Here is a 57671-nt window from a genome sequence, read left to right as displayed (position 1 = left end):
AACCATACCTCCTCCCCAGTTTGAGGGTGCGTTAAAACAGGCTCCCGTACTACGCTTGTTCTGAGATGTCCACCTTCCATCCACTCTATCTCAATCTTGTTTTCCCGGCAGTATGATTCAACTTCGGCTTTATCGGCTGTCTGAAACACCGTTTGCCAGGGTAACCCTAAGAAGTGGTAAAAGTTGCGAACATACATGACCTGTTTGTTAATAAAGCGCTGCCGGATCTCAGGATCTATCCGGGTAAGGACTTTGCGAGTATCAGCAATCGGGGTCTCACCGCCGACAGCAGCGGGCGTTAGACAATGAAAAAAGATCCGCATCGGCCAACTTTCCTGGTAGGAATTTTCACAGTGCAGGGCAATGGTTTGCTCTGCTGGATATTCTGTAGAAGTATAAATTTTGCCTGAGATCGTGCGGCGCGGTGAGGATCTCTCCCGATACTCCAGGGGTTCGCCTGAGAGACTGTGAATCAGGGCTTCCAGGTCGGATGAGCCATTGACATTAAAATTCCGAAATAGCAAACCGCCATATTGCAACACCTGAGATTCGATCAACTCTCGATGACCCGTCGCCCATGCCCACAAGCCAAGTCCTTCAGCAATTGGTTCAACAACCAGAGGGAACTGCTTATCCGGATCTAAGAAAGACATTTTTACCGAGGTCTCAGACACTGGGTGGAAAATTCCTGTCATGACTGTTCCTCTTGCTGAGTAGCTTTGCAAATATGGCAACGGATGAATAGGCGAGGACACAAAGCCCCTTGAGAGGTAAAGGAACAGCGGAGATTGATGTCTTGACCTTTTCTCGTACTGCTATAGCAATCCTAAGTGAGTTGTGAAACGTAAGATTAATCGTGCCCCTAGCTCCTAAGTTTAGGGTGATTCCAGGTTTCACAATTCACATCGGCTTGCTATATAAAGCAATTTATCATATATATCTGCGCCTTAAAAGGCGGGTGTTGCGCGTCAATTAAATTGACCGATCGCGTCAATTACAAATCCTGTCCCCCCAGTAATTGTCGTCTTCGTTCCTCCTGCTCGATTGCCCGTTCCCTTAGATGGATTCAATTCAACCGCCAGAACCTCTGACTCTTACAGGTTTCCTCCGGAGACACGGCGGGATACAATCTCTGGCAAAGTCAAGGTTTTGTGGTTATGCCTTGCTCACAATTCGGTCGCTTTTTCAGAATCTGATTTCATCGTAGGAACCCCCCTGTTAGCGCCAGCGTCAACCCATAACTGTTGTCTGATTGCGCCCTCCCAGCTTTAGCCCGCAAGAATCGAGCTTGTTCGCTGTAGGCAGATCAGGAGTTACTTCTGAGTTTGAAGGGTAGGGCTTGCACCGACATCAAGCGGGAAGTTCAGCTAGACTTAGGAGTCTTGGCTGGAGTGATTATGGACGGACTGGATACCGTATTTCATCCCTCAACGAATCGCACCCGGACTATTGATCATTAAACATAAAATAAAGGCGTTGCATCCTGGCATTGCGTCTTGGCGTTGCATACGATGGAGGGAATGAATTTGGTTGAGAGATGAATTATTGAGAGACAAATTTCCCCTGACCTTTGACTAGACCACGAGATTTGGTGAAGCAACTCGAAAACCTTCGCTTTCAGCACAGAGGGACGATACAGTGCATAATTTCTTAGAGCATTTCCCAGATACTTTGGCTAAGGGTTTAACGTTAATCGAGCTGCTGCGGCATCGAGCTTTATACCAAGCCGACCAGACCCTTTATACCTTTCTTCAGGACGGAGAAACAGAATCTTTCAGGCTGACCTGTGGAGAATTGGATCAACAAGCACGAGCGATCGCGGCATCGCTGCAATCCCTAGTCGCCCCAGGAGATCGAGCGATACTGGTTTATCAGTCCGGTCTAGACTACATTGCGGCGTTTTTTGGGTGTTTGTATGCCTCTGTGGTGGCAGTTCCTGCTTATCCACCCAGACGCAATCAAAATCAGTCCAGGCTACAGTCCATTGTTGCCGATGCTCAGGCGACGGTAGTACTGACTACGACAGCTGAGTTAGGCAAGATGGACAATCAAATTGCCCAAAATCCAGAATTGGCGGCTTTGCACTGGTTGCCCACCGATCTCATCGCCAGCCATCTGGCTTCAGAGTGGCAGGAGCCGATGGTCTCCGGGAGCGACCTGGCTTTTCTCCAGTACACTTCCGGTTCTACGGGAACTCCCAGGGGCGTGATGGTCAGCCATGAAAATTTGCTGCAAAATTTGACATTAATTCATCAGTGTTTTGAGCATGCCCCCCATAGCCGAGGGGTCATCTGGTTACCGCCTTATCACGATATGGGGCTGATTGGCGGCATTTTACAGCCCCTTTTTGGTGGTTTCCCCGTCGTGCTGATGTCCCCTTTCGCCTTTCTCCAGAAACCCTTACGCTGGTTAGAAGCGATTTCCCGGTATCAGGCTACGACCAGTGGTGGCCCAAACTTTGCTTATGACCTTGCCTGCCGCCAAGTTACTCCTGAACAACGGGCAACGCTGGATTTGAGCCGTTGGGATGTCGCGTTTACAGGGGCGGAACCGATCCGGGCTGAAACGTTAGATCATTTTGCTCACACGTTTGCGGAGTGTGGCTTTCGCCGAGAGGCATTTTACCCCTGCTATGGCATGGCGGAGACAACATTAATCATATCGGGCGGTTTGAAAGCAGACCCACCCTTGATTTGCCAGGTTGACAAAGCCGCCTTAGAACAAAATCAGGTGGTCGTTGTGGGTGAGGAGTACAACACTGCTCAGGCGATCGTGAGTTGTGGTCGCAGTTGGTTAGACCAAAAAATTGAGATCGTTGACCCAGAAACCTTCATCCCCTGTCACGCTGGCAAGGTTGGAGAAATTTGGGTCTCCAGCTCTTCTGTGGCACTTGGCTATTGGAAACAACCCGAGAACACGGAAGCCACGTTTCGAGCCTACCTGAACGATAGCGGCAACGAACCCTTTCTGCGTACAGGGGATCTGGGATTTGTACAGGACGGTGAGTTGTTTGTCACCGGACGCTTGAAAGACTTGATCATTATTCGGGGGTGCAACCATTATCCGCAAGACATTGAACTGACAGCCACTCAAAGTCATCCAGCCCTGCGCTCCGGTTGTGGAGCAGCGATTTTAGTCGAAGTCGATGGGGTTGAGCAGTTAGCGATCGCGTGTGAGGTCGAGCGGAATTATCTGCGCCAGTTGGATGTCCAATCTGTGGCTACAGCGATCCGGCAGGCCGTATCGAAGCACCACGACCTGCAAGTCTACACCGTGGCATTACTCAAGACCGCCAGCATTCCCAAAACGTCCAGCGGTAAAATTAAACGTCATGCTTGTCAGGCTGGTTTTTGGGATGGCAGTTTGGATGTGGTTGGTCATTGGACTGCAATGCCCCAGGACATCAATTTAGAACAACAGGCACAAGTAAACCCGCTGCAGGAGCAAGGTCCCTCTGAGAAGCAGGGGTTGGCAGCGATCGATCAAACTTTAACTCCAACGTCCACACCTGACGAGATAGAAAATTGGCTAATCGCTTATCTCGCTTTATACCTGAAAGTACCATCGAATGAGATTAATATTAATGAACCATTTGCGAACTACGGAATGGATTCCTCGGTCGCTGTTAGTGCCACAGGTGAATTGGCTCAATGGTTGAATCTAGAACTTGACCCCACTCTATTCTGGGAATACCCTAGCATCAAAGCCGTTGTCCAATACCTATCGCAAGAATGCCGTTATTTACAACCAGAAGATACTCAATCAGGTGATGCCGATACTTAAAAGAGAGAGTTGAACATGGAGCCAATTTCAAATACAAATCAAGAGATTGTCGATTCTGGCAACACTAAAAAACCAGAAACAACAAAAGCATTCAAGTTCAATCCGTTTGATCTTGAGTTTCACACCAATCCTTATCCGGCTTACCACCGCCTTCGCTCCTACGACCCCATCCATCGGCACTTTTTTGGATCATGGGGACTAACCCGCTATGCGGATGTCAAGGCCGTTTTGCGCGATCCTCGGTTTCGCAGTGACAATCTACCCCAACGCCTCAATGATAAGAATCAGTACCTCAAACATCAAAATCAAAATCTTAACGCACTAGTACGCGCCACCAATACATGGTTATTATCTCTGGAGCCACCTGACCACACCAGGCTGCGAAAGTTAGTTGGTCAAGCCTTTTCTCCCAGCGTGGTAGAACGCCTGCGTCCCCAAACGCAAGATATTGTAGATCAGTTAATCGGCACTGTTCAGAAAACAGGGCGCATGGACATTATTTCCGATCTGGCACGCCCCGTACCTGTGCGCGTGATCTCCACCCTGCTGGGGATACCAGAGGACATTCAAGACCAGGTGTATCAGTGGGCGAATGACCTGTCTGGCATCCTGGATCCATTTAATTCTCTGGAGACTCTGGTTTATATGAATCAGATCATCCAAAAGTTTTCCAACTGCTTTCGCGAGTTGATTGCAGAGCGGGAAAAGCAACCGCAATCTGACCTGATCAGCTCTCTAATCGTGGCTAGAGATGAAGGCGATCGACTCAGTAATGATGAACTGTTAACGGTTTGTATGTTGTTGTTTGCCACAGGCGAAGAAACCACCGTCAATCTGATTGGGAATGGTATGCTGGCGTTGCTCCGCCATCCTGCACAGATGGAGTTACTCAAACAGGAACCCACAATGATTGCTAGTGCGGTAGAAGAACTGCTGCGCTACGATAGCCCAATTCAGCGAATTGCCCGCATCGCGCTGGAAGATGTGGAAATCGATGGCCATAAAATTGCGGCTGGCGAACAGGTGATTCTTTATCTGGGAGCGGCCAATCGAGATCCCGCCCAATTTCCTGACTGCGATCGCCTCTTGCTGAACCGCAGTGATAACAATCACCTGTCCTTTGCTGATGGCATTCACTATTGTTTGGGCGCGGCACTAGCACGAGTTGAAGGTCAAATTGCCATCAACACCCTGTTACAACGCTTACCCGACTTGCAGCTACAAACCAACACCCTAGAGTGGAGAAAGAATATTGCTTTACGGGGCTTGAAAGCGCTCCCGGTGACTTTTAGAACTTAGGCAATTTCCAGACAAGCTTATACCGTAAATCGTAGATACTGTTTTACATCCCGGTGGTCAAGTCTTTGTCTTATCTTCCCCTCAATACAAGGGGCGGGTTTTGTCTATCAGTAGTTGAGTATTGGAGACTCTGACTAAACCCGCCCGGACACCACCCCATCAACAGCCTTGGAAATAAATATATTAAGAAGGAAAAAATGGCAACGGACTTTGAACCCATTGCAATTATTGGAATCGGATGTCGGTTTCCTGGTGCCAACGACCCGGACGCTTTCTGGCAACTCCTGCAAGATGGGGTGAGCGCTATTACGGAAGTACCGCTCGATCGCTGGGATATCAACGCCTTCTACGATCCCAACCCCGCCACGCCGGACAAAATGAATACCCGTTGGGGTGGTTTTTTGGATCAGGTGGATCAGTTTGAACCTGAGTTTTTTGGTATCGCTCCCCGTGAAGCGGTGAGTATGGATCCCAAACAGCGACTTTTATTGGAGGTGACTTGGGAAGCACTGGAAGATGCCGGACAAGTTCCAGAGCGTCTGGCCGGGTCAGAAATTGGTGTTTTCGTTGGCATTTCGAGTTACGACTACTACGAGTTGCTAATGAGAAATCCTCGTAACGTTGATGCCTACGCCGCCACAGGCAACAATAACTGCATCGCCGCCCACCGGATCTCCTACGTGTTTGATTTTACTGGGCCCAGTATGGCCATTGATACGGCCTGTTCCTCTTCCCTGGTGTCCGTTCACCTCGCTTGTCAGAGCTTGTGGAATGGGGAATCCAGCATGGCACTGGCTGGGGGTGTGCATATCATGTTATCGCCGTGGGTTACGGTCAGCTTCTCCCAAGGGGGATTCATGGCGGACGATGGACTTTGCAAAGTCTTTGATGCCCGTGCAAACGGTTACGTCCGGGGTGAGGGGGCAGGGATGGTGGTCTTGAAGCCCTTATCTCAGGCGATCGCGGATGGTGATACCATTTACGCAGTGATTCGAGGCAGCGCCATCAACCAGGATGGGCGCAGCAACGGTCTGACCGCTCCTAACCCCCACGCCCAGGAAGCTGTGCTGCGGTCAGCCTATCGCCGATCGGGGGTTTCTCCAGAGCAGGTTAGCTATATAGAAGCACATGGCACGGGGACGAAGTTAGGCGACCCGATGGAGCTGAAAGCCTTGGGAAAAGTATTGTCCAAGAATCGTCGTCCTGGAAGCTACTGTGCCGTCGGTTCGGTGAAAAGCAATATTGGTCACTTGGAAGCAGCGGCAGGGATTGCCGGGTTGATTAAAGTGGCTCTGTCACTCAAACACCGCCAGATTCCGCCCAGCTTGCATTTTCAGCAACCCAATCCCTACATTAATTTTGAAAAGTTGCGGTTACGGGTGCAGGAGCAACTGTCGCTCTGGACGGCTGGGAATGGTGGCACTCTAGCGGCTGGAGTCAGTTCCTTTGGCTTTGGCGGGACGAATGCCCATATCGTTATGGAAGCAGCACCGGATAGTAGGGCTGGGGATAGGTCTAGCCCGGAGCAATTGGCGTTCAAGCGGCAAAATCTCGCAGCGATCGAACGTCCCTGGCATGTGCTAACCCTATCTGCCAAGAGTGAAGCGGCTTTGCGATCGCTCGCCCAACGCTATCAGGAGTTTTTGGCAAACCAACCCCAGACCGAGATCGCAGATATTTGTTTTACAGCCAATACTCGGCGATCGCAGTTTAATCATCGTCTAGCTATAGTTGCAGACTCTACCGGGTCGTTACGGAGACAGTTAGCAGCTTTTGTCAGCAGCATACCTACTGAATCTGTAGTCAGTCACGTTTTTCGCAGTCGGAAACCTCCAAAGCCAGTATTTTTATTCACAGGTCAGGGGTCACAGTATGTCGAGATGGGACGGCAACTTTACGAAACTCAACCGATTTTTCGGCAAACTCTAGACGAATGCGCGACCCTTTTACATCCCTATCTGAACCTCCCCCTGCTCGAAGTTCTATATCCAGATCCCCACATTCCCAACTCACAATCCGCGCCATTACTCGATGCAACCGCTTACACCCAACCCGCCCTATTTGCCATTGAATACGCCCTGGTTAAGGTGTGGAAATCCTGGGGCATCGAACCGGGTATCGTCATAGGTCAGAGTGTGGGGGAATATGTCGCAGCTTGTGTAGCGGGAGTGTTCAGCTTAGAAGATGGACTGAAGCTAATTGCTGCAAGAGGTCGTTTAATGCAAAACCTGCCTCAAGATGGAGAAATAGTGGTGAAGTTCCACTCTCCGTTAATGCAGCCCATACTGGCAGAGTTTGAGCAAGTCGCCGCAACTGTAACTTACTCTCCAGCGAAAATGAACTTAGTCTCTAATGTCACTGGGCAACTCGCCACGGAGGATATTGCGACTCCTGACTATTGGAGCCGTCATCTGTTGCGATCGGTCAAATTTGCCACGAGTATGGAAACCCTGGTTCAGCTAGGGTATGAGTTATTTGTGGAGATTGGTCCTCAGCCGACTTTGTTGGAAATGGGTCAGCAGTGCTTGGAGTCTGGAGCAATGGTGTGGTTGCCCAGTTTGCGTCCGGGAAAAGACGATTGGCAACAAATGCTCCGAAGTTTAGCGGAGTTACACATTCGCGGGGTGCAGGTAGACTGGTTTGGCTTTGACCAGGAATATGCCCGTCGTCCTCTAAAAGTACCAACATATCCATTTCAGCGCCAACGGTATTGGATTGAAACGACAGACAGTAGTCCGCACACAGCCCAGCCTGCATTACCGGAAAAAGTTCAACCTTCAGTCGTTGGACTGTATGAAATCCAGTGGCAACCAAAACCCCGCCAGCAAAACCTAGATATAACGGCTACTCTGGACAGTAAGCCTAGTAGTTGGCTGATTTTCGCTGACTCTAGTGGTATAGGAGATGCCCTGATAGAAATTTTACACTCCCAGGGACAAACGTGTTTTGTTGTCTATCCCGGCGATGCTTATACCTGTCAGCAACCTGGAGTTTACAGCGTCAATCCAGTCGATCCTGAGAATTTTCAACAACTGTTACGGGACGTTGACCTCATCAATGCCCTCCCGTTGAAGGGAGTGGTTCATCTATGGAGTGTTGGATTAGAACAAACGCCGGAGTTAAATCTTGCCGCTCTGGAGCAGGTGCAAATTTTGGGTTGTGCTAGCATCTTGCATTTAGTGCAGGCGATCGTTAAGCGTAACGGGTCGGTCTTACCGCGATTGTGGTTGGTCACGCAGGGCGCTCAGTTTGTGGAATCTCAACCTGGTTCTCCAGCCGTTGCTCAAGCTCCTATATGGGGATTGGGTAAAGTCATCGCCTTAGAACACCCGCAATTGTGGGGGGGGCTGTGCGATTTAGCGTTAGACGCAACGCAACCAGATGCAGCAAGGATGCTGCTTACAGAAATTTGTGCTGCGGAGGGTGAAGACCAGATTGCTTGGCGATCGGGACACCGTTATGTGGCACGTTTAATCAACAAAGGCGAGTTGCCAGCAGCAGCCGTGCCGCTAAGACCCGATGCGACCTATCTAATTACGGGGGGTTTAGGAGCTTTGGGATTGCAGGTCGCTCGGTGGATGGTTAAGCAGGGCGTTCGGCACTTGATTTTACTGAGCCGTCGGCCCGCATCGGCCCCAACTCAAGCTGCGATCGCGGATCTGGAGCAGGGGGAAGCTCAAATTCTGGTTACGCAGGCTGATGTATCGAACCACACAGAGATGCTCAGGGTCTTTGACAGACTCAATGCCTCAATGCCACCCCTGAAGGGCATTATTCATGCGGCAGGTGTTTTGGAGGATGGAATCCTGCTGCAACAAGACTGGGAACGGTTCGCCAAAGTAATGAATCCCAAGGTTCAGGGTGCCTGGAATTTACACACCCTCACCCAGCGTTTGCCGTTAGACTTTTTTGTTTGTTTCTCCTCCGTGAGTTCGCTACTGGGCGCGGCAGGTCAAAGTAATTATGCTGCTGCCAATGCATTTCTGGATAGCTTGGCCCATTATCGACAAAGGCAAGGGCTTCCTGGTTTGAGTCTGAACTGGGGACTGTGGGCGGATACAGGAATGGTGGTCAACTTAGATGATCGTTATCAAAATCGTCTGGCTGTTTTGGGCATGAATCGGTTCAGTTGGGAGCAGGGATTGCAGGCGTTGACAAACCTGCTAGGACAGCAGGGGATAGCTCAGATGGGTGTGTTTTCAGTGGATTGGTCACGGCTGAAGCAGCAGGTTACCGCCGAGCAAATACCATTACTGACCCACTTGCTGAATGAAGTGACCAGTCCAGAGGAGAATGCGTCAGCACAGCAGCATACGATTTTACAGGAGCTGGAAACCGTTCCTATCTGCGATCGTCAACCCCTGTTAATCGCCTATATCCAGCAGGAAGTTGCCAAAATCATGGGTCTGAGATCGCCACACCTGCCCGATCCACAGCAGGGATTCTTTGATATGGGGATGGACTCGTTGATGGTACTGGAACTAAAAAACCGCTTAGATACTCATTTGGGTACTTCGTTGCCTGCAACCTTAATGTTTGAGTTTGCAACCATCCAGGATTTGGTGGAGCATCTGCTAAACGACATCCTCCGACGGGAGGCTACTGGATCAGCAGATCCGGTTCAATTAGCCGCAGCAGAACCTCAACCCCGAATCGTGCCGTCAGGGTCAGATATCACTCAATTGCCCAAGGCGAAAACCAAACCAACCGCCCGATCGAGGGTAGACGTACTCACAGAAGAGGATATTGATGCCTCAATTACAGAGCGGCTGGAAAAACTGGAAAAGCTGCTAAGGGGAAAATAACATGAGCGATTTTTCTGAACCCATGAATCAAGTTTCTATCAAGCAACGGCTCCTGCTTGCCCTCGATGAAGCCGCCGCCAAACTGGAAGCTGTTGAATATGCTCAACACGAGCCGATCGCGATTATTGGAATGGGCTGTCGGTTCCCTGGTTCTGCCGATCATCCAGAGGCGTTCTGGCAGCAATTGCGGGATGGCGTGGATGCGATCGATCTGATCCCAAAGACCCGCTGGCATACCGATGCCTATTATGATCCAAATCCCGACGCGCCAGGAAAAATTTACACTCGTTATGGTGGATTTCTTCCCCAGGTAGACCAATTTGATGCCCAGTTTTTTGGGATTTCTCCTCGCGAAGCGGCCAGCCTAGATCCCCAGCAGCGCCTGCTATTAGAAGTGAGTTGGGAAGCCCTAGAAGATGCCGGACAAGCCCCGAACCAATTGACTGGCAGCAAAACGGGTGTTTTTGTGGGGATCGGACAGAATGATTACGCCCAGTTACAGATGTTTTCCGGTCATTATGAAAACATTGATCCATACGCTGGGACGGGCAATGGGTTTGCATTTGCAGCAGGTCGGCTGTCGTATATTCTGGGTTTGCAAGGCCCTAACTTAGCCATCGATACCGCTTGTTCCGCTTCGCTCGTAAGTGTCCATTTAGCGTGTCAAAGTTTGCGGGCTGGAGAGTGCGACTTAGCTCTGGCGGGTGGGGTTCACTTAATCCTGTCACCGGAGGTTACTATTTTTCTGTCCAGAGCGCGGGTACTCTCTCCGGATGGGCGCTGCAAGACCTTCGATGCCTCCGCCGATGGGTATGGTCGGGGCGAAGGATGTGGGATGCTAGTACTCAAACGGTTGTCCGATGCGGTGGCCAATAGCGATCGCATTTTGGCGGTGATCCGTGGGTCAGCCGTTAACCATGATGGTCACAGTAGCGGTCTCACCGTTCCGAATAAACAGGCGCAGCAAGCACTGATTTCCCAGGCTCTAGCGAAAGCCAAGGTAGACCCATTACAAATAAGCTACGTAGAGGTTCACGGCACTGGAACCGCTTTAGGCGATCCGATCGAAATCAGGGCTTTAGACACTGTTTTGGGGAAAGGGCGTTCTCAAGCAAACCCGTTGGTGATTGGCTCAGTCAAAACGAACATTGGGCACCTGGAAGCCGCAGCCGGGATTGCCGGATTAATCAAAGTCGTGCTCTCGCTGCAACATCAAGAAATTCCCCCTCACCTCCACTTCTCTCAGCCCAACCCGCACGTTAATTGGGAGCAACTCCCGATGCTTGTCCCCACCGCCGCCAGGCCCTGGCCGGGTGGTCAGAAACGCTTGGCAGGAGTCAGTTCCTTTGGGTTTAGTGGCACCAACGCCCATCTCATCCTGGAAGCCGCCCCTCCCGACTCGCCCACCGCTCCAGAACCGGGGGAAAGGGAGCGGGAGCGTCCCCTGCATCTGCTCGCCCTCTCGGCCAAAACTCCCAACGCCCTACTCCAACTCGCCCACCGCTACGCTCACCATCTGCAATCCCATCCCGACCTCCCCTTGAGTGATGTTTGCTTTACCGCCGCTGGCGGTCGTTCCCACTTTCCCTACCGCCTCAGCATCGTCGCAGCAACGATCGCGGAAGCCGTGGACAAACTGATGGTCTATCCAGTTGCAGCGGCACCCCTCCCAGCCGCTCAGTCTCCGGGCAACTCCCCCCCTAAAATTGCCTTTCTGTTTACAGGGCAGGGCAGTCAATATGTCCACATGGGACGACAACTTTACGAAACTCAACCGATTTTTCGGCAAACGCTGGAGGACTGCGACACCCTGCTCCGACCTTACCTCGACCCGCCCCTGCTACAGGTGCTTTATCCCCGACCGGGAGCGTCCTCGCCGATTGACCAAACGGCTTATACGCAACCCGCCTTGTTTGCTTTAGAGTATGCCCTCTGCCAATTGTGGCGCTCTTGGGGCATTGTACCGGATGTGGTGATGGGGCACAGTTTAGGGGAGTATGTGGCAGCCACGGTGGCGGGGGTGTTCACGCTGGCAGAGTCCCTGAAGTTGGTGGCGACGCGGGCGCGGTTAATGCAATCGCTGCCGCAGACGGGGGGAATGATGGCGGTGTTTGCGCCGCTTGCCGTGGTCGAGGAGCTGATGCCCGACCAGTCTGGATTAGGGATCGCCGCAATTAACGGGCCCGCTCATGTGGTGATTTCGGGAGCGCGACCCGCGCTGGAGAGGGTGCAGGCGAGCTTGCAGTCCAGGGGAGTGGCAACGCGAGCCTTAAATGTCTCTCATGCGTTCCATTCCCCCGCCATGCAACCCATTTTGGACGACCTTGAACAAGCTGCCAAAGCAGTAACCTATGCCCAGCCACAAATCCGCTTAATCTCTAATGTGACGGGAGAAGTGGCAACGTCAGCGATCGCCACTCCTGAATATTGGGTTGCTCATTTGCGGCAATCTGTCCAATTTGCTCGCAGTATAGACACGCTGTATCAGCAAGGAATTGAAATCTTTGTCGAGATCGGCCCCAAGCCTATCCTCTTAGAAATGGCTCGGCATTGCTTGCCAGCAGCAGTTGGAGTTTGGTTGCCCAGCCTGCATTTCGGTCAAGCAGACTGGCAACCGTTGCTACAAAGTTTGGGAGAGTTGTATCGGTGTGGAGCCAAGGTAGACTGGTCTGGTTTTGATCAAGACTGTCCCCGTCGTCGAGTTGCCTTGCCCACCTATCCGTTTCAGCGAGAGCGCTATTGGGTGAAGACAGCTACACCCGGAGCCAATCCATCTTCATTCCGGGCAAGCAGTACTGCTCCCCGCCTGCATCCTCTGTTGGGGCAACGGTTGCATTTACCCGGCACTGAAGAGATTCGTTTTGAGTCTACCCTTAGTCAAGATTCTCCTGCCTATCTTGCACATCATCGCCTTTACCAGCAAGTAATTTTGCCAGCCACGGCTTATCTAGAAATGGCACTAGCGGCTGGGGCTGTGGTTTGCAACTCGAACAACTTGAGGCTACAGGAAACCGTCATTCAGCAGGCTCTGATGCTAGGCGATGCCGACAAAACCCTCCACGTAGTTCTGAAACCCGAAGACTCAAAGACAGAAAACTCAAAGACATTTTCCTGGCAGGTTTATAGCCTCAATGTTGACGAAAACAATTCTGAGTCCTACTGGGCACTCCATGCTTTTGGCAACCTGGTTGAAGACCCCAAAAACTCACCCCCTCAAGTGAATTTAGCGGCCTTACAGGCCCAATATACGGAAGCCGTATCTACAAACCAGTATTACCAGCAGTTACGCCAGCAGGGAGTCGATTATGGTACCAGTTTCCAGGCCATTGATAAGCTCTGGCGGCATCCAGGACAAGCATTGGCGCAAATTCGCTTACCAGAACCCTTGATTTTAGAGGCAGAAGCCTACAAACTGCACCCAATATTGTTGGATGCCTGTTTCCAGGTCGTAGGCACAGCTCTGGCTGAGGCTGACCAACAAGCCGTCTATATTCCAGTGGGGGTAGAGCGCTTACAGTTGTATCGTCGTCCCAGCACCCATTTGTGGACTCAACTGAAGATCTGCCAGGTTGAGGGCTGGCAGCAAAAGACCGTAACGGCTACAGTCCAACTGTTGGATGAGAGCGGCAATATGGTGGCCCAGTTAGAGGGCTTAACCCTCCGAAGTATCACTCGTCAAGCCTTGCAACAAGTTCTTCAGCAAGAAGACCTGAGCCACTGGTTGTATGAAACCACTTGGCAGGTTCAGGAGCGCAGTGCCAAACACCCGCCCTTACCATCCGGACAATTGAGTCATTGGCTGCTGTTTGTTGACCCAGGAGAAATCGGCAGGACGCTGGCTACCTACCTCAGGGATAAGGGCGATCGCTGTGTCTTAGTGTCCCCTGGTCTAGGGTATGCCAGATTAGCCGCAGACGAGTATCAAATTAATCCGACCAACCCGGCAGATTTTCAGCAATTGCTGCTGGATAGCCAGGACGATCACTCACAGTTCTATAGCGGCGTGATTTTTCTGTGGAGCCTAGAGGACTCGTTACCAGACATCACCCTGGCAAGCTTAGAGGACGCGCAAGCACAAAGCTGTGGCAGTGTTTTGCATTTATTGCAAAGTCTTGTCCAAACGAACCCCGCCGTGATCCCCCGCTTATGGTTAGTGACCAGGGGAACTCAACCGATCGGGGAAAGCCAGCTCCCGCACATTCAGCAAGCGCCTCTCTGGGGGCTGGGGCGCGTCATTGCCCTGGAACATTCTGATCTGCGGTGTGTGCGACTCGATTTAGACCCAGCGGTAGATCAAACTGAAGTTCTGACCCTGTTGGAAGAATTACGATCGCCCGATCGAGAAGACCAGATTGCCTACAGACAGGGAGTTCGCTATGTTCCTAGACTGGTTAGGTCTCGATCGGGCGCGGGTGAACGTCAAGCAAAAATGCTGGAGTTTCCGACTGAACCCTTCCAGGTCAAAATAACCAGTTACGGACTTCTGGAAAATCTCACCTTGGCACCGATGACCCGCCGCGCCCCGGAACCAGAGGAGGTGGAAATTGAAGTTTGCGCCTGTGGACTGAACTTTAGAGATGTCCTCAATGCCCTCGGACTGCTCCAAGCCTATACGCAGCAGCAAGGGATTGATGCGGCGATCGACATTCCCTTTGGCGGGGAGTGTGCGGGCAGGGTTGTGGCCGTGGGCAAACAGGTTTCCAGGTTTCAAGTGGGTGATGAAGTGATGGCTGTCATGGCCCTGGGCAGTCTGAGTAGTTTTGTCACCGTCAAAGCAGATTTTGTTGTTCCCAAACCCCCAGACCTGAGTTTTGCAGCCGCAGCTACGATTTTGACCCCCTTCTTAACGGCTTACTATGGCTTGCATTACCAAGCTAAAATGCAACCCGGAGACAGAATCTTGATTCACGCGGCGGCTGGCGGGGTTGGACAGGCCGCAGTCCAGTTAGCTCAACGGGTGGGGGCAGAAATTTTTGCTACAGCCAGCCCCAGCAAGTGGGAATTTCTCAAATCAACTGGGGTAACCCAGGTAATGAACTCCCGCACCCTGGACTTTGCTGAAGCAGTCATGACAGCCACTGACGGACAAGGGTTGGACATTGTTCTTAATAGCCTGAATGGGGAGTTCATTCCCAAGAGCCTTGAGGTTTTAGGGCAAGGAGGGCGATTTGTCGAAATTGGCAAAATCGGCATTTGGGATCAAACCCAGGTGCAGTCCCAAAGACCTGATGCGTCCTATTTTGCCTTCGACTTATTAGAACTCTCTCTACAGAATCCTGGTTTAATTGCCTCGATGCTTGAGGAATTGATGGAGGAGTTCAAGCACGGTACTCTCAAGCCGTTAAATTACAAAGCATTTCCGATTCATCAGGTGGTCGATGCCTTTCGTTATATGCAAACGGCCAAGCACGTGGGCAAAGTCGTGATTTCCATGCCGCAAGCAAGGCAGGGGGAGGGCAGCTATTTAATTACAGGTGGGTTAGGTGCTCTGGGTTTGCAGGTAGCTCGCTGGTTAGTAGTAGAGCGACGAGTCCGCCATCTGGTCTTAATGGGGCGGCAGGCGGCATCTCAGGCAGCCCAGGCTACGATCGCTGAATTACAGCAGGCTGGAGCCAATGTCAAAATCTGCAAGGCGGATGTGGCTATCCGGGACGAGGTGTCCCGCGTTTTGACGGAGGTGCAGGCATCCATGCCACCCCTGCGAGGAATCATCCATGCGGCGGGAGTTTTGGCAGATGGAGTATTGCTCAGTCAAACCTGGGAACGCTTTAGCTCGGTGATGGCACCCAAGATCACAGGAGCCTGGAATCTGCATGTATTGACCCAGGAACTGCCCTTAGACTGTTTTATCTGTTTTTCGTCCAGCGCTGCCCTGCTTGGCTCACCGGGACAGGGCAACTATGCCGCAGCCAACGCCTTTATGGATGCCTTAATGCATTACCGTCGAGCATTAGGACTACCAGGCTTGAGCATCAATTGGGGCCCTTGGGCAACGGCTGGGATGGCAGAGGAAATGACGCCTCGCGATCGCGATCGCTGGGCAGCTTTGGGGATCAGTGCCATCAAGCCTGAGCAAGGATTGCAAGTGCTTGCCCAGTTGCTGGAACACCCTGCAACTCAGGTAGGGGTCTTATCTGTGAATTGGGCGAAGTTTCTCAAGCAACTTCCTCAAGGGCTGGATTTACCGCTTCTGGAGCATTGCACTGCTGCTTCTGACCAATCCCAGGCGCAGCAACCCGAATTCCTCCAGCAGTTAAAGGACGCTCCCTTCAAAGAACGCAAAATTCTATTGATGACGTATATTCGTTCTCAAATTGCCAGGGTTGTTGGGTTAAAGTCATGGGAGCAAATAGAGCCGCGCCAACGATTATTTGATCTGGGTCTGGACTCGCTCGTCGCGGTTGAATTAAAAAATTGCTTTGAACGCGATCTGGGCAAATCTTTGCGCTCAACGTTGATCTTTGATTACCCCACCGTGGAAGCGCTAGTCGAGTATTTGGAGGATGTCCTGTCCCTGGAGCTTTCCCCGCCACTCAGCCCGGAATCACCCCCCCTTGCAGAGGACACGGAGTTATCAGCAACTTTGAAAGAACTGTCTCAAGAAGAACTCGCAGACTTATTGGCTAAAAAATTGGCAAGTTTGGATTAAACGAGGTGAACATGAGCCAAAGCTCAACAGGCATAGACTATCGGGCGTTAATGGAAAATGCCCTGCTGAAACTGGAAAAACTGCAATCCAAGCTCCAGGCTTTAGAACAGGCCAAGACTGAAGCGATCGCGATCGTGGGTTTAGGCAGCAGGTTTCCGGGGGCTGATACCCCAAATGCTTTCTGGCAACTGCTGCGAAATGGGGTAGATGCGATTCGCGAAGTTCCTCCAGACCGTTGGGACATCAACGCCTACTATGACCCCAATCCAGAGGCTCCCGGCAAGATGTCTACTCGCTACGGGGGTTTTTTGCCTCAGGTAGATGCCTTTGATGCCAAATTTTTCCATATCTCCCCACGAGAAGCGATCAGTCTAGACCCGCAGCAACGCCTGCTTCTGGAAGTCAGTTGGGAAGCCCTGGAACACGCCAATCAGGTTCCTGACAAGTTATTCAACAGTTCCACGGGCGTATTTGTGGGCATGAGCACCAGTGACTACACGAAAGTCCTCTGGCAAGCGGGTGATGCCACGCATATCGATGCCTACTTTGGTACGGGTAACTCTCTTAGCGTGGCGGCTGGACGTTTGTCCTATAGCTTGGGGTTAACGGGCCCATGCCTGTGTGTAGATACGGCTTGTTCGGCTTCCCTGGTATCCGTCCATCTAGCCTGTCAGAGTTTGCGCCTGCGAGAGTGCAGTTTGGCCCTAGCTGCTGGCGTAAACCTGATCCTCTCGCCAGAACCGAGCATCAATTTTTCCAAAGCTAGAATGATGGCGGCGGATGGTCGCTGTAAAACGTTTGACGCTCAAGCAGACGGCTACGTCCGAGGCGAAGGGTGTGGTGTAGTTGTCCTGAAGCGCCTCTCAGATGCGATCGCGGACGGCGACAAAATTCTGGCCTTAATTCGCGGATCGGCGGTGAACCAGGATGGGCCAAGTGGTGGCTTAACTGTTCCCAATGGACCATCTCAGGTCGCGGTAATTCGTCAGGCTCTCGCCAATGGGGGAGTTGAGCCAGCGCAAATCGGCTACATTGAGGCTCATGGAACTGGAACCTCCTTGGGCGATCCCATTGAGATAGAGGCATTGGCTGAGGTGTTTGGCAAACACTGTTCCCCAGAGCAACCCTTGGTGATTGGCTCAGTCAAAACGAACATTGGGCACTTGGAAGCCGCAGCCGGGATTGCCGGATTAATCAAAGTCGTGCTCTCGCTGCAACATCAAGAAATTCCCCCTCACCTCCACTTCTCTCAGCCCAACCCGCACGTTAATTGGGAGCAACTCCCGATGCTTGTCCCCACCGCCGCCAGGCCCTGGCCGGGTGGTCAGAAACGCTTGGCAGGAGTCAGTTCCTTTGGGTTTAGTGGCACCAACGCCCATCTCATCCTGGAAGCCGCCCCTCCCGACTCGCCCACCGCTCCAGAACCGGGGGAAAGGGAGCGGGAGCGTCCCCTGCATCTGCTCGCCCTCTCGGCCAAAACTCCCAACGCCCTACTCCAACTCGCCCACCGCTACGCTCACCATCTGCAATCCCATCCCGACCTCCCCTTGAGTGATGTTTGCTTTACCGCCGCTGGCGGTCGTTCCCACTTTCCCTACCGCCTCAGCATCGTCGCAGCAACGATCGCGGAAGCCGTGGACAAACTGATGGTCTATCCAGTTGCAGCGGCACCCCTCCCAGCCGCTCAGTCTCCGGGCAACTCCCCCCCTAAAATTGCCTTTCTGTTTACAGGGCAGGGCAGTCAATATGTCCACATGGGACGACAACTTTACGAAACTCAACCGATTTTTCGGCAAACGCTGGAGGACTGCGACACCCTGCTCCGACCTTACCTCGACCCGCCCCTGCTACAGGTGCTTTATCCCCGACCGGGAGCGTCCTCGCCGATTGACCAAACGGCTTATACGCAACCCGCCTTGTTTGCTTTAGAGTATGCCCTCTGCCAATTGTGGCGCTCTTGGGGCATTGTACCGGATGTGGTGATGGGGCACAGTTTAGGGGAGTATGTGGCAGCCACGGTGGCGGGGGTGTTCACGCTGGCAGAGTCCCTGAAGTTGGTGGCGACGCGGGCGCGGTTAATGCAATCGCTGCCGCAGACGGGGGGAATGATGGCGGTGTTTGCGCCGCTTGCCGTGGTCGAGGAGCTGATGCCCGACCAGTCTGGATTAGGGATCGCCGCAATTAACGGGCCCGCTCATGTGGTGATTTCGGGAGCGCGACCCGCGCTGGAGAGGGTGCAGGCGAGCTTGCAGTCCAGGGGAGTGGCAACGCGAGCCTTAAATGTCTCTCATGCGTTCCATTCCCCCGCCATGCAACCCATTTTGGACGACCTTGAACAAGCTGCGAGTCAAATCACGTTTCATGCTCCAGCCATCCCGCTGATTTCCAACTTAACGGGTCAGATGATGTCGCCTGAACAACCACCAGGTAGCCAATATTGGCGACATCACTCGCGATCTGCCGTGAGATTTACGGCAGGAATCCACACAATGTTTCAGCAAGGCTGTGAACTATTTGTAGAAATTGGCCCGAAACCGATCCTGTCAAGTTTAGGCAAAGGTTGCCAACAAGATGTTCCAGCAATCTGGTTGCCCTCTTTAGCGCCGGGACAAGAGGATTGGCGAGTCTTATTAGAGAGCTTATCTGCTTTATATGTCCGGGGGATCGGTGTTAACTGGCCTGAATTCGATCGCGGCTACTCCAGACATTGGCTGTCACTTCCCACCTATCCCTTTCAGCGCCAACGTTATTGGTTTGAAAACACAAATGCAGCTATGAAGCAGAGCAATGAACTCAATGAACAACCATCAGGCGAAAATAGACCAGAGCCTCAGATCACTGAACATCCCAGCATGACTCAAAAAGACCGAATTCTGGCGATCTTACAGTCCACGATTGCAGAACTACTGCGATCTCAGCCATCGGAAGTAGAACCTCATGCGGCGTTTCTGGAAATGGGTGCAGATTCGATTGTTCTCATGGATGCTGTACAAACGATCGAACAGATATTTGGCATTAAAATTGCGATTCGCCAACTATTTGAACAGTTGACAACCATTGATGCTTTGGCAACCCACATTGACCAACATTTACCTCCAACTTGGGCGGCGACAAATTCACTTCAACCTCAACTCCACCAATCTCAATTCCAGTCTGCCCAGCCAGTCGCACGGAACGCAACGACTATACCGACAAAGCCAGGAATGCTTGATGTCCAGGTTTCTGGAGAATTAGAAGTCACTCCTGATGACATAAGACTGGTGATTCAGCAGCAGATTGAATTGATGTCTCAACAGTTACAGCTTCTCTCTGGAAACAGTTTCATAACCGAGAAGGAGCCAGTATCCAAGAATGGATTTTTGCCATTCAGCGATCGCCCCTCAGACTCCACCGCTCATTTATCGACCCCTCATTTCAAGCCAGAAACGCAACCTAAAAGTCTCAATCCACAACAACAGCAGCACTTAGATTCACTCATCGTTAAATATACTCATCGTACTCAAACATCAAAACAGCGATCGCAAGCCTATCGTCAGGTTTTAGCGGACAGTCGATCGGTAGCAGGTTTTCGGCCTTCGATCAAAGAAATGCTTTATCCGATCATTGGGGAGCGAGCGCAGGGCTGCAAATTTTGGGATGTGGATGGCAACGAGTATGTTGACATCACAATGGGATTTGGTGTGCTGCTGTTTGGTCACAACCCACCCTTTATTACTGCATCTATAGAACAGCAAATCAAACACGGGATACAAATTGGGCCACAGTCAAATCTGGCCGGAGAAGTAGCCCAGCTAATTTGCGAATTGACGGGTATGGAACGGGCGGCATTCTGCAACACCGGAACAGAAGCCGTAATGTTAGCCCTCCGTCTGGCACGCACCGTGACGGGTCGCAACAAGATTGCTCTATTCGCGAATTCTTATCACGGGCATTTTGACGGCGTTTTGGCGACAGCATCGAATGCTGGGATCAATACTGCCGGGATCAATACTGTACCAATGGTGCCAGGAGTATCGCCGCAAGCCGTTAAAGACGTTCTAGTCCTGGATTACGACAATCCCAGATCCCTGGATATTTTGCAGGCCCACGCACACGAACTAGCCGCAGTGCTGGTTGAACCCGTGCAAAGTCGCCGCCCCGATTTACAACCCAAAGCCTTTCTACAGCAATTAAGGCAATTAACACAGAGCACAGGAATAGCGCTGATCTTTGATGAAGTTCTTACAGGCTTCCGCATCCATCCGGGCGGGGCACAAGCCTGGTTTGGGGTTGCAGCAGACATTACCATTTACGGCAAAATTGTCGGAGGTGGAATGCCGATCGGGGTTGTTGCAGGCAAGGCTCTCTACATGAATGCGATCGACGGGGGGGTGTGGCAGTATGGAGACGCTTCCTACCCCCAGGCAGAGAAGACATTTTTCGCCGGAACCTTCAACAAAAACCATATCACAATGAACGCTGCCAGGGCGGTGCTGCAGCAGCTTAAACAACAAGGCGATCGCCTGACGCAGCAGTTAAATCAGCGCACGTCACAGTTCGCGGAAACGTTGAATACTTACTTTAAAACTGAAAATGTCCCCATCCGTATCATCCATTTTGGCTCCCTGTTTCGCTTTTCATTTTCAGGTAATCTGGATTTGCTGTTTTATCACCTGCTGTTCAACGGGGTTTACATCTGGGAAGGGCGTAACTGTTTTCTGTCAACTGCACATACCGATGCAGATATTGAGTATTTGATTCAGGCTGTCAAGAATAGCGTAGAGGAACTGCAAAAAGGAGGATTTTTACCTGAAACTCTGTACCGACGTTAACTGGTGCAGCTTTTGAGAGATGATTTGGAGCAGGAGGGGCTGGGCTGATTGCAGGAAAAAGTGATCACCGGGAAGCAGATGCAGGGAGAAGGACGCGGTAGTTTGTTCTCGCCAGCCTGTCATCTGTTCGGCGCTGACTTCCGGATCGTGTAAACCACCCAGAGCCGTAATGGAACAGTTAAGGGGTGAATCGGTAGTGTAAGTATAGGTTTCAAAGACAGCAAAATCAGCACGCAAGACAGGCAACAATAGTTGCCTCAATTCGGCGTTCTCCAAAACCACCTGGGGAGTCCCATTGAGGTTACGTAGTTCCTCCAAAAATGCGGCTTCTGGCAACGTATGGATAGGCGGTTTAAGGGCGGGCAGTTGCGGCGATCGACAACCGGAAGCGAACAGGTGAACGGGTTCCCGATCGTAATGTTTGTTGAGGAAACGGGCCACCTCGAAACAGATTAGCCCACCCATACTGTGACCGAAGAAGGCGAACGGTTTGTCTAGATGAGGCGGAAGAACTAGCGCAATCGCCTCAACGAGCAGTGGAAAACTGGTTAATGGGATCTCCTTTAATCGAGTTCCGCGTCCAGGCAGTTCAATAGCACACGTCTCGACATATTCTGGTAAGCCATCTGGCCAGGTGCGAAATGTAGCAGACCAACCCCCTGCAAAGGTAAAGCAGAACAGGCGCAGGCTGGCTTGGGGATTGGGTTTGAGATATTTTACCCAGGAGTCAAAGGTCGGTGCCATGAAGTAAAACTAGGATTCCCCAGATGCTTTCTCCATTTGCCGACGGAGACTGAGCGGTCGCATATCAGTCCATACGTCCTTGATATAACTTAAACAGTCGTCTTTGGAACCACTTTTACCTGCATCTGTCCAGCCAAGGGCATTTTCGCGATCGACTGGCCAGATAGAATACTGCTGTTCATGGTTCACAACTACTCTGTAAAGTGTTGGATCCTCGCTACTCTCTTGATTCATCTGCTTTTCTATAGAGTATGAATTCACTAGACCTCCTGCATGAATAAAATTCTCGATATAAGCTCTCTCAGATCTTGCTCCGTTTAGGTCGGCTTGTGCCCCCTAAATCCCCCATTCTGGGGGACTTTGAGAAGACTTGCGGTTTCAAAGTCCCCCATTCTGGGGGATTTAGGGGGCGTTCCCGGATTTGTGCAGGAGGTCTACTGTGTAGATTGGTTTGAGGTAAGAAACCCAACGCTCTAAAAATGTTGAGTTTCCTGCTTCAACCCAGCCTACGAAAGCTTAATTCTGTTAGCCCACACTTTGTTACAGAGTGGGTTGTGACCAGGAATACAAGATCTTCTGAGGTATTAGAAAATCCTTAGTACTATAAGATTGTCAGCGATCGCATAGACAAAATCGTTACATAGAGTTACATTACTGAGGTTTGGCACCATTCTCAGTACCCCGCCATCCCGCCCGCAATTCATTGCAGAGCGGGTTGTTGCTAGGACAAGGTTTACATTAGATTCTTCTAACGATTACTGGATTCTTCGGCTTATGAGTTATTATCTTCACAAGATCGGATATTTTTAGGTTACTTCTGATTTACATTCAGAAGCCAATAGGGTTGATTTTCGCTTTTACTCGTCGTCCTGATGAGAGCAATACGAAAGTTCGCTCAGCTACAACAACGATGAATTAGTCATATACGAAAGTAAAAGCTACCTTAACGGAGCCACAAGTAGTTTCTGCTTAACAGAGATATCTAGAGGATGTCAAGGTTATATAGACGTTGCTAGGTTAGCGTAGATGCCGAACCCAAAATTGTATTTCAGGCAGGATGTTCAGGTTGAACCCCTATTCAATTTGTGGGTGGCTTGGGTATTACTGATCCCCCCGGCTACAGCGGCGATGAATCTGGTCGATCGCCATCTGGCTATCATGACCTCATACATCAATTCGCCCCAACTTCATATCCTGGCTTTGAAAAACCTAGCCATGCAGAGCGGCCCTTTCATTGCCCTAGATAGTTCCAGAGTCGATGAAGTGAAGGATCTGTTGCAACACACGCAGGAACGCCACGGACACTTAATCGAGTTTGTCCATGCCGTTAAAGAATTGGAAAATCTCTTGAGTCGCGATGCCAAGGGGTATAGCTTGGAATCGCTTTACGCCAAAGTCCCAGAGATCCTGCAAGGATATGTGGAACTCAGCTACGACCTCAACAACAATCCTACATTCAGATTTTTTGAACAGTTGCTCTACCGCAGCCCCTTTTACGATGTGACGTGTCAAAGTATGGGACTGTCTCAGGTGAAGCACGATCGCAGTCGCCCATTCATTTTCAGTACACCCAGGCTAAAGCAGGAGAACTACGCTCATTTACCGATTCCGTTTGCTCATCCGGGATTGGATGAACTGTTTAAGATGAGGTCAACCCCGCAAGATTATGACTATATTTGCAGTCAGCTAGACGTTGAGATTACGAACCCAGAACTATTCAGATCATTTTTTACTGAAGCACCTCCACCAAGTCAGGAAAAGTATACGGGCGATCGTGTCCGCATTCGGTATTTCGGTCATGCCTGTTTGCTCATTGAGACGCGGGAGGTCAGTATTCTGTTCGATCCGGTCATTAGCTATACTTATGATTCAGATATTCCCCGGTACACCTATCAAGATTTACCCGACTGGATTGATTATGTACTGATCACTCATAGCCATCAAGATCACTGTTTGCCGGAAACATTGATGCAGTTGCGGCATAAAGTCGGTCATATTGTCGTGGGTCGCAACTGTGAAGGTGCGCTGCAAGATCCATCTCTGGGGCTGATGCTGAAATATCTCGGCTTCAAGAATGTGATTGAACTCAGAGAACTGGACGAGATTGAAATTCCCGGAGGGGTGATTGTTGGACTGCCGTTTCTGGGAGAGCATCATGACCTGTTAGTCCGCAGCAAACTGACTTATTTAGTGCGCTTGTTGGATCATTCCATATTGGTACAGGCAGATTCTTGCAGTATCGATCCAGTCTTGTATGACCGCATTCACAATTACACCGGAGATGTCGATCTCATTTTTCTGGGGATGGAATGCGACGGCTCACCGCCTTCCTGGGTTTATGGCCCGTTGTTTAAATCACCTTTACCGAGACCGATGGATCAAAGCCGCCTGGGTCGGGGTTGTAACTATAGGGAGGGGATGCAGTTGGTCGATCGCTTCCATCCTCAGCAGATGTATGTTTACGCCATGGGACAGGAGCCTTGGCTGCAATACATTTTAGGGCTGGAGCTACAAGAGGATGCTAATCCCATGGTTCAATTGCAGCGCTTAATCAGTGAGTGTAAATCCAGAGGGATATCTGCTGAATTCCTGTTTGGGAAAAAAGAGGTTGTGCTATGAGCCAGACCCGATTGCAACAAAACCTGTGGCATTACACAGGAAAAAACTATCAGCCCCATGCCGATTTTTGGAGGGCACAACTCGCCCAACTGGAAGCCCCTTTCCGCCTAGAAGGCACTTTTCTGCTAGAAAGCCCTGTTGAACCGGATGGCTCTTGCTGGAATGTGAAAGAAACCTATCCCTTTGAATTGGATGCCAGTGCGACACAGACCCTTGACACAATCGCCAAACAAGATCTCCTGGCGACCTATATTGTCATTGTTTCAGCGCTGACCTATTTATTCAGTCGCTATACTGGACAGCCCACTATTTTGATTGATTCCCCTGTGCTGGCCGTTCAAGAGTTCGGTGAAGCGATGGGAGAGTCAGTGAGTTTGCTGTTTCAAGTGAATGAAACAACATCTTTAAAGACCTTTATTTCCACCGTTTCCCAAATCGTTTCTCAAAGTTACAGCTATCAAGGTTTCCCGTATCGGGAAATGATTGCCACCGATCAAACCAAAGAGAATCTGGCGACCAATGTCGTCGTGTGGCTGCCGGAGATTCATGGGTCATGTCCTGATCTAAGTCCCTATGACTGGGTAATCGAGATTCACAAAGACTCAGCTCTGCACTTGACCTGGCGCTACAACCCCAGACACTGCGATCGCGCGTTTGTGCAGGGCTTTGCTCAACAGTTACAACATTTATTTTCAGCGTATACGCAACTTGATACCCCTCTGGCTCATCTGGAAATTTTGTCGCCCGCAGAACAAACCAAGCTTGTGCAGGATTGGGCTGTCGGCGATCGTATGGAGCGGCAACCACAAACGATCCATGAACGGTTTGCCGCTCAGGTATTAAAAACGCCAGACAATATTGCCATTCAAACCCCCAGCCGTAGCCTCACTTACCAGGAACTCGACGTTCAAGCCAATCAACTCGCTGATCATCTCCGCACTCAGTACGACATCCAACCGGATGAGCCGATTGGAGTAATGCTGGGGCGTAGCGAATCCTTAATCATTGGCTTGCTGTCCATTCTCAAAGCAGGTGGGACGTATGTGCCCATTGACCCGGACACGTTCAGCGATCGCTTGGAATTTCTCATCCGAGATGCGGCTCCGAAGGTTTTGCTGATGGAGCTAGACAGCCTGCCCCAACTGCAAAATCTGTTGGATATTCCCATGTTTGCGATGGATATCCAGTTGTCCCAACTGAAGCAGATCACCCACCCTCCTGCATCCCTCAGTCAGCCCTCTGACCTGGCGTATATCATCTATACCTCCGGCTCTACAGGCATACCCAAAGGGGTGACAGTAGAACATCACAGCTTTGTCAACATGGCGATCGCCCAAATCGATGCCTTTGATATTCAGCCCAGCGATCGGATCTTGCAGTTTGCCAATTCCTCTTTTGATGCGTCGCTGTCAGAGATATTTATGGCCCTGTTCTCTGGGGCGACGGTGGTTCTCGTAGACAAGGCCACGCTTGTCGATCGCCAGCAGTTCCTCGCTTACCTGGATGCCCAAAAAGTCACAGTTGCGACGTTTCCCCCGGCTTATCTGCGTGCCCTGGAGCAACCGAAGTTTCAGCATCTGCGGGTGATGATTACAGCGGGTGAAACTGCCTATGCACAGGACGCTGATCATTACGCCCAGCAGTTGGACTATTTCAACGCCTACGGCCCAACGGAAACCTCGGTCTGCACAACAATTTACAAATTGGAGGCGGGGCAGCCTGAGCGAGGGGATATCCCCCTCGGTAACCCAATTCCCAACACCGCCGTTTACTTGCTTGACCCCTTGTTGAGACCTGTACCCACGGGAGTCGTAGGTGAGATTTGTGTCGCGGGTCAAGGACTGGCCAGAGGCTATTTACACAACCCGGAGTTGACCGCCAGCAAATTTGTCGAAAATCCGTTCGTACCTGGGGAAAAGCTCTACAGAACCGGGGATCTGGCCAGGAGGCTGGCTAACGGCGAATTGCTCTTTGGGGGACGGCGCGATCGACAAGTTAAAATCCGGGGTTATCGGATTGAATTAGGGGAAATTGAAGCCGCGCTATACCGCATCCCTGGAGTCACCCAGTCCGTAGCCGTGACCAGAACCGCCCATGACAACAACCAGGAAATCCTGGCTTATGTCGTCGCACCAGAGTTGGAAAGTTCCCAGTTGCGGTTCGAGTTGAGTCAGATCCTACCGGACTATATGCTGCCAGTCGCTTTTTTGTTGCTGGAGGAATTCCCGCTGACCCCCAATGGCAAAATCGATTACCGCGCCCTCCCCACTCCTGAGATCGCTTTTGGCAGTTCAGAAGCCAGCTATGATCCACCTACCACCCCGATACAAGCCAGTTTAGCGGCGCTTTGGGCAGAAGTGTTGGGTCTGGAAAAAGTCGGTATCCACGACAATTTTTTTGAGCTTGGGGGGCATTCCCTATTAGCTACCCAACTGGTTTCACGGATCAGGGATGTGTTAGCGGTGGAAATCCCCCAGCGCCACTTATTTGAAACCCCCACGATCGCGGGACTCAGTGCCGTAGTTGAATCGTTGCGCCAAACAGGATCGGAGGTGCCCACCCTGGCGATCGTGCCAATTAACAAAACCGGAACCCTGCCGCTATCCTTCGCCCAGCAACGGATCTGGTTCCTCGACCAACTTGAGGGCAGTAGCGCCACTTACAACATCCCAGCGGACTTGCACCTTCAGGGATCGCTTAATGTTACGGCCTTAGAAATGGCTGTGCAAGAAATTGTTCGACGGCATGAAATCCTGCGAACTAGCTTTGTCTTAATAAATGAGACTGTAGTCAGTGTGATCGCACCGACCTTCAGTGTGACTGTCCCGATAGTGGATTTGCAGAGGTTACCAGAAGAGCAGTCCCATGAGGTGCAACGGTTAGCAAGCATTGAAGAGCAGCGGCCCTTTGACTTGGCATCAGACCCCTTACTGCGCGTCAATTTACTGCGGCTGGCGGAAAAGTCCCATGTGCTCCTGGTGACCCTGCACCATATTGTCTCTGATGGCTGGTCAATCGGGATATTTATCCGAGAAATGGCGGCACTGTATGAAGCCTTCAGTCAAGGAAAACCTTCACCACTGCCGGAGTTAACCATCCAGTATGCAGACTTTGCCCACTGGCAACGGCAGTGGTTGAGCCGGGAAGTGCTAGAAGTGCAAATGAACTACTGGCGACAGCAATTAGCAGGGGCACCGCCGTTGCTAGAGTTGCCCATCGACAGAACCCGCCCACTAGTACAAACCTTCCAAGGAGATATCCAGTATTTTCAGATTGACCGTGCCCTGACACAGAAGTTACAAAGTCTCAGCCAGAAATCAGGGGCAACCTTATTTATGACCTTACTGGCGGCATTCGCCGTCCTACTAGGGCGCTACAGCAATCAAGAAGATATATTGGTTGGTTCGCCGATCGCCAACCGCAACCGTCGGGAAGTAGAGTCGCTAATCGGTTTCTTTGTCAACAGCCTAGTATTGCGTGCCGATTTGCAGGGAAACCCAACGTTCCAACATTTACTGAGTCGGGTGCGGCAGGTTGCAATGGATGCCTATGCACACCAAGATTTGCCATTTGAGCAGTTGGTGGAAGTTTTACAACCAGAGCGTTCCCTCAGCTATAGTCCCCTGTTCCAGGTGATGTTTGTTTTGCATAATACACCAATGGGAAAATTGGAACTTCCAGGTCTGACTCTAACTGCCTTGAAAAATGAGAGCGCAACAGCGAAGTTTGACTTGACACTGGTGATGGAAGAAACAGAAGAGGGGCTGAGTGGAGAATGGGAATACAACACCGACTTATTTGATGCTGCCACAATTGCCCGGATGGCGAGACATTTCCAAAATTTGATTCAGGGAATTGTTGCCAATCCAGAGCAAAGAATTTCAGAATTTTGTTTTTTAGAAGAGGTAGAGCGGCATCAATTACTGGTGGACTGGAATCATACCCAGACTGAGTATTCCCCTGGCCAACGCATACATCAGATGTTTGAAGTGCAGACTAGGAAAACGCCAAATGCGATCGCATTAGCATTTGCAGATGTTCAGAATGCCCAACAGCTAACTTACTGGGAATTGAACGCCCGCGCCAACCAGCTAGCACACTATCTGAAAAAATTGGGAGTGAGACCAGAAGTACTAGTCGGTGTATACATGGAGCGTTCACTAGAGATGGTAGTGACGCTACTTGGTATTCTCAAAACTGGCGGGGCTTATGTACCTTTAGGTCCACAGATGCCCCAAGAACGTTTAGCTTTCATTTTGAAAGATGCCCAGGTATCCGTATTGTTGACTCAGGAAAGGTTACAAGCTGGGTTACCCAACTATGGCAAACATCTGGTCTGTTTGGATACAGTTTGGCAGACAATTAACCAGGAGAGTCAGGAAAATCCGGTTAGTGGTGTAACAGCCGCAAATTTGGCTTACGCGATTTACACCTCCGGATCTACAGGAAAGCCCAAGGGTGTTGCAGTCACCCATGAATCTGTCACCAACTTCTTGAATTCGATAAAACAGCAGCCAGGTTTGACAGACCAAGATATTTTGCTGGCAGTTACTACCGTAACTTTTGATATTGCAGGGCTGGAACTTTTCTTACCCCTAATTGTAGGAGCGAAATTAGCCTTGACCAGCGATGAAGAGGCTGTTGATGGAGCAAGATTGTTAGAGAAGTTAGTTAAATCTCAGCCTACTGTTATGCAAGCCACTCCAGCTACATGGCGAATGCTTGAAGCGGCTGGGTGGGAAGTTTCCCCTCAATTGAAAATTCTTTGTGGGGGTGAAGCTTTACCTCAAGCACTTGCTGATCAGTTGCTAGAAAAAGCAGCCTCTGTTTGGAACTTATATGGCCCCACTGAAGCCACTATCTGGTCAACTATCCACAGCGTCAGCCGTCCGGTTAAGCCCAGCAGAGTGAACCTAGAGCCTATTGGTCGTCCTATTGCGAACACACAGATTTACATTCTTGACCGTAATCTCCAACCAGTTCCAGTTGGAGTTAGAGGTGAACTATACATTGGTGGGGCTGGCTTGGCAAGAGGTTACCTCAACCGCCCAGATTTGACGGCTGAAAAATTTATTCCCAACCCTTTTAGCCCAGAACCGGGAAGTCGTCTCTATAAAACTGGAGATTTAGCCCGCTATCTGAGTGACAGCACGATTGAATTTCTCGGTCGAATTGATCATCAGGTGAAGTTGAAGGGGTTTCGCGTTGAACTGGGAGAAATTGAGGCGGTGCTGAGACAGCATCCCCAGGTGCGAGAAACTGTAGTGATTCTCCGGGAAGACCAACCCGGTGACAAGCGACTGCTAGCCTATATTGTTACAGACTCAGAATCAATTGACACCAGCGAAATTCGCCGCTTCTTAAGTGAGAAACTGCCCGGTTATATGCTGCCTAGTGCCTTTGTGCAGATGGAAGCCTTGCCCCTAACCCCCAATGGAAAATGCGATCGCCACGCTTTGCCAGCACCCGATGCATCGGTAAATTTAGCAACTCGCTTTGTTGCACCTAGGACTCCTACAGAAAAGATTCTGGCTGACATCTGGGCAAAAGTCCTGAGATTGGCGCAGGTCAGTATCTATAACAACTTCTTTGAACTCGGTGGAGATTCCATTGTCAGCATTCAAGTCATTGCCCAAGCTCACCAAGCAGGGCTACAACTGACGCTCAAGCAGCTATTTCAGCATCAGACCATCGCTGAGTTAGCCTCTGTGCTAGATACAACTATTTCTGCTCCATCTCAACAGGCGATCGTCACTGATCCAGTGCCACTTATTGATCGCTTTGAGTCTGCCGATGCTGGGGATTATAAGCCTTCAGACTTCCCGCTTGCAAAATTGGATGAGGAAAAGTTAAAAAAAATATCCTCTCTATTCAATTAAGTTCAATGTCAACTATCCGGTTCTAATGGGGTACAGCGATGGTGGTCTTCTGGAGGTTTTGAGATGAAGAATGTTGAGGATATATACACTCTTTCACCCATGCAGCAGGGTATACTCTTTCACTCGCTGTACGCTCCAGCATCGGGAGTTTATTTCCAGCAACAGTGCTGTACGCTGCACGGGAACTTAAATATTTTGGCGTTTAAGCAGGCATGGCAGCAAGTGATCGTTCGTCATCCGATTTTGCGTACCGCCTTTGTTTGGGATGGTTTAGACGAACCGCACCAAGTTGTATGTAAGTCAGTAAATTTACCTTGGTTTGAAAGCGACTGGCAAAGTCTGACTCCGCCTGAACAACAACAGCAATTAGAGGCTTTATTACAGAGCGATCGCACCAAGGGATTTGAACTGAATCAGGCTCCCCTAATGCGCTGCACTTTGATTCAGATTGCTCCAGAGACTTTCCACTTTGTTTGGAGCCATCATCACCTGCTGCTTGATGGCTGGTGCTATCCGATCGTCTTTAAAGAAATCTTGTCTTTATATGATTCTTTCTGCAAAGGCAGTGACTTGTACCTAGAAACTCCCCGTCCCTACCGAGATTACATCGCCTGGTTGCAGCAGCAAGACCTCTCTCAAGCACAAGTATTTTGGCATCAAACCCTTAAGGGGTTGACCGCACCTACTCCTTTGGTTGTAGATAAAGCTGGGGGCAAGGGAACTACTCAACAGCCAACGATCCACGACCAGCAACATCTTCGCTTATCCGCAACAGAAACTGCTGCGATACAGTCTTTTGCACAACAACATCATTTGACACTAAACACTTTAGTACAAGGAGTTTGGGCACTACTGCTGTATCGTTATAGTCGGGAATCAGATGTAGTTTTTGGTGCCACCGTCTCCGGTCGTCCTCCTGTCCTCATGGGAGTGGAATCGATAGTAGGGCTGTTTATTAACACCCTGCCCGTGCGGGTTCAAGTCTCGGCCTCCGCGAACCTACTGCCTTGGCTGCGTGAGTTGCAAGCACAGCAAGTAGAACAGTTGCAATATTCATACAGTCAAATGGTTGAAATTCAAGGTGTTAGTGAAGTACCACGAGGAATGCCCTTATTTGAAAGCATTGTGGTATTTGAAAACTACCCAGTAGATACTTCTTTGCAACAATTGGATAGCAGTTTAGCAATTAGTAATTTTCGGACTTTCGATCAAACGAATTATCCCTTAACGGTGGTAGCGGAACCTGGTTCAGAATTTTCTGTACGCATTGGCTACGATACTAACAGCTTCGAGCCAGAAACGATACACCGAATGTTGGGTCACTTTCAAACCTTGCTTTTAGGAATGGTAGCAAATCCACAAGCAAGTTTGTGTGAATTACCGCTGCTAACGCCTCAGGAGCAACAGCAGTTGCTTTTTGAGTGGAATGATACGCAGACAGATTACCCCCAAGATAAGTGCATCCACCAGTTGTTTGAAGAACAGGTAGAGAGAACTCCTGATATAGTCGCGGTAGTGTTTGAAGAGGAGCAACTGACCTATCGAGAATTGAACGCTCGTGCCAACCAACTGGCGCACTACATACAAACCTTGGGAGTTGAAGCGGAGGTGTTGGTGGGTATCTGTGTAGAACGTTCAATTGAGATGGTAGTGGGCTTGTTGGGAATCCTCAAGGCGGGTGGGGCTTATGTGCCTCTAGACCCCACTTATCCTCAGAAGCGATTGGCTTATATGCTGGAGGATTCCCAGGTTTCAGTTTTATTAACACAGGATAGATTAGTAGCTAGCTTACCCAGAAATCAATCCCGTGTAATCCGTTTAGATGCCGATTGGTCAATCATCTCCACTGAAAATCACCAAAACTTAATGAGTGGTGTTTCCTCTAAAAACTTGGCTTATGTAATTTTTACATCGGGGTCTACTGGAAAACCAAAAGGAACAGCGATCTCCCATCAAGGACTGATAAATTACTTGTACTGGTCTACTCAGACCTATGCAGTAGCACAAGGGAATGGCGTTCCTGTTAACTCTTCGATTAGCTTTGATTCAACGATTACTAGTTTATTCTCTCCCTTATTGGTAGGGCAGAAGGTCGTCATGCTACCAGAGAATGAACAAATAGAGGTTTTGTGTACCGCCTTGAACTCTAACAGTCATTTCAGCTTTGTCAAACTGACTCCTGCTCATCTGGATATTCTCAGCCAATTGTTAACTGCTGATGTTGGGGGTCAAACGAAGTTGTTGATTGTTGGTGGTGAAGCGCTGTTGGGGGACAGTCTCTCATTTTGGCACAATTACGCGCCTCACACCAGAATAATTAACGAATACGGACCCACAGAGACCGTGGTGGGTTGTTGCGTTTATGAGGTGACCCCTCAGACCCCACGATCGAGTGCAGTGCCCATTGGTCGTCCTATTGCCAATACCCAGCTTTATATACTGGATTCCTTTCTCCAACCAGTCCCCATCTCAGTTGTCGGCGAACTGCACATTGGCGGTGTCGGTTTAGCCAGGGGGTATCTCAACCGCCCGGATTTGACGGCTGAGAAATTCATTCCCCATCCTTTTAGCCCAGAACCGGGAAGCCGCCTCTATAAAACGGGTGATTTAGCCCGCTACCTCAGTGACGGCACGATTGAATTTCTCGGTCGGATGGATCACCAGGTGAAGTTGAGGGGGTTCCGGATCGAATTGGGAGAAATTGAGGCGGTGCTGAGACAAGATCCCCAAATCCGGGAAGCTGTGGTGATCCTCCGAGAAGATCAACCCGGTGACAAGCGCTTGGTAGCCTATATTGTTGCCAGCACAGAATCAATCGACACCCGGGAAGTGAGTCGCTTCCTGAAGGAGAAACTACCCGATTACATGGTGCCTAGTGCCTTTGTGCAGTTGGCAGCTCTGCCCCTGACTGCTAACGGAAAATGTGATCGCCGCGCCCTGCCAGCACCCCAAGCATCCGTCAATTTAATCGTTGACTCTGTTCCCTCTACATCTGCGGAAAAGGCATTAGCTCCCATCTGGGCTGAAGTGCTCCACTTAGAACAAGTGGGTATCCATGACAATTTCTTTGAACTCGGAGGACATTCCCTGTTAGCCACCCAACTGATTTCTCGCATCCGGGACGCTTTCTCCCTGGATGTGCCTCTGCGCCACTTGTTTGAGTCTCCCACAGTCGCAGAACTAGCCAGGGTCATAGAACAGCTACAAGTCCAGGATGAAAAACTGCAAACATCTGCGATCGTGCCTCTCTCGCGGGAGACTCGCCGCATGAAACGTTCTTTACTGATGGATGAGGAGCGACAATAGGGGGTTAATAGAGAGAAAAATTCGATCCATGCTGCAATGATGATCACGGGAACACCCAGGAGAGGTTTTCATGAAACAGACCAACGATTTTCTAGCGGTCAGTGAGAATAATTTTGGTACGATCGAAGAGGATGTCTTCGTATTTCCGGCATCTTTTGCTCAACAGCGCTTGTGGTTTCTCAGCCAACTTCAGGAGGGTAGTGTTGTCTATAACATTCCATCTGCGTTGCAGTTAACCGGGGTGCTGAACCTGGCAGCACTCAAGCAAGCGCTGACTGAAATCGTTCAACGCCACGAAGTCCTGCGTACTCACTTCCAACTCCACGACGGCTCCTTAGTCCAACTCATCTCTCCCACCGCTGACTTTGACCTGACTCTGGTGGACTTGCGATCTCTCCCCTCAGCAGAACAAGCCCAACACGTCCAAGACTTCGCCTTCCAGTCAGCCCAGGCTCCCTTTGACCTTGCAACTGGATCTTTAGTCCGGGTCAGCCTCCTGCAACTGGCTGAACACTCCCATGTCCTCCTGGTGACCCTGCATCATATCGTCTCCGATGCCTGGTCTACCAGCATCTTCATTCGAGAAGTGGCTGCCCTCTATGCCGCCTTTTTACAAGGACAGCCCTCCCCCTTGGATCCCTTACCCATCCAATACGCAGACTTTGCTCACTGGCAACGCCAGTCCTTAAGCGGCGACATACTCACCACCCAACTCGCCTACTGGCAACACCAACTCGCAGGCGCTCCCCCCCTTTTAGAATTACCCAGCGACAGAACTCGTCCCGCGGTGCAACGCTTTGCGGGCGGCACAGAGCAATTTCAACTCGACTCTCCCCTGAGTCAGCAACTCGTAGCCCTGTCCCAGTCAGCCGGGACTACGCTCTTCATGACCTTGCTCGCCGCCTTTGCCACGCTCCTCGCCCGCTCTAGTCACCAGGACGATATCGTCATCGGGTCTCCGATCGCCAATCGCACTCGTCGAGAACTGGAGCTACTGATTGGCTTCTTTGTCAACACCCTGGTGCTGCGCCTGCCCCTGCAAAGCAACCCCACCTTCCTAGAACTGTTGCAGCGGGTGAAGCAGGTGGCGATGGAGGCGTATGCCCATCAAGACCTGCCTTTTGAACAACTGGTGGAAGCCTTGCAACCCGAGCGCTCCCTCAGCCACACGCCCCTGTTTCAGGTGATGTTTGCTTGGCAAAATGCCCCGATGGGTCAACTGGAACTACCTGGTTTGACGCTCGAACTTTTAGACATTGCCAATGTCACCGCCAAGTTTGATTTGCTGTTGTCGATGGCAGAAACAGAAGCGGGGTTGACTGGAGTCTGGGAGTACAACAGTGATTTGTTTGATGCCAGCACTATCCGCCGCCTGAGCGGGCATTTTCAAACCTTGCTGCAGGCGATCGTTACTCATCCAGAACACCCCATTGCTACCTTACCCTTGCTGCCGCCGTCAGAGCGTCAGCAAGTGGTGGAGCAGTGGAATCAGACGCAGGTGGAGTATTCACAAGCCTGCATTCACCACTTGTTTGAAATGCAGGTGGAGCGCACGCCAGATGCAGTAGCAGCAGTATTTGAGCAGCACCAGTTAACCTACCGCCAACTGAATCAGCGAGCGAATCAACTGGCGCACTATTTGCAGTCGTTGGGAGTGGGAGCAGAGGGGTTAGTGGGGATTTGTTTGGAACGCTCTCTAGAGATGTTGGTAGCGGTGCTGGGCGTGCTCAAGGCAGGGGGCGCTTATGTCCCGTTAGACCCGGCTTACCCAGCAGAGCGGTTGGCAGTGATGCTGGAGGACACCCCGATAGCGGTGTTGTTGACGGACTCCACGCTGGCTGTGAAGCTCCCATCTCAGTCCGGGTCGGTGGTGTGTGTGGAGCAAGTGTGGCGGGAGTTAGCCCAACTCTCGCAGGCGAATCCGACCTCTGGGGTGCAATTAGACAACCTCATCTATGTCATTTTTACCTCTGGCTCTACGGGTAGACCGAAAGGAGTCATGAATACCCACCGTGGGATTTGCAACCGCTTGCTCTGGATGCAGGAAACTTACCCATTAGCCTCCCACGATCGCGTTCTCCAGAAAACTCCCTACAGTTTCGACGTGTCGGTCTGGGAGCTATTTTGGCCGTTGTTGACCGGGGCGTGTTTGGTGTTATGCAAACCCGAAGGACACAAAGACAGTGCTTATCTGCTACAGCTAATCCAGGAGCAGCAGATCACGACCTTGCACTTCGTTCCCTCCATGCTGCAAGCTTTTCTGGGAGTGTCAGGGCTGAATGCTTGTCATTGCTTAAAACGAGTTTTTTGCAGTGGCGAATCGCTTCCTTTTCAACTTCAAGAGCGTTTCTTTGCCCATTTGAGTTGCGAACTGCATAATCTTTACGGTCCCACAGAAGCTGCGATCGACGTGACCTTCTGGCAATGTCAACGGGACAGTGTGCAGCCAATTGTATCGTTGGGCTATCCGATTAGTAATATCCAACTTTACATTCTCGATCACTATCTCCAATCTGTGCCGATCGGTATTCCAGGTGAACTGCACATCGGCGGTGTTGGTTTAGCCAGGGGGTATCTCAACCGCCCGGATTTGACGGCTGAGAAATTCATTCCCCATCCTTTTAGCCCAGAACCGGGAAGCCGCCTCTATAAAACGGGTGATTTAGCCCGCTACCTCAGTGACGGCACGATTGAATTTCTCGGTCGGATGGATCACCAGGTGAAGTTGAGGGGGTTCCGGATCGAATTGGGAGAAATTGAGGCGGTGCTGAGACAAGATCCCCAAATCCGGGAAGCTGTGGTGATCCTCCGAGAAGATCAACCCGGTGACAAGCGCTTGGTAGCCTATATTGTTGCCAGCACAGAATCAATCGACACCCGGGAAGTGAGTCGCTTCCTGAAGGAGAAACTACCCGATTACATGGTGCCTAGTGCCTTTGTGCAGTTGGCAGCTCTGCCCCTGACTGCTAACGGAAAATGTGATCGCCGCGCCCTGCCAGCACCCCAGGCATCCATCAATTCAGCAACTCGCTTTGTTCTACCCTCTACTTCTACAGAAAAGATTTTAGCCGCCATCTGGGCTCAAGCATTGGGGTTGACGGAGGTCGGTATTTACGACAACTTTTTTGAGTTGGGTGGAGATTCCATCAAGGCAATCCAGGTAGTATCCCGTTTAGCCCAACACAACCTGAGAATCAAAGAAAGACACCTGTTTCAGTTCCCAACCATCGCCGAACTCGTGCAACAAGCGGTTTTGCACGAAAATCAAGCTGACCAGAGAATCGTATTAGGGATTGTACCCCTAACCCCAATTCAACTCAGATTTCTCTCAACTTACCCCGGTAAGAAACATCATTTTAATCAGTCTATTATGCTCGCCACTGCGGAGCGATGGAATGTGGATGCCCTACGCTGCGTTGTTCGACAGATTCAGTGCCATCATGATGCACTCCGGTTGCGATTCAGGACGATCGATGAGGCGATCGTCCAGGAGTGTGCAGACGTTGAGCATTGTTTTGATTTAGAAGTTATTGATTTAGTAGGGCAAGTGGATGCCATCCATCGGCTAGAGACAGAAGCCGATCGAGTTCAATCTAGCATGGATCTAGATCACGGTCCTTTGATCAGGTTTATGCTCTTCCATCTGGATCAAGGAGACAGACTGTTAATGGCTGCTCACCATTTAGTGATAGATGGGGTCTCCTGGCGGATTTTACTGGAGGATCTAGCCCAGGGGTATGATCAAGCGTGTGCGGGTTCGGAAATCAGATTTCCTGCTAAAACTGACTCTTATCAGCGATGGTCAATGACGCTGCAAGAATATAGCACCAGTCAACTATTACAACAAGAAGTAGAGTATTGGCAGCACCTGACCAACACAGTGGTGGATACTTTTACAATCGATGTTCCTGAAGGGGAAAATCTAGTTCGGGATAGTTGCACCCTGGACTTTGCTTTAACTCCAGAGGAAACAGACTCCCTACTGAAGAAAGTTCACCGTCCTTATAATACCGAAATTAATGACATCTTACTGACTGCTCTGGCTCACGCCCTCCATAGGTGGTGTGGATATCGGAGCTTTTTGATTGATTTGGAGGGACATGGACGAGTAGATGATATTGATGGGGTAGATGTCTGCCGGACTGTAGGCTGGTTTACCAGTATTTACCCTGTCTTGCTCGATTTAGGTTCTACTAGCGATTTGGGATACCAAATCAAGTCCATTAAAGAAATGCTGCGACAAATTCCTCACAAAGGGATCGGTTATGGGATCTGGTGCTACTTAATACTAAACGAGCAAGAACGAAATGCTTGGATTGATCAACAATCTGCCATTTTGTTCAACTATTTGGGGCGTATCGACGAAGATATTCGCTTCAGTCGATTTGATTTGGCGGAAGAGCCATGCGGTAATTTGATTGATCCCGAATCTGCACGAACACACGAATTGGAATTTTCGGGATTTGTTCATGAAGGGAAACTGAGATTTTCAGTTACTTTCAGTACTGACCGATTTCATTTGCAGACTATTCAAAGACTTTTAGAGAATTACGAGCAGGCGTTGAAAGAGATCGTTGAGCATTGTCAGCAGCAACAGACGATCGAACTCACCCCTGCTGATTTAACCTACGACAATTTAAGTTTGGAAGAGTTTGAGGAAATTTTTACCGAGGAATAATGAGATGAATAATCAAGGTAAAGTTCAAAGTGTCAGCACAGGTAAGGAAAATTTAAAGGATTTGTATCCATTGACTCCCATGCAAGCGGGAATGCTGTTTCATTCGCTCTACGACGAAAGTCTGGGTACTTTTCTAGAGCAGATTTTCTGTTCAATTACGGGTGATTTTCATATTGATCTGTTTGAGAAAAGTTGGAACGAGCTGTTTAAACAAAATGACATTTTTAGAACTATTCTAATTCCTCAAAAAGCGTCCCAACCCTTACAAATGGTTTTAAGGGAATGCCAGATAATTTTTCACTATGAAGATATTCAGCATCTGACAGGGAAACAACAAGAAGATTTTTTGAAAACCTATCAACAGAAAGACCGAAAAACAGGATTTAAGTTAGATCGAGATTTACTGATGCGGGTTGCGGTTTTTCAGACGCACCCCGATGCTTATGAAATCGTCTGGACGTATCATCACATTCTTTTAGATGGGTGGTCTTCTGGTCTGATGCTAGGACAACTCATTGACACCTATAAGGCACTCGTTGATGGTAAGCGTCCAAATCCTGGTAGTGCCCCACCTTATAGCGACTTTATTCGCTGGTTAAAACAGCAAAATACCGAGGCGGCACAGCAGTACTGGAAGCAGTATTTGCAGGGGTATACCGATCCAGTGAGGATGCCAAGAAGTCAGTTTGCAGCAACGGGGTATCAATTATCTACATTTACTTTTACGCTAGACGAACAATCGACCAGCCAGTTAGAGCAGTTGGCTCGTCAATATCAGGTTACTCTGAACAGTCTAGTTCAAAGTATGTGGGCAGTCTTGTTAGCCCACTATCATGATGCTGATGACGTTATTTTTGGCTCTACAATATCGGGTCGCCCTCCTGAAATTAGGGGCATTGAGCAGATGCTTGGTTTGTTCATCAATACGGTTCCGGTGCGGGTTCGTTTGACATCGCAATTAACATTTGCTCAATTAATGGAGCAGATTCAAAACGATGCGATCGCCAGCATGGAACACAGCTATTATTCATTAGCAGATATCCAGGCATTGAGTGAGCATCGGTCGAGCCTGATTGACCATCTGATTGTCTTTCAAAACTATCCTGCCCACGATCGCGTACGTGAAGCATTAGAAACGACTCATTATGGATTTACAATTGAAAAAGTTCAGGTTGTAGAACAAAGCAATTATGACTTCTCGGTAGTTGTAACTCCAGGAAATCAACTCCAATTCCGGTTTTTATACAATGCAAACGTTTTTAGTCCGGCTTATCTCCAACGCCTTGAGAGCCATCTGAGCAATATCATCAAAGCGGTGCTGCAATTCCCGGAAATTGCGATCGCTGATATTCAACTCCTGAGCGATCGCGAAAGCCACCTGCTACTATCAGAATTTAATGCGACTAAAACGGTTCGTGAGCCAGAAAAAACCATCGTTGACTTGATTGAACAACAGACCAATCACACTCCAGATGCAATAGCCGTACAGTTTGCTGACAAAAAACTCAGCTATCGGGAACTGGGTATCACCGCTGACAAAATCGCAGCTTACCTGATGACACAAACCCAGGTGCAACCCGGTGAACCGATCGCAATTCTGCTTTCGCCGTCCGAACAATTCGTGATTGCGGTACTGGCTGTGATCAAAGCGGGATGCGGATTTATGGCCCTGGATCCGAAAGCCCCCATAGAACGAAATCTGGCAATGATCAGCGAATCTGGGAGCAAAGTCGCGATCGTCGATGAGAGATTCAGTACCGAACTGAAAAACTTTTCTGGCACCGTGGTTGTCATCGAAAATCTAGATCTGCTTGAACCACTTTCAACAAACCATTTGCCATCCCCGGCCGACCTGGCTTATATCATCTTTACATCGGGTTCAACTGGCAACCCAAAAGGCATCGCAGTCAATCATTCCAGTCTCTTTAACTACATTCAGTGGTGTGCCAATTTCTACTTCCGGGGGCGAAATTTGGGAACCATGCCCCTGTTTACCTCTCCGGCTTTCGATCTAACGATCACCAGTCTCTTCTGTCCTTTGGTTCTCGGCAAGACAGTCGTAGTAGTGGACAGAGAAGAAATTGACCAAACCCTCAGACAGATTATCGACCTGGAAAACCAAATCGATACTATCAAACTGACACCCGCTCATATTTCAGCCTTAAAACAATTAGAAGCAAAGCAAACTGCGATTCAATTAGCCATTGTGGGTGGCGAGGAGTTGAAAAAAGAGCAAGTCGAAACATTACTGGCTCTCAATCCGAATATGGAAATCTATAACGAATATGGCCCAGCAGAAGCAACTGTCGGATGTATTGTCGATCGAGTAACAGAACCAGATCACATCACGATCGGTCAACCCATAGACAATACCAGAGTCTACATTCTCAATAGTCATCTTCAGCCTGTCCCGATTGGCTGTGTGGGTGAAATTTATATTGCGGGTTCCTGTTTAGCCGATGGTTATTGGACAAACCCTGCCTTGAGTGCAGCAAAATTTATTGCACATCCCCTAGAGCCAACCAGTAAGCTTTACCGCTCAGGAGATTTGGGCAAATGGTTGGAAACTGGAACAATGATCTACCTGGGTCGAAAAGACGATCAGGTGAAAATTAGAGGACACCGCGTAGAGTTGGGTGAAGTGGAGGGTTTGCTCAAGCAGCACCCCGGCGTTGAAGAGGCGGTTGTGGCGACCCGTGAACTCCCAGACCAGGAGCAGGAATTAAAGGCTTATCTCATCCCTGATTCTGGACGGGCACCCCTGCTACGACGGTTAGTTAGGCTGATCGCAGAGGATCCCAATCTTCAAAATCAGTTACACTCGTTGCCCAATGGCTTACAGATGTTTGGCATGAATCGGAAAGAAATCGATTACCTATATCAGGAGATCTTTGAGGAAGAGAATTACCTGGCACATGGAATTACCGTTAGCAATGGTGACATTGTTTTCGATGTGGGAGCCAACATTGGTATGTTTTCACTGTTAATCCATCAGCAGTATCCCGAAGCACAAATTTACGCTTTTGAACCGATTCCTCCAGTCTATGCAACCTTGAGTAAAAACTCTATCCTTTATGGTGAAAAGATTCATTGCTATCCCTTTAGCCTCTCCTGTGAAGAAACTCAGCAAACGTTTACGTATTACCCCACGAATACTGTGATGTCAGGTCGATATGGGGATACTGAGGACGATCGAACAATCGTGTCATCATTTATCCTGAACAACGAGAAAGTCAAAGGGTCAAATGGAGTACTCTCAACCGAAGAGGAACTGGATGACAGCATGCGATCTCTTTCCCAAACTGTTCATCTCAGACGGCTATCCTCAGTTCTGCGAGAGTTAGATATCAGTCACGTCGATCTGTTGAAGATTGATGTTGAAAAAAGTGAACTAGATGTTCTGGATGGTATTGATGCAGAGGACTGGCAAAAAATTAAGCAACTGATTGTGGAAGTTCACGACATCGACGGGCGGTTAGAACACGTTAAAGCCCGTTTAGCCAGATACGGATTTCAAGTTCAGGTTGCCCAAGACAACCTCCTCAAAGGCACCAACCTTTATAAAATCTATGGACATAGAGTCCAAAGCCAAATGTCCAACACGGCTACCCAATCTCAGCAGGAGAAAGCAGCGGAGCAGTGGGGACAGGTGGAAACGTTAGTCAAGAGTATTCGGGCTTTTCTTGACGACCAACTACCACAATACCTAATTCCAAGTGATTTCCAATTAGTAGATCAGTTCCCCTTAACTCATAACGGCAAACTTGACCGCAAAGCTCTGTTGCAACAAGCAGGACTCACTGGGAAGCAAAATCAAGCCTATGAACTGCCCAGGAGCCGTGTAGAAAAAGTTTTAGCTGAGATTTGGCAGGATTTACTGGGTGTTAAAAGTATAGGGGTGGACGATGATTTCTTTGTGCTTGGCGGTCACAGTTTAAAGGCATTGACGCTGCTTTCCCGAATTCGCAAATCTCTGGGCATCGAAATCGCCCTCAAGTCTGTCTTTGAATTTTCCACAATTCGCACCCTCGGTAACTATCTCGGTAGCTATATCGCCACGATCGGGCCTGATCAGAATATCATTATTGGCAAAGAACAGATGATCTTGCTCAGTACCGAACGCGAGAAACCCCTCTTTGCTTTACCCACTGTGTTGGGTTATGGAATCGCGTTTAAGGGACTGGCTCAACAGCTTAAGTTTCACTCAGTCTACGGCTTAGACTTTATTGAAGACAACAATCCTGTCGCCCGCTACATAGAATTGCTGGAAAAGGCGCAACCGGAGGGTTCCTACGTCTTATTGGGGTATTGTGGCGGCGGTAATTTGGCTTTTGAATTAGCAAAAGGATTAGAGCAACGCGATCGTCACGTTTCAGACATCATTATGTTGGATTCCGTGCCCCGATTTTGCCAACGCAATGACAGCGAGGCGATGATTCAAGAGCAAGTTGATGCAGAAATCGGCTACTACTCTACGTTTGTTCAAGAAGACAAAGATTTAAACCAGTTGTTCAACAACCCACACTTCAAAGAGAAACTCAGGACGAAAATGACGGCTTACCTGCGCTACTCAAATCATGTCATCAATAATGGACAAATAGCAGCCAATATTCATTTGATTTGTTCGCAAGAGAATCAGCCAATCTCCAATAACCTGGATAGCTGGGTTAACATCACTACAGGGAAGGTATCGGTTTACGAGGGCTTGGGCAATCACGGGGATATGCTCGTCAATGAATACTTATACCATAACGCCCACGTGATGAATGAAATTCTGGAGCAGACTCTCCAGAATTAACAATGTAGTTCTTAAGCAGTATCAATGAACGACTCCGCCGCAAGCGGACGGGGTATCAAACAGCCCTTTTTTAATTAGACACTTACGCCCCAAGGGGCGGGGAATCTACCCTCTACGAGATTGAAGTACCTAGTTTTCAAGAGGATCGAGACCTGATAAAGTGCAAGAAAAATTGCTATAGCAATCCTATTTCAGTTGTGAAAGTGGGGCAGGCTTCTAGCCTGTACGGGCAAGATGCCCATCCCACAATTCATTTAGGATTGCTATATAAACCTCTAAAACCCTTGATGTAAAATAAAATAAAATTGACAATTTAGTGGAAGGATTTTTATGCAAAACCCCTCTGAACCATTGCCAAGCCTACCTGCTGCCGCTGCTCCTGAAGCCAAGAGTATCTTTGAAAGCGAAACCTTTTGGGGAGCCATTTCGAGCGCTGCCGTCGCGATCGCCCCGGCCATCACCAGCCTACTGGACGAGTTGCTCAGGACGGGGAAAATTTCTCCTTTCACCATGCTCAAAATTCCAATTTTGCTGGCCACTACAGGCATCACCATCATGGGCCGGATAGAGGCGGAAACTCCAGTCTACACACCCGCTGGTTTGCCTGGTCCTGACAAGCCAGCGGATCCAACTCAGGCTAAAAGCATCTTTGAAAGCAAAACTTTCTGGGGTGCCGTTTCCACCGCTGTCGTAGCCATCTCCCCAACCCTTATCGATTTACTCGACGAGTTGCAGAAGACTGGCAAAATTGATCCCGGTAAGATATTCCACATTTCAGTGGTACTGGCGACTACGGGCTTAACAATTATGGGGCGAATCGGAGCGGATATCCCAGTCCACACACCCCCAGGATTTCCTGGCCCTGACAGGCCCGTATCTAGTTAGAAAATGGCAGGAGGCGATGTTCACGATTCCCAAGTGCTGGCGTTGCTTTGGTAATCTTCCACTGGAAGCAGCCGCCAGCTAGTATCTCGTGAGAGTTCCAAAACGAACTGATGATAGTTCACCAAACTTTGTCGATGTCCCACACTGATAAAGGTTGTTCCTGTTTGGCGCAACTGCTGATAGAGACTATCCTCGTTGTTTAAATCCAGGGCGCTCGTTGCCTCATCTAAAATGATATAACGAGGCCGAGTGACCAGGGTTCGTGCAAAGGCGAGGCGCTGTTGCTCGCCTAAAGACAAAACATTTTCCCAGTAGGCTTCGGCATCAAAACCACCGACTCTTGCAGGCAGGTCTTGAAGGTTGACTTGTTGCAGAACTTGTTCCAGTTCCGGATCTGTAACCCCTTGACGATTTCTATTCGGGTATAAAAGCTGCTGGCGCAGGGTTCCCAAAATCATGTAAGGGCGTTGAGGCAAAAATAATATCTCTTCCAGGTTTGGCCGCAGCAGACGACCTGTACCTGCATTCCATAACCCCGCGATCGCCCGTAACAGCGAACTTTTGCCACAGCCACTAGGGCCGACGATCAGTAATCCCACCCCAGGAGTCACTGAGACTGACAAATCTTGGATTAAAACCCGCTCATAGTTGGGAGTTTGCAGGCTGACATTTTCGAGCGCGAGACGGTCTGCTTCCACCGTTTCAATTGTACTGACTGGTTGCTGTTGGCTCTTGGTTGCGTCTAAAGTATCTAAGAAAGCAGATAAACGATTCGCAAGAGTCACAAATTGACCTAAATTACCAAATTGTTGCACAATCACTGATAGCGCACCCGCATACTGAGCACAAGCAATGCTGGCTTGAGACACTTCTCCTAATTCAATCTGACCGTAAAAATATAAGGGTGCTACCGTCACAAACGGAAATACATAGAGAAAAGACTGATAGCCGATCGCAAATAATTCTAGACTCTGCTGCGAACCAATCAAACTCTCAGAATTTTGAATCACGTTAGTAAATTTCTGATTGATTAACCGCGCTTCCTGGGCTTCGCCTTGAAAAAAAGCAATCGATTCAGCATTGTTGCGAAAATGAGTTAGGCAATAGCTGTAGTTGGCTTCGCTTTCAAGTTTGTCGGCATCAATCTTCGTCATTTGTTGACTCAGAAAAATGATGAAAACGTTACCCAAGATGGAATAAGCAATCAGCCCCAGCGCGGCTAAGGGAAAAATTGACCAAATAATTCCCAGAAATGCAATGATCTCAATAACTTTGGCAATCACCACGATCGCAATTTCGAGGGTCATGCTGGGAATTGGCTCAATTTCCTGGGATATCCGCTGATCGGGATTTTCAATTTCCGACTGAAAATTAATTTGATAATAAGACCGATCCTGAAAATACTTGTTTGAGATGTAATTAGTAAGCGATTTATACCAGTCAAGCGCGAGGATTTTTCTTAAGTATTGAGAAAAAGCCAGAATTGGTGTCATCGCTAAAAACAGACTGGCATAAATCAACAACAGGACAAAGAAGGTTGTAAAATCCTTCTGTTCAAGTACATCTATCAAATCTCTATTGACATAGCTACCGTAGGCATTGATGACATTGAACAAAACCAGCAAAAACAGCAGTAGAGCCAAAATCGACCAAGACCACAACAGTTCTAGAAAGCTCCTACTCGCTTCATTATCTAGTCTATTGACAACTTCATTGCCCGCTTCATCGACCTCTTTGTTGAATGGATACCAGTAAGGTTTAGCTATGGCTAAAAATTGCTGCCAGAACTCACTTTCAAATACATTCATCCTTTTCCTCTCTCCTGTTTTCTTCCCTCTGTTTTCTTCCCTCTTCTCTCCTTATCCCTTCCCTCCTTACCCCTATAAATTTAGCTCCACAGTGATTTGCGCTTTAGTCATTTCGACCTCATCTGCAAGGTTCAGTACGTTAATTTCTAGCTCTGGATTGTTAAGTACTTGCTCCAGGATTTTAATCAATGCCTGGTTGATAAAATGGGCTGTTTCTTCCCGAAACAAATTGCAATTGTAGGTCAAGTAACCTGCAATGCAATCACCACGGCTTTCAAAATAAAACCATAAATCCGTGACGGCGGTCTTTTGCTCATGCTCCAGAGGAATTTGGGTAACCTTGATGTGAGAAAGGATGATTTGCTCGATCTGAGAACCAATTTCATCCATCCAGGTATACCCAACATCAAACACAGGATTGTGGCTCAGATCTCGCTGAATCGGTAACTCCTGTACCAATTTATTGAAGGGATAAATCTGGTGTATGAAAGCGTCTAGAGCCGTCTGTTTTACTCGTTGCAGCAAATCGACAAATCGGTCTTGTCCGCTAACATGATCTCTCAACACAACGGTATTGAGATAAAGACCAATTTGAGTTTCCCAATCTGCTTGAGTTCGCTCGGAAACAGGGGTGGCCACAATAATATCTGCTTTGCTCGTATAACGATGCAGCAACGCCTTGATCACCGCTAGAACGATCGCGAACTGACTGACTTCGTGTTGCTTGCTAAATTCCTCCAGCATCTTGACTAATTGGGTAGACAGGTTCAAGGGTATAACGGCTCCTTGAAACGTTTGCAGGGTCGATCTCGGATAGTCGGTAGGCAAATCTAAGGGGCGAAGGTCTTGTAACTTTTGTTGCCAATAGGCTTGATGCACCCGCGCCTGGTGACTATTCAAGAAGGTATTCTGCCAAGTTGCATAATCCTTATATTGAAATTCCAGAGGTTGCAGTGGATTGTCTTGCCCATTTTGATAGGCTTCATACAACGTAGTCAACTCTTGCAACAGCAATCCAATAGACCAACCATCAAAAATAATGTGGTGGGTGTTGATCAACAACAGATGCCGCATGGGTGCTAATTGCCACAGATACACGCGCAACAGCGTTTCTTTTTCCAGGTCAAACGGTAGCGTGGCTGCTTTCTCTATCCACGATCGGGCGCTCTTGAATGGTTCTGCCTCCCCAGTCAAATTACGCTCTTCTAACCAAAAATTGCTATCCGGGCTAATCCACTGTCTGGGTTCACCATCGACGCAGATAAACGTCGTTCGCAAGACTTCATGCCGTTCAACCAAGGAACGAAATGCTTTCAGCAGGGCTTGCCGATTCAGGGAACCTTCTAACACGACAGCCCCAGGGATATTGTAGGCGATCGCCGCACCTATCTGCGCTGATGTCCAAAACTGCCGTTGAGACTGAGAAAGAGCATAATGTTCTGCGGGGGTTACTAGCTCAATGGGAGGTAGTTGCAGTGGTTGCTTGACGCGCACTAGTTCAGCGATTTCTCTCATCCTGAGGTTGGCAAAGACTTCTTTTAAGTTGAGATCCACGCCTAAGCGATGACGCACGCGAGCGACAATTTGAATGATCTTTAAACTATTGGCTCCCAGGGTAAGTAAGTTATCGTTAATGCCGATTCTGTCTTGCTTGAGCACTTCAGCTCCAATCTCTACCAGTTGCGCTTCCAGTTGATCGCGGGGTGCAACATAGTCCGGGGTGGAAGACGGCTTGAGTTGTTCAGGCTTGGGAAGCGATCGCCAAGCGAGTTTACCATTCGCGGTTAGGGGCAACCGCTCTAGACGGATCATCTGTTGGGGAATCATATAAGCAGGTAATTTTTCACTTAACTGGCATCGCACCTGCTCCAGATTCAGTTCTCCTGAACCTACAACATAAGCAATCAATTCCGGATCTGTTGAGGAATCATTCGTCACCACTGCAACATCATGAATCTGGCTAAATGCTAAAAGTTGCTGCTCAATTTCTTGCAATTCAATCCGATAGCCTCGGATTTTCACCTGACTGTCTTTTCGTCCCAGATATTCCAACTCCAACGTGTCCAACCACCGCCCTAAATCTCCAGTCCGGTAAACTCGCTTTCCTGGATAAAACGGATGGACAATAAATCGTTCTTGTGTCAGTTCTTCCCGGTTCCAATACCCTCTTGCCAAGCCATTTCCACCAATGCAAATTTCCCCTGCTACTCCCAGAGGCTGAAGTTGACAGTCTTCATCTAAGATATAGATTTGGCTATTGGCGATCGCGGTGCCAATGGTAATTTTTTCGGGATTAGCTTCCACGATCGTACATCCTACCGTTGCTTCTGTCGGGCCATACTCGTTGTAGATTCGTATGGAGTTGTTGCGCTCTTTTAGTAACTGAATGTGCGTTGGTTTTAATTCCTCACCCCCCACAATCACCACTTCGATATTGCTGGGGGTAACTGGAATATAGTTCAGGATTTGGATATGAGAAGGCGTTAACTTAATCGCATCGATTTCACTATCCTCTCGAAAACAAGTTTCTAAAACGACTTCGGGTGAATTATCTGGATAGATATATAACTTTTTTCCCCGTAAGAGGGGCAGGAAGATGGTCGTTACTGTCAAGTCAAAGGCGGGTGAGGTAAACAAAGCCATATTGCCGCGGTCAGGGTTTTGCTCAAAGTAGTATTCGCTGGCCCAGTAAAGGTAGTTCATTAAGCTGCGGTGTTCGATCGCCACTCCTTTCGGTAAACCCGTAGAGCCAGAGGTATACATCAGATAGGCTAATTGGTGGGGATCGCCCGATCGGGTGAGATGGGTTGCAGGTGCCAGGGGAAGTTCCCGGATGTCTGTCACTTGCACTGCCCCCACAGCCCACTTATTCTGCTGACTGGCTTCGCTCAAAATAATTCGGCAATCACTATCGGCAACCATATAGCGAATACGTTCCAGGGGAAATTCCGGTTCGATGGGCAGGTAAGCGCCCCCAGCTTTCAACACCCCCAGGATGGCGATGATCAAATACTCTGAGCGGGTCAGGAGTAACCCAACTCGATGTTCTGGCTCCACTCCTTGAGTTTGGAGATAAGCGGCGACCTGATTAGCCTGTTGGTTTAAATCTCGATAGGTCAGAGAGCACTGTTCACAAACAATGGCGATTGCGTCTGGGCTACGCTCAACTTGCTCCTCAAACCAATCAATCACTGGCTTTTGCTGAGGATAGGATGTTTGAGTGGCGTTGACGGTTTCTAAGAGTGTATTCCGTTCCGCCTCAGATAACAGTTCGACGGCTGAGATCGCCCGATCGGGATGCCACACAACACACGCTAAAATTCGCAACAGGTGAGCAGCTATTTGGTTGATGAATGCCTCGTTGAAAATTTCATCATTGTAGGAGATCGCTAGAGTGTATTGCTTCTGGGATTCTCCAATCTGGGATTCCTCAATCTGAAATCGCAGGGTTAACTTGTCGTCAAACGAATGATTTTGATTCAGTGCCGAGTAGCTAAACCCAACCTGGAACAAAGCATCTGGATTGCGACCCTCTGCACCCAATCGCCGCAGTAATGCCTCAAGGTCATAGTCTTGATGTTTGTGCGCACGAGTGACGGTAGTCTGAATGATCTGGAGCAAATTTCGGATGGTTCCGTCTTTGACCACTGGAAGTCTGAGAAACAGGATGCCTGCGTGAGGATTTCCGGTTGTTTGCGATACTTGGAGCCTGGGCGTAACGATGAGGATATCCTGAGTGTTCATGTATCTGGACAGGAGAATCGCGACGGCTGCCGCCATTAACACATAAGCATTAGTTGGTATTCCTTTCGTGACCTCATTTAATCGATCGCGAATCGGTTGGGGAAAGGATGATACGTGTGACTGGGTAGAGCCTGAGATATCCTGCTGGCGGTTCAGGGGGATAAACCCGTGCGGCTCAAATCCTCTTAATTGGTCGATCCAAAAATCTTCGGAAATAACCCTGCGAATATCCATGTCCATAGCAAGCTCATCACTCCCTAAAAATCAAGATCAAACAACAGTTCTGGTTCTTCGGCTGACTCTTCGTAAGCAGTCTGAATGTTGAGATTATCCAGTGTCTGGTGGGGATGGGCAAGGATATCTATGACCAGGGCATAAAATCGGTTTTTCATCACCTCAATCCGTTCAAGCTTCCACAAATCCGTTTTGTATTCAATATCCAGTTGCAGTTGGTCATCGTTTTCGATAAAGTTGAAGATTAAATCAAATCGGCTAGCCAGTACAATATTCTCAACGATTGACACCTTCAGCCCATCTCCCTGGGTATACGTTTGGGGATGGTTGTGCATTACAACTTGCACTTCAAACAGAGACGATCCCTGTAAGCTGAGATCCCGCTGTTGCAGTTCGTTAACCAGCAGATCGAAGGGATACAAAGTGTTCTCCAGCGCTTCCAGGATCGTTTGCCTGACCTGATGCAAAAGCGACACAAAGCTTTGATTAACGGCAATTATATCCCGCAGAATCAGCGGATTGATGAAACAGCCAATCTGCTCCTCTAAATCAGGATGAGGGCGATCGGCAAAGGTCGTGCCAACAATTATATCCGTCTGTTGAGTGATCCGATACAGTAGGGTTTTGACCGCCGTGACTAGGAGCATGTATAGGCTGGCACCATAGTTGCGACTGAGGCGATTTAAGGCAGCGGTTTGTCCGGGATCGAAGGTGAAAGTCATCACACTGCCTTTGAATGTGGGCACGGATGGGCGAGGAAAATCCGTTGGTAAATTGAGTGCAGGTTGCGATCCCAAGAGTTTATTGTGCCAGTAAGCCCGTTGTTTGACTAAGCGATCGGTTTGCAGGAGAGCATTGTGCCAAGCGGCATAGTCTTTGTACTGGATGCTTAAAGGGGAGGGCTGGTAGTTCTGACCCGATCGATAGGTGGCATAGTAGTTAAAGAGTTCCCGCCCCAGAATATCGAGCGACCAGCCATCAATAATAAGGTGATGAGTGGTAAATAACAGAATGTGTCGGGTATCGGACAGTTTGAGTAACAGGGTTCGCAGGAGCGGTCCCTGAGCCAGATCAAAGGGTTTCTGAGCTTCCTCCCAGCCATACTTGCCAGCGAGTTCCAGGGAATTCTCAGCTTCCGAGAGGTCAAGGTCGGTTTGGGGAACAGGCATCGTCTCATGCACCCGTTGCCTGGGTTCCTCCTCTACCAGAACAAAGGTGGTTCTCAAGGATTCATAGCGGGCGACGATGGACTGAAACGATCGCTGTAAAGCTGTAATCTCTAAATCTCCCTCCAACAGTAAGGACGTAGACAGGTTATAGGCGATCTCACTCTCGTCCAGTTGGGCATGAAGCCAGAGGCTGCGCTGGGCAGGGGAAAGGTCATAATCTCGAAAGGGGGGCTGCATTCCTGCTGCATCAGCAGGTTCTGGTAGGGGCTGCATTAGCGGCAACGGTGGAGTGGTTCGATCTTTAATTCGGGTTGCCAAACTCGCAATGTTCGGTGCTTCAAATAAATCGCGCAGACTGATGTCTACCGCTAATTCTGCCTGGATTCTGGAGATCAGTTGAGTTCCTTGCAAACTTGATAAACCTAAATCAAAAAAATTGTCATCTACACTAACCAACGGTTTTCCCAGCGTCTGTTGGATATAGTGAGCGATCGCCTTTTCTGTGGAATTCCCAGGAGCGACAAAATCGACCCCTGTTAATGACACTCCTGGTATCTCGCTCAAGGCTGAATAGTCAACCACTCCGGACGCAGTCCGTGGGATTGTTTCCACCTGAATCAACCTAAAACTCTCAGGGATAGACAATAAGCTGTTCAATAATTGCTCAACTTTCTGAAGATCATGCCCCTCGGCTTTTGTCAGGACTACGTATACACGAAATTCGATCGCGGCATCAGCACCTTGAGGCTGACTTTCTCTAACAACAACCTCTTTGACCCCAGAACATAGACTAAGGGTCAGTTCAATTTCCCTGGGAGAGGTCGCCTTATCGCCACAAATTTCGATACCGCGATCGAAGCGCAGACGAGCCTTGTCGCCTGTTGGGATGGCCATCCCTGAGGGATATTCCACACAGAGTTTCCCGGGTATGCCTACAGGTAAAATTTGGTCGTAGGCATCGCGCACGGAGAACCCCAGTTGAGCGATCGGATGTCCTAGAGGAACGGCTTGACTGTTGCCCTGCGGCTCCTCTGGGAGGGATACCAGTTGCTTGACCGCCCCCACTAAGGATAGGACAGGAAGTTTGTAGACCCAATAAAGCTCAACAGGTTGACCCAGACAATCCAGACATTGAGAGAGTTGCTTGACTAATCCGTATCCCAATTTGCCCTGGTCAAAAATAACCCACTGCTGCGGCTTACTTACCATTAGTAATTTTGGGTTAACTGAAAATGCCCTTGCCAATGCAACCATGTCTGTCAAAGATGCCACGATCATAGTGCTGGTTTTGTCTGCAAAAGCAGCCAGGTTTTCCGAATCAGAGATCTGTTGCCAAGCGATGACGTTAAGAGACGCGCCAACTGTCAAACTCGATAACAAAAAGTCAAAAATGGCAAAATCTTCTCTCTCAAACTGGTTGAAGATGGAGATGCGATCGCGGCTCGTGTGAGGAAGCAGTTTTTGCAGACCTGCAATGTGACGGCAAACAGCAAGATAACTCAGTTGCAGGCGATCAATCTCAGTAGATGCCGTTGCGTACAAGAAGTCAATATAACCTTCTGAATTAATAGGCTGGAGATTTTCACTACTATGGGTTGAAATTATTGACCAATCATCATCAATAGCGACTAAATGAGTGCCTGAATGTGACTTGCCCTCGGTTAAAGCCGTGATCAATGATGCCTCGGTCAAGAGCAAACCCTCAACCCATTCATCCGTTGCCATCCGGATTGCCTCTGCACTAAGCCCAGGATTAATCAAAGTTACACTCATTCCACCCTTGAATAGCGCCAACACTGCGATCGCGAGTTGGATGGGATGTTGCAGATACACTGTAACGTGTGATTGTGCAGCTTCCTGAGCCTTTAGATACCGTGCTAGTTGATTTGCTCGGTAATTTAACACTGTATAGGAAATAGATTCATCCCCAACTGTAACCGCGATCGCATCAGGGTTCTGACTCACCTGGCGCTCAAACTGCTGATGAATTGGCTCAACATCTTGCACTGAATCAACATCTGAAAAGAACGTTTGATGGTCTTCAGGTAAAACCAAGGGCAGTTGATATAATCGACTTTCAGGAGAAGCCAGGATACCTGCTAACAATGTGAGAAAAGCATGACACCAGTGACGGATAGTTTGAGGATCAAATAAGTCGGTGCGGTAGGTAAAATCTAAAACAAATTGATCGTCATGCTGAATACTGTTCAAGCTGAGATCAAATTTTGCAAAATGGACTGGGCTTGGCATTAACGCTACATCCAGCCCATGCAGTTTTGGGATGTCCATCATCTTGTCAATATTAAACAGGGTTGTCACCTGAGGGGCAGTGACGGACTGCGGGTGTACCTGACTGAGCCGGTCGATGAAAAAGTAGCGCTGGTGTTCGTGGGCATCAAACAAGGTTTTTTTGACAGATGCCAGAAACTCAGTAAATTCCAGATCCCAGCGTGGGTTGCTGACGATCGGCAACAGCGAACTACAGTGTCCCACCAAATCTCTGGCTCCCATTAGCAGTTGTCCCGCCGTCGGAATACCTACAACCAATTGTTCCTGTCCCGTCAGCCGGGATAAAAAGACCGTCCAGGCAGCCAGAAGTGTCATCACCACGGTTGTCCCCTGAGTCTGACTGAACCGCTTTAGCTGTTCATAAACAGCACTGTTCAGCGTCAGCGTTTGACGATCGCCGTTGTAAGTTCTGGCGGGTTTCAGGAAATCGCTGGGTAAGACGAGCTTTGGGATTGAAGTACTCCAAACCTCTAACCAATAGGCGTGATCTTGCTCCAGTTGTTGGCTTGTCTGCAGCGTTAGCAGCCAGTCTAGATAACTCTGATACTGTACAGGTTTTGGTTTATCCGCCTGTCTGCCCACACATAAAGTTGAATACAATTCAGCAACTTCTTGCAGGATCACTTCGATCGACCATCCATCTGCAATTAAATGATGAGCCACCAGCACCATCAGATAATCCCGATGATTCACCTGTGCCAACTGCAACCGAAAAAATGGCCCTTCCTTAAAGTTGAATGGCTGAGACGTTACCGCCTCCAACCAGGCATCAATTTGTTGTTGTTTAACATTCTCTGATGCTTCAGGCAGAACTAGGCAAGGAATCTCAATTTGTAGGGTTGCTGCAATAATTTGCTCTTCTGAACTGATACTGATTATTCGCAAAGCGTCCCGTCGAGCCACTACAGTCTGTATGGCTGCCTTTAGAAGTGGTATTTGCAACTCACCGCGCAATCGCATCACCACTGATTGATTGTATGCAGACGATTTATCTGCTCCTAGATTTGACCAAAACCAGAGGTCGCGCTGTCCTGGCGAAGGGGGAATATGAATGGCTTCCTCCCCTGGATTTGACTCAGTATGGCGCTCGGTTGAGGTAGTACTGCAATTAGCTGAACCAGATGAATGCTGGATTTGCTGTAGCAAATCTAATTGCTGGGTCATAACCATAAGTTGCTGCTTGATCAGATTTAGCACCGATGGCTGCCCTCTATTTTGTTGCAAGGGGTTATACATTTTTATCTCATATTTTAGTCGGGTAAGAGGGGAAATGGGGTTGTGTCGCAAATACTTTTTAGTGACAAACGAAGTGTTTCGTTCGCGTTCCGTTAAGCACTCATTCCAAAGAGCTTCTCAATAAACTTTACTTGAGAAACCCTGTCCCCTGGGGTGCCGCAGCGCTGGAAACCCCAGGTCGTGGAGGACGACGCAACGACTATCTCAGTTGGGATGAGGAAATCGCGTTTTTAGAACCCTTCCTGAGCGATTCGGCTCAGGGATTGTTGACCACCATTCAAACGATTCATCAAGCCTTTGAGCAACGGGTCAAAGACTGCGTGCATCCCACATTTATCGATTGTTGGAACGGCATGGATGGCGTCAACTGATGCCTCGTCCCTACCACCCGGCTGGGGACAAACAAGCGCAAGAGACATTTAAAAAACTTTCCCATGCTGGTGCGAACCGCTCTAGCCGACCGGGATAGTGAGGATGAACGTCCTGTGGTAATTTTGGCTGCCGACGAAGGTCGATTTGGGCGGCGGGGACAAGTCATGCGAGCTTGGTGTGCACCTGGAATCCGTCCTGATGCTGCTCAACAATGGGTACGCGAAAATCTATATGCGTTTGTGGCAGTCGCACCGAGTTTGGGGCGAATGAGCGCATTGGGGTCACCGTTTTCTAACACCGCTATGGTGAATTTGTTTCTTGAACAAGGGGCTGAGGATTTTGCTGATTTTTCGTGGTGATGCAGGTGGATGGTGCTTCTTATCATCGTTCTGGAGATTTGCTCATTCCTGAGAATATTCGCTTGATTTTTCAACCGCCTCGCAGTCCTGAACTTAATCCAACAGAACATATTTGGGAGGAGATCCGAGAGAAACATTTCTACAATCGAGCCTTTGAGACGCTAGATGCGGTCAGCAATACTCTTTGCAAAGGCTTAAAAGAGCTGATGGACTTACCTGAAAAAATCAGTTCGATGACCTACTTTCCACATCTCCAAATGACGACTTAGAACGCGAAACGGTATTAGTAGATACAGCACATTTCAGGTTTATGAAGTACAGTAACAACAGTCTGCAAACCAGTTGCGTAAGTGTTCAGGATTAACCAAATGCAGAGCTGTTGCAATGAGCGTGTCTACCATTTTGGTCGTCGTGGGAGAGAACTGTCGTAAGAACGCTTTAAGCTGTGACCACCAAAGTTCAATGGGATTAAACTCTGGGGAGTAGGGCGACAAATTCAGGGTGCTGGCTCCGACTGACTCAATCAGCGGTTTGATGGAAGCGATCTGGTGGGCAGGCAGATTATCCATGACCACCCCTGCCCCTGACCAAAGCTGAGGAACTAAACAATGTCGGATAAAGACTTCAAACGCCTTGCCGTCCATTGAATCATTTAAGGTCATGATCGCCAACACGCGATCAAGTGAGATTGCCCCAATCACCGTCACCTTCGCACCTCGGTAAAACGGCTTGAGGTCATAGACTCTTGTGCCTTGAGGACTGCGCGCATGGGTTCGCGTCAATCCCAGCAAAACCCCCATCTCATCGAGAAATACCAGATTCTCAGGGGCAACTTGGCTCACTTGCTCCCAGTACTCGCTGCGTAGCTTTTGGACTCGTTCAGCCGCGGCTTGCGTGCTGCGTAAAGTCTTTTTTTTCGCGTCAACTCTGCCTTTTGCAACGCTCGGCACATTGTACTGGCACTGACCCATTGCTGGTGGGTTTCTCCCCAGTACTCACAGTATTCTACCAGCGTCGCATCGGGGTGTTGCTCTACCATCTCAGCTAACTGAACCTCACGCCCTGCTAGCTTACCCTTCATGCCTCCGCCCGGTTTGCCTGGGGTAAGATGTCCGGCTACTTCCTGTTGTTTTAGCATCTTTTGGACAAAGGCTTTGCTGACATCAAATCGAGCCGCCACCTTCCGAACTGAGGTGTTCCCGACTTGATAGGCTTGCACAACTTTTTCTCGGAAGCTGGTGGAATAAGGCTGCATTTTTTCTATTGACACTGACTAGTTAACTGTACTACACATACTTGAAAACTGCTGTATCTGCTGGGGAGTAGACAGGAAGAGTCCTCTGCCTCAGAGGATGAAATAGGGTAAGCAGACATTGAGCCGAGATCGCTAGTTATCTGGGTTAGGGTAGGACTGCATCGCTGAAGTGAGCCATTGGCAGAGCTTTAGAGAACTAGTTCCTACCCTAACCCAATCGACCCAAAACAAAGGATGAACCCCACAGGCGGAATTTACAGCGATCGCTTGCCGCATTGAATCGGCGTTGCCTCCACGAATTAGGCTGGAAATCAACTGATTAAACGTGCGATCTCAATCACAAAGCGTTGACTTGAAATCGCACTTCGGTAGAGCGGTTCGCATTGCTCCTGATTTTGTCCACCCGCCGCTGAACCCAGCCAGTCCAGTCTCGCCTGCCTACAAATCAGGCTTAGCTTTTCACAAAAGAGAACACAAGATTCGTATCTACAACTTTTCCAGTCATTGAGGTTGCGCCCGTCGTTCCCGAGAGCACAATGGCTTTGTTACCACTGAACTTCTCAAGCTTAAGGGTGATGGTGTTGCCTTGTTTGGTCGCGCTGAGGCTGCCTTTTTGCAACGGACCGTCCTGTCCTTCTAGCTGCCAAGTGCCTTGATAGGTGGAATCCTTGCCCGTCATCTTGAGAGTCAGATAGGACAAAGCATCATCGCCCGCCGCATGAATGTTGCCTTGCCAGAAGCCGTTGAGGAACAGAGGAGCCGTGAACCGCGCCAGACTGGGTGACTGAACCGTGGGTGAAACGGCGGTCAGTCCGGGTTGAATGGTTTGGACACCTGCTTGAACGGGGTTCACCGTTAAAGCTAGACCACTGGGTAATGTTCTAGACGTGTTGTTCGTGTCTAAATGGGGAATCCGAATATGACGCGATTAATGAACCGTCCAATCACC

General features: G+C 49.3%; 24 protein-coding genes (1 of these 24 running past the window's edge). 15 read left to right on the top strand and 9 right to left on the bottom strand.

Annotated features, from left to right (window positions below; all coding sequences use genetic code 11):
* On the bottom strand, positions 1-695 hold the 5' portion of the coding sequence (locus tag C7B65_RS17995; protein ID WP_073072327.1) for a TauD/TfdA family dioxygenase. Its footprint begins 331 nt before the window's first position; 695 of the gene's 1026 nt are visible here — the first part of the coding sequence; its start codon is at positions 693-695; its stop codon lies beyond the left edge, outside the window.
* Between the two features lie 943 nt (positions 696-1638).
* Here C7B65_RS17995 and C7B65_RS17990 point away from each other — a divergent pair.
* From C7B65_RS17990 to C7B65_RS17970, 5 genes are all read left to right on the top strand, one after another.
* Positions 1639-3783, top strand: a complete 2145-nt coding sequence (locus tag C7B65_RS17990) for an AMP-binding protein (protein ID WP_073072326.1) — start codon at positions 1639-1641, stop codon at positions 3781-3783.
* Between the two features lie 15 nt (positions 3784-3798).
* Entirely contained in the window at positions 3799-5082 is a 1284-nt protein-coding gene (locus tag C7B65_RS17985) for a cytochrome P450 (RefSeq protein WP_083582959.1), read from the top strand.
* A gap of 197 nt (positions 5083-5279) precedes the next feature.
* Positions 5280-9887, top strand: coding sequence for a type I polyketide synthase (locus C7B65_RS17980; RefSeq protein ID WP_073072325.1), 4608 nt, complete (start codon positions 5280-5282; stop codon positions 9885-9887).
* A gap of 22 nt (positions 9888-9909) precedes the next feature.
* Positions 9910-16536: a type I polyketide synthase gene (locus tag C7B65_RS17975; protein ID WP_083582965.1), complete on the top strand. Its 6627-nt coding sequence runs from the start codon at positions 9910-9912 to the stop codon at positions 16534-16536.
* An 11-nt stretch (positions 16537-16547) separates the two neighbouring features.
* Positions 16548-21347 (top strand): type I polyketide synthase, encoded by a 4800-nt coding sequence (locus C7B65_RS17970; RefSeq protein WP_083582958.1) that lies wholly within the window; start codon positions 16548-16550, stop codon positions 21345-21347.
* Here C7B65_RS17970 and C7B65_RS17965 read toward each other — a convergent pair.
* On the bottom strand, positions 21321-22091 hold the full coding sequence (locus C7B65_RS17965; RefSeq protein ID WP_073072323.1) for a thioesterase II family protein: 771 nt from the start codon (positions 22089-22091) through the stop codon (positions 21321-21323). The genes C7B65_RS17970 and C7B65_RS17965 overlap by 27 nt on opposite strands.
* A 9-nt stretch (positions 22092-22100) precedes the next feature.
* The gene (locus tag C7B65_RS29660; RefSeq protein ID WP_073072322.1) at positions 22101-22325 is read right to left on the bottom strand and encodes an MbtH family protein; all 225 of its coding nucleotides are present in this window, start codon (positions 22323-22325) and stop codon (positions 22101-22103) included.
* Between the two features lie 792 nt (positions 22326-23117).
* Between C7B65_RS29660 and C7B65_RS17955 the strand changes: the two genes are divergently transcribed.
* From C7B65_RS17955 to C7B65_RS28850, 6 genes are all read left to right on the top strand, one after another.
* Entirely contained in the window at positions 23118-24710 is a 1593-nt protein-coding gene (locus C7B65_RS17955; protein ID WP_073072321.1) for an MBL fold metallo-hydrolase, read from the top strand.
* Positions 24707-30589 carry a non-ribosomal peptide synthetase gene (locus C7B65_RS17950; RefSeq protein ID WP_073072320.1) on the top strand — a complete coding sequence of 1961 codons (5883 nt, stop codon included), beginning with the start codon at positions 24707-24709 and terminating at the stop codon, positions 30587-30589. The genes C7B65_RS17955 and C7B65_RS17950 overlap by 4 nt, the downstream gene beginning before the upstream one ends.
* 63 nt (positions 30590-30652) lie before the next feature.
* A complete protein-coding gene (locus tag C7B65_RS17945; protein WP_073072318.1) occupies positions 30653-33895 on the top strand; it encodes a non-ribosomal peptide synthetase in 3243 nt (1080 codons plus the stop codon).
* A 70-nt stretch (positions 33896-33965) separates the two neighbouring features.
* Positions 33966-38573, top strand: coding sequence for a non-ribosomal peptide synthetase (locus C7B65_RS17940; RefSeq protein WP_073072317.1), 4608 nt, complete (start codon positions 33966-33968; stop codon positions 38571-38573).
* Positions 38574-38577: 4 nt separating this feature from the next.
* A complete protein-coding gene (locus tag C7B65_RS17935) occupies positions 38578-43371 on the top strand; it encodes a non-ribosomal peptide synthetase (protein ID WP_073072315.1) in 4794 nt (1597 codons plus the stop codon).
* A 330-nt stretch (positions 43372-43701) separates the two neighbouring features.
* A complete protein-coding gene (locus C7B65_RS28850) occupies positions 43702-44256 on the top strand; it encodes a hypothetical protein (protein ID WP_073072313.1) in 555 nt (184 codons plus the stop codon).
* Between the two features lie 20 nt (positions 44257-44276).
* Here C7B65_RS28850 and C7B65_RS17925 read toward each other — a convergent pair whose 3' ends face one another.
* The 3 genes from C7B65_RS17925 to C7B65_RS17915 all read right to left on the bottom strand — a co-directional run bounded on the left by C7B65_RS17925 (position 44277) and on the right by C7B65_RS17915 (position 54664).
* A complete protein-coding gene (locus C7B65_RS17925; RefSeq protein ID WP_073072311.1) occupies positions 44277-46064 on the bottom strand; it encodes an ABC transporter ATP-binding protein/permease in 1788 nt (595 codons plus the stop codon).
* A gap of 72 nt (positions 46065-46136) precedes the next feature.
* Positions 46137-50048 carry a non-ribosomal peptide synthetase gene (locus C7B65_RS17920; RefSeq protein ID WP_083582956.1) on the bottom strand — a complete coding sequence of 1304 codons (3912 nt, stop codon included), beginning with the start codon at positions 50046-50048 and terminating at the stop codon, positions 46137-46139.
* Positions 50049-50065: 17 nt separating this feature from the next.
* The gene (locus tag C7B65_RS17915; protein ID WP_181314428.1) at positions 50066-54664 is read right to left on the bottom strand and encodes a condensation domain-containing protein; all 4599 of its coding nucleotides are present in this window, start codon (positions 54662-54664) and stop codon (positions 50066-50068) included.
* Positions 54665-54867: 203 nt separating this feature from the next.
* Here C7B65_RS17915 and C7B65_RS17910 point away from each other — a divergent pair, with 203 nt between their 5' ends.
* Genes C7B65_RS17910 through C7B65_RS17895 form a run of 4 tightly spaced genes read left to right on the top strand, consistent with a single transcriptional unit; the run spans position 54868 to position 55736 of the window.
* Positions 54868-55107 carry a hypothetical protein gene (locus C7B65_RS17910; protein WP_073072306.1) on the top strand — a complete coding sequence of 80 codons (240 nt, stop codon included), beginning with the start codon at positions 54868-54870 and terminating at the stop codon, positions 55105-55107.
* Positions 55077-55205 (top strand): winged helix-turn-helix domain-containing protein, encoded by a 129-nt coding sequence (locus C7B65_RS29655; RefSeq protein ID WP_397428393.1) that lies wholly within the window; start codon positions 55077-55079, stop codon positions 55203-55205. Before C7B65_RS17910 ends, C7B65_RS29655 begins: the two co-directional genes overlap by 31 nt.
* Positions 55171-55467: a hypothetical protein gene (locus C7B65_RS17900; RefSeq protein ID WP_143162054.1), complete on the top strand. Its 297-nt coding sequence runs from the start codon at positions 55171-55173 to the stop codon at positions 55465-55467. The genes C7B65_RS29655 and C7B65_RS17900 overlap by 35 nt, the downstream gene beginning before the upstream one ends.
* Complete coding sequence (locus C7B65_RS17895; RefSeq protein ID WP_073074436.1) at positions 55467-55736, top strand: transposase; 270 nt, start codon at positions 55467-55469, stop codon at positions 55734-55736. The genes C7B65_RS17900 and C7B65_RS17895 overlap by 1 nt, the downstream gene beginning before the upstream one ends.
* A 39-nt stretch (positions 55737-55775) precedes the next feature.
* Here C7B65_RS17895 and C7B65_RS17890 read toward each other — a convergent pair whose 3' ends face one another.
* The 3 genes from C7B65_RS17890 to C7B65_RS17880 form a co-directional block, all read right to left on the bottom strand.
* Positions 55776-56309 carry a transposase gene (locus tag C7B65_RS17890; protein WP_073072302.1) on the bottom strand — a complete coding sequence of 178 codons (534 nt, stop codon included), beginning with the start codon at positions 56307-56309 and terminating at the stop codon, positions 55776-55778.
* Positions 56306-56722 carry a helix-turn-helix domain-containing protein gene (locus C7B65_RS17885; protein WP_073072300.1) on the bottom strand — a complete coding sequence of 139 codons (417 nt, stop codon included), beginning with the start codon at positions 56720-56722 and terminating at the stop codon, positions 56306-56308. Before C7B65_RS17885 ends, C7B65_RS17890 begins: the two co-directional genes overlap by 4 nt.
* Before the next feature lie 451 nt (positions 56723-57173).
* Positions 57174-57575, bottom strand: coding sequence for a hypothetical protein (locus tag C7B65_RS17880; protein ID WP_073072298.1), 402 nt, complete (start codon positions 57573-57575; stop codon positions 57174-57176).
* Positions 57576-57671 lie beyond the last annotated feature (96 nt).

It is taken from the genome of Phormidesmis priestleyi ULC007, assembly GCF_003003695.1.
In the GTDB taxonomy this organism is placed as follows: Bacteria; Cyanobacteriota; Cyanobacteriia; order Leptolyngbyales; family Leptolyngbyaceae; genus Phormidesmis_A; species Phormidesmis_A priestleyi_A.
This window is presented reverse-complemented; position numbering and strand designations above follow the sequence as displayed.

Bases quoted from the DNA above. Each gene is read 5' to 3' on its own strand.
- C7B65_RS17920 (WP_083582956.1), bottom strand. From the start codon at position 50,048: ATGGACATGGATATTCGCAGGGTTATTTCCGAAGATTTTTGGATCGAC.
- C7B65_RS17900 (WP_143162054.1), top strand. From the start codon at position 55,171: ATGCTGGTGCGAACCGCTCTAGCCGACCGGGATAGTGAGGATGAACGT.
- C7B65_RS17950 (WP_073072320.1), top strand. From the start codon at position 24,707: ATGAGCCAGACCCGATTGCAACAAAACCTGTGGCATTACACAGGAAAA.
- C7B65_RS17975 (WP_083582965.1), top strand. From the start codon at position 9,910: ATGAATCAAGTTTCTATCAAGCAACGGCTCCTGCTTGCCCTCGATGAA.
- C7B65_RS17970 (WP_083582958.1), top strand. From the start codon at position 16,548: ATGAGCCAAAGCTCAACAGGCATAGACTATCGGGCGTTAATGGAAAAT.
- C7B65_RS17940 (WP_073072317.1), top strand. From the start codon at position 33,966: ATGAAACAGACCAACGATTTTCTAGCGGTCAGTGAGAATAATTTTGGT.
- C7B65_RS17965 (WP_073072323.1), bottom strand. From the start codon at position 22,091: ATGGCACCGACCTTTGACTCCTGGGTAAAATATCTCAAACCCAATCCC.
- C7B65_RS17915 (WP_181314428.1), bottom strand. From the start codon at position 54,664: ATGACCCAGCAATTAGATTTGCTACAGCAAATCCAGCATTCATCTGGT.
- C7B65_RS17925 (WP_073072311.1), bottom strand. From the start codon at position 46,064: ATGAATGTATTTGAAAGTGAGTTCTGGCAGCAATTTTTAGCCATAGCT.
- C7B65_RS17980 (WP_073072325.1), top strand. From the start codon at position 5,280: ATGGCAACGGACTTTGAACCCATTGCAATTATTGGAATCGGATGTCGG.
- C7B65_RS17985 (WP_083582959.1), top strand. From the start codon at position 3,799: ATGGAGCCAATTTCAAATACAAATCAAGAGATTGTCGATTCTGGCAAC.
- C7B65_RS17895 (WP_073074436.1), top strand. From the start codon at position 55,467: ATGCAGGTGGATGGTGCTTCTTATCATCGTTCTGGAGATTTGCTCATT.
- C7B65_RS29660 (WP_073072322.1), bottom strand. From the start codon at position 22,325: ATGAATCAAGAGAGTAGCGAGGATCCAACACTTTACAGAGTAGTTGTG.
- C7B65_RS17955 (WP_073072321.1), top strand. From the start codon at position 23,118: ATGCCGAACCCAAAATTGTATTTCAGGCAGGATGTTCAGGTTGAACCC.
- C7B65_RS28850 (WP_073072313.1), top strand. From the start codon at position 43,702: ATGCAAAACCCCTCTGAACCATTGCCAAGCCTACCTGCTGCCGCTGCT.
- C7B65_RS17885 (WP_073072300.1), bottom strand. From the start codon at position 56,722: ATGCAGCCTTATTCCACCAGCTTCCGAGAAAAAGTTGTGCAAGCCTAT.
- C7B65_RS17935 (WP_073072315.1), top strand. From the start codon at position 38,578: ATGAATAATCAAGGTAAAGTTCAAAGTGTCAGCACAGGTAAGGAAAAT.
- C7B65_RS17945 (WP_073072318.1), top strand. From the start codon at position 30,653: ATGAAGAATGTTGAGGATATATACACTCTTTCACCCATGCAGCAGGGT.